Here is a 55,845-nt window from a genome sequence, read left to right as displayed (position 1 = left end):
CACAGTGTAATAAAGCTGAAATAAAAAAGGGAGACTTGAAAAAGTCTCCCTTTTTTACACAAACACCAAGGTGTCAGTCGAACACGCCGAATGTCATGTGGCTGAACCACGAACGGCCGCTGTCGTTGCCTTGCGCTTCGTGATTTTCTTCTTCGACCGCTTCGCCATTGTCGTCTTTAGGTTTGAGCTCGCTCGGGATCGCGTCCTTGGCGTCCTGGAACTGCCTCTGCACGTCCTGGTTGGCGCGGGTTTCGCCCGGTGGCAGCGGTGGACGAGACTCGATCAGGCCCAGGGTCGCCTTGCTCAGCCAGGAACGGTTGTCGGCTTCGGCCACGGTCGGCACGAACTGACCGTCCACCAGCGTCGGGTGGTTCGGGTAGTTGAGCTTCAGGGTTTCCAGGCTGGTGGCAGCCAGTTCGTCCAGATGCAGGCGCTGGTAGGCTTCGGTCATCACCGCCAGGCCGTCGCCGACCGAAGGGGTTTCCTGGAAGTTTTCCACCACGTAACGACCGCGGTTCGCGGCGGCGACATAGGCCTGACGGGTCAGGTAGTAGTCGGCCACGTGAATTTCGTAGGCCGCCAGCAGGTTGCGCAGATAAATCATGCGCTGCTTGGCGTCTGGCGCGTAGCGGCTGTTCGGGAAGCGGCTGGTCAGCTGGGCGAACTCGTTGTAGGAGTCGCGGGCGGCGCCCGGGTCACGCTTGGTCATGTCCAGCGGCAGGAAGCGCGCCAGCAGGCCGACGTCCTGGTCGAAAGAAGTCAGGCCCTTGAGGTAGTAGGCGTAATCGACGTTCGGATGCTGTGGGTGCAGACGAATGAAGCGCTCCGCAGCGGACTTGGCCGCTTCTGGCTCGGTGTTCTTGTAGTTGGCGTAGATGAGTTCGAGTTGCGCCTGATCGGCATAACGACCGAACGGATAACGCGATTCCAGAGCCTTCAGCTTGGCAATGGCACTGGTGTAGCTACTGTTGTCCAGGTCGTTTTGAGCCTGTTGGTACAGCTCGACTTCACTGAGGTTTTCGTCTACGACTTCCTTCGATGAGCAAGCAGCGGTCAATGCGAGGATGGCGATCAGCAGCAGGTGTTTCACTTGCATGGCGGCTTGCGTCCCTATGACGGCCGCTGTCTTGGGCGTGGCCGTCCTGTTATGATGAACGCCCCGTTGAATAGCCTCGGGGCAAAAGACGCCGTATTTAACCACAAGCGCGCAGCCGAAACCAAAGGCTGTGCCGACGCCTAGTCTGAGCATGTCCGATAAAATTGAACTTCGCGCAGAGGTGCCGTCCGAATTGGGCGGCCAACGCCTCGATCAAGTCGCCGCACAATTATTCGCTGAGCACTCGCGCTCGCGCCTTTCCGCCTGGATCAAAGACGGCCGCCTGACTGTGGATGGGGCGGTTATCCGCCCGCGAGACATCGTCCATGGCGGCGCCATCCTTGAGTTGACTGCCGAGCAGGAAGCTCAGGGCGAATGGGTCGCTCAAGACATTGCCCTGGACATCGTCTACGAAGACGACGACATCCTGGTGATCAACAAGCCTGCGGGCCTGGTGGTACACCCGGCTGCCGGTCATGCCGATGGCACTCTGCTCAACGCCTTGCTGCACCACGTGCCGGACATCATCAATGTGCCCCGCGCCGGTATCGTGCATCGCCTGGACAAGGACACCACCGGTCTGATGGTGGTGGCCAAGACCATTCAAGCGCAGACGCAGTTGGTGACACAGTTGCAGAGCCGTAGCGTCAGCCGGATCTACGAGTGCATCGTGATCGGTGTAGTGACCGCAGGCGGCAAGATCAACGCGCCGATCGGTCGTCACGGCCAGCAGCGCCAGCGCATGGCCGTGATGGAAGGTGGCAAGCAAGCCGTCAGCCATTACCGCGTGCTAGAGCGTTTCCGCTCCCACACCCACGTGCGGGTGAAGCTGGAAACCGGCCGTACGCACCAGATTCGCGTGCACATGGCGCACATCAACTACCCGTTGGTCGGAGATCCCGCCTACGGTGGTCGTTTCCGTATTCCGCCGGCAGCCAACCCAACCATGGTCGAATCCCTGAAAAACTTCCCGCGTCAGGCGCTGCATGCGCGTTTCCTGGAACTGGATCATCCGACCACCGGTAAGCGCATGAGCTGGGAATCGCCGTTGCCGGAAGACTTCGTCTGGCTGCTGACCCTGCTCAAGCAAGACCGCGAGGCGTTCATCGGATGAGTGACTGGCTGATTCCTGACTGGCCCGCGCCGGCCGGGGTCAAAGCCTGTGTAACCACCCGTGCGGGCGGCGTCAGTGTGGCGCCGTTCGACAGCCTCAACCTCGGCGATCACGTCGACGACAGCCCTGAAGCTGTTGCCGAGAATCGCCGTCGCCTTACCGATCATTTCTCCATGCAACCGGCCTGGCTGCAGCAGGTCCACGGCATCGTCGTGGCCCATGCCGATCCGGGCCGGGTGGACACTGCCGATGCCAGTTGGACGTCGACACCCGGTATCGCCTGTGCGGCGATGACTGCTGACTGCCTGCCAGCATTGTTTTGCGACCGCGCCGGCACTCGAGTCGCAGCGGCTCATGCCGGTTGGCGCGGGTTGGCGGCGGGTGTGCTGGAAGCCACGCTCGACAGTCTGGCTGTACCTCCTGCCGATGTGTTGGTGTGGCTGGGTCCGGCCATTGGTCCGAAAGCCTTTGAGGTTGGCCCGGAGGTACGCGAAACCTTCGTGACACAGTTGCCGCAAGCGGCTGAGGCTTTTGTGCCAAGCGTAAACGCCGGCAAGTTCATGGCCGACATCTATATGCTGGCCCGCTTGCGTCTGGCGGTTCGCGGTGTCACCGCAGTCTATGGTGGCGGATTCTGCACAGTAACCGATCCGCGCTTCTTCTCTTACCGGCGAAATCCTCGTACCGGTCGATTTGCTTCCTTGATCTGGCTCGAACGCTAGACTTGCCTGACCTGCATCAACGTCACGACGCTTGAAACTCCCAGAATCGACCACATCTATTGTGCTATCTGGCAGGTTTCTTCATTCAGGATGTTTTATAGGTCCGGCCTGCTCAAAAGGAAGGTGACCCATGCGTATAGACCGTTTAACCAGCAAATTGCAGTTAGCGTTGTCCGATGCCCAATCCCTGGCTGTCGGCCACGATCATCCGGCCATTGAACCGGCGCACTTGATGCAAGCCTTGCTCGAACAGCAGGGCGGCTCGATCAAACCCCTGCTGATGCAGGTGGGCTTCGACGTCAACAGCCTGCGTAAAGAGTTGACCAAAGAGCTCGACCAGCTACCGAAAATCCAGAACCCGACCGGCGACGTGAACATGTCGCAGGATCTGGCGCGCCTGCTCAATCAGGCCGATCGTCTGGCCCAGCAGAAGGGCGACCAGTTCATCTCCAGCGAACTGGTGCTGCTCGCCGCCATGGACGAGAACAGCAAGCTCGGAAAACTGTTGCTCGGTCAGGGTGTGAGCAAGAAAGCCCTGGAGAACGCAATCAACAACCTGCGTGGTGGTGAGGCGGTCAACGACCCGAACCACGAAGAGGCGCGCCAGGCCCTGGATAAATACACCGTCGACCTGACCAAGCGCGCCGAAGACGGCAAACTCGATCCGGTGATCGGCCGTGACGATGAAATTCGCCGGACCATCCAGGTGCTGCAACGTCGGACCAAGAACAACCCGGTGCTGATCGGTGAGCCTGGCGTGGGTAAGACCGCCATCGCCGAAGGCCTGGCCCAGCGCATCATCAACGGCGAAGTGCCGGACGGCCTCAAGGGTAAGCGCCTGCTGTCCCTGGACATGGGGGCGCTGATCGCTGGTGCCAAGTATCGCGGCGAGTTCGAAGAGCGCCTCAAAGCATTGCTCAATGAACTGTCGAAGCAGGAAGGGCAGATCATTCTGTTCATCGACGAGCTGCATACCATGGTCGGTGCCGGTAAAGGCGAAGGCTCGATGGATGCGGGCAACATGCTCAAGCCGGCCCTGGCCCGTGGTGAGCTGCACTGCGTGGGCGCCACCACGCTCAACGAGTACCGCCAATACATAGAGAAGGACGCCGCTCTCGAGCGACGTTTCCAGAAAGTGCTGGTGGACGAGCCGAGCGAAGAAGACACCATCGCCATCCTGCGTGGCCTCAAGGAGCGTTATGAGGTTCACCACAAGGTGGCGATTACCGACGGCGCGATCATAGCCGCGGCCAAGCTCAGCCATCGCTACATCACGGACCGGCAGTTGCCGGACAAGGCCATCGACCTGATCGATGAAGCCGCCAGCCGCATCCGCATGGAGATCGACTCCAAGCCGGAAGTGCTGGACCGTCTGGAGCGTCGCCTGATTCAGCTGAAGGTGGAATCCCAGGCGCTGAAGAAAGAAAGCGACGACGCGGCGAAGAAGCGTCTGGAAAAATTGCAGGAAGAAATCGCTCGGCATGAGCGTGAGTACTCGGATCTGGAAGAAATCTGGAACTCGGAGAAAGCCGAGGTTCAGGGGTCGGCGCAGATCCAGCAGAAAATCGAACAGTCCCGTCAGGAACTGGAAGCAGCCCGCCGTAAAGGCGACCTGAACCGCATGGCCGAGTTGCAGTACGGGGTGATCCCGGATCTGGAACGCAGCCTGCAAATGGTCGACCAGCATGGCAAAGCCGAAAACCAGTTGCTGCGCAGCAAGGTGACTGAAGAGGAGATCGCCGAAGTCGTTTCGAAGTGGACCGGTATTCCGGTGTCGAAGATGCTCGAAGGCGAGCGCGAAAAGCTGATGAAAATGGAAAGCCTGTTGCACCAGCGTGTGATCGGCCAGGACGAAGCGGTGGTTGCGGTTTCCAACGCTGTGCGGCGTTCCCGCGCCGGGTTGTCCGACCCGAATCGCCCGAGTGGCTCGTTCATGTTCCTCGGCCCGACCGGTGTCGGTAAAACCGAGCTGTGCAAGGCGCTGGCCGAGTTCCTCTTTGATACTGAAGAGGCGATGGTGCGGATCGACATGTCCGAGTTCATGGAGAAACATTCCGTGGCTCGCTTGATCGGTGCGCCACCAGGCTACGTGGGCTACGAAGAGGGCGGTTACCTGACCGAGGCCGTGCGTCGCAAGCCGTATTCGGTGATCCTGATGGACGAGGTCGAGAAGGCGCACCCGGATGTGTTCAACATCCTGCTGCAAGTGCTCGAAGACGGTCGCCTGACTGACAGCCATGGCCGCACGGTGGATTTCAAGAACACCGTGATTGTCATGACCTCCAACCTGGGGTCGGTGCAGATCCAGGAACTGGTCGGTGATCGTGAGGCGCAGCGTGCAGCGGTGATGGACGCGATTTCCAGCCACTTCCGGCCGGAGTTCATCAACCGGGTCGACGAAGTGGTGATCTTCGAGCCCTTGGCGCGGGATCAGATCGCCGGCATTACCGAGATCCAGTTGGGTCGTCTGCGCAGCCGTCTGACCGAGCGGGAGCTGAAGCTTGAGCTCAGCCCTGAAGCCATGGACAAGCTGATCGCGGTCGGTTACGACCCGGTGTATGGCGCACGGCCGCTCAAGCGCGCTATCCAGCGCTGGATCGAGAACCCGCTGGCGCAGCTGATCCTGTCCGGTCGATTCATGCCGGGCGATACCGCTCACGGTGTGGTGGAAAACGACGAAATCGTCTTTGTCTGATCCGCTACCACACCTGTAGGAGCGAGCTCGCTCGCGAAGGTCGTTAACGATAACGCGGGTTGGCTGGCTCAACGCGGCGCTCGTGAATTCTTCGCGAGCAAGCTCGCTCCTACAACTGGCCTCGCATTGCGAGGCCTTTTTTTCGTTAGGCTGTTGAACTCAAAGGAAAAGGCTTGTAAAGTGCGCCCCGCAGTAAGTCACCCGCCAGGGTTTCCGCTCCCCAAGCAGGAATCCAAAATAAGTTGCAAATCATTAACTTGAAAGCAATTTAGGGGGTTGACAGAGGTGCTGAAGATTGTAGAATAGCGCGCCTCAGACACACGAACGCAGCGATGCGGACGGGTCGAAGAGAACGCTGTAAAGCTTCAAAGTTGTAAATTGAAATGTGTAGTTCCGTGATAGCTCAGTCGGTAGAGCAAATGACTGTTAATCATTGGGTCCCAGGTTCGAGTCCTGGTCACGGAGCCAATTTCAAACCGGGGTATAGCGCAGTCCGGTAGCGCGCCTGCTTTGGGAGCAGGATGTCAGGAGTTCGAATCCCCTTACCCCGACCATTTTTGGGTCGTTAGCTCAGTTGGTAGAGCAGTTGGCTTTTAACCAATTGGTCGTAGGTTCGAATCCCACACGACCCACCATTTTTGAAACCAGTTAGCGCTGGAATCGAATCTTAAGATCAGAGGCCAAAAGCGCTGATCGAAGAAGGCGCCTTTCAAAGGTGCCTTTTTTTTACCGGGGTATAGCGCAGTCCGGTAGCGCGCCTGCTTTGGGAGCAGGATGTCAGGAGTTCGAATCCCCTTACCCCGACCATATTAAAAATCCTCGTATCGAAAGATACGGGGATTTTTTTTGTTTCGGTTTTTTGTGGGGGCCATGAGAAGCTTCGCTGGCAAGCCAGCTCCTACAAGATTGATGCGGTCCTGTAGGAGCTGGCTTGCCAGCGAAGAGGCCCTGTCAGGCGTCGAGGATCTTAATGCAGCTTCAAGCGAGGCTCAGTCCCGCGCCCGATCTTGCTGCCCAGCATCAGCATTGCCGTGCGGAACGGCCCGTACAGCGCCATCTGGTGCATGCGGTACAGCGACACGTAGAACATCCGCGCCAGCCAGCCCTCGAGCATCACGCTGCCGGTGAGGTTACCCATCAGGTTACCCACAGCCGAAAAACGCGACAGTGAGATCAGCGAGCCGTAGTCGGTGTACTTGTACTCCGGCAGCGCCTTGCCTTCGATGCGCAGTTTCAGCGATTTGGCCAGCAACGAAGCCTGTTGGTGAGCGGCCTGGGCACGTGGCGGCACATTGCGGTCGCTGCCCGGTTGCGGGCAGGCGGCGCAGTCACCGAAGGCGAAGATGTTCTCGTCACGGGTGGTCTGCAGGGTCGGCAGCACTTGCAGCTGATTGATGCGGTTGGTTTCCAGGCCATCGATGTCCTTGAGGAAACCCGGTGCGCGAATCCCCGCCGCCCAGACCTTCAGGCTAGCGTTGATCACTTTGCCGTCGGCGGTGATCAGGCTGTCGGCCGTCACTTCGCTGACCGCAGCATTGGTCATGACGTTGACCCCGAGTTTCTCCAGGGTTTTATGCACAGGCCCGCCGATGCGCTCCGGCAGCGCGGGTAATACCCGTGGCCCGGCTTCGATCAAGGTGATGTGCATGTTTTCCGGTTTGATCCGGTCCAGGCCATAGGCTGCCAATTCATGGGCGGCGTTGTGCAGTTCGGCGGCCAGCTCGACTCCGGTGGCACCGGCGCCGACGATGGCCACGCTGATTTGCTCGATCGTGTCGGTCTGACCGGCGTGAGCGCGCAAATAGTGATTGAGCAATTGCTGGTGGAAGCGCTCGGCCTGTTTGCGGGTGTCGAGGAACAGGCAGTGTTGCGCCGCGCCCTGGGTGCCGAAATCGTTGGTGGTACTGCCGACTGAGATCACCAGCGAGTCGTAAGGCACTTCGCGGGCCGGCACCAGCTCCACACCAGCTTCGTCATAGGTGGCGGCCAGCTGGATTTTTTTCTTCGCGCGATCGAGCCCGCTCATGCGCCCCAGCTGGAACTCGAAGTGGTTCCATTTGGCCTGGGCGACATAGTTGAGTTCATCTTCGGAAGAGTTCAGGGAACCGGCCGCCACTTCGTGCAACAACGGTTTCCAGATGTGGGTCAGGTTCGCGTCGACCAGCATCACGCTGGCTGTGCCGCGCTTGCCCAGAGTCTTACCCAGACGGGTAGCCAACTCCAGACCGCCGGCGCCGCCGCCGACAATGACAATACGATGGGACATGGGGATAACTCGCAAGGCTAAAGGAAATCGGTGCAATTACCCGAGCGAGCGCGAGGCTGCTCATAGCGTCAGGTAACTGATAAGTCGGCTCAACAAGCCCAGACCAATGGTCACTGCCAAGACCAGTACAAGGAGCATCCACGGCCGGAAAGGCCGGCGCTCGACTTGGTGCTGGGACAACTGCAGGTACTCTTCGACATGCTTTTGGTCGTCGGGGTTCAGGCGGCTGGTCATATCGGGCCTCGTCAGGGGTAGACGTTGCTGAATGTGTAGAAGCTACAGGGAAAATATTCAGCTGTGAACGCAGCTTAGCTGCTGACCGGAGAAAGGCTCGAGGCTCACAGACTGATCCCGACATCAAAAACAATGCTGCGCCCCAGGTTGCTGCGCAAGAAGTCCGGCGCATCCGGGTGAGCGAACAGCACGCGGGCGAATGTCGGCCCAACCAATGACAGCGAACGCCAGCCCTGTCGCAGGTATTCGGTCGGCGGCGGAAAATGGCTGTTGAGGTCCAGCACTTCGCGTTTGAGGCTGGCGAAGGCAATGATGTCCAGCTCACCCAGATCCATGCCGCGCTCTTTGTAGTTGTGCGCTTTTTTGCGCAAAGTCGGCGCCAATCGCAGCAAGAACTCGTTGGCGGGGATACGTCGTGGCTTGGCCTCGCGGCGCACCAGTTGACTCAGGGAAAACGCGCTACGTCGGCGCTGCAGTTCGTCGCGCCATTCATCGTTGAGGCGCCGGCCCTCGTCGAGCACGAAGAACACCTCGAAACTGGCATCGCGAAACAACACATCAGGCGGCTCCCCGGCGGGGGCGAATTCATCGGCACGATAGGGAATGTTCAAGCCTTGCAGCAGGCGCTGGCAAACCCAACGCTCACGCTCCCATTTGCGGGCATTGGACAGAAATGCGTTGGCTTGCTCGGCCGCGATGGTCAGCAGGCGTAAATAATCTGAGTCATCCATAGGCCCAAGCTTAGCGTTCAAATGTGATCGCAAAGAAGACAATTTATCGGAGAGGCTCAATGCCTTCCGTTCCCATGCCCGTTCCAGGGCCCTGCACAAAACGGATAGTGATCTGCGCTCACTGGCTATTGCCACGTATCGGGCGGCTCTACCCTCGGCTGTACGGACGTAAGCCGTGTTACCGCCGCTCTAAAAAAACAACAACAAGAGATATATGCCATGCGCAAGATCGACGTACATGAGGTTATCGACAACGCTCGCTTCAACCGCTTTCACTGGATGGTGCTGTTCTGGTGTGCCCTGATCATCATCTTCGACGGTTACGATCTGGTGATCTACGGCGTGGTCTTGCCGATGCTGATGAAAGAGTGGGGGCTCAGTCCTCTGCAAGCGGGTGCACTGGGTAGCTATGCACTGTTCGGCATGATGTTCGGCGCGCTGTTCTTCGGACCGCTGTCGGACAGGATCGGCCGCAAGAAAGCCATCACGATCTGCGTGATGCTCTTCAGTGGTTTCACCGTGCTCAACGGATTCGCCCGCAACCCCACGGAGTTCGGACTGTGTCGCTTCATTGCCGGGCTTGGCATTGGCGGCGTGATGCCTAATGTCGTGGCGCTGATGAACGAGTACGCGCCGAAAAAAATCCGCAGCACGTTGGTCGCGATCATGTTCAGCGGTTACTCGGTGGGCGGCATGCTGTCCGCCGGGCTGGGCATTGTGCTGATCCCGAGTTTTGGATGGCAGTCGGTGTTTTACGTGGCGATCCTGCCGTTGCTGTTGTTGCCGCTGATCATGTATTTCCTGCCCGAATCGGTGGGCTTCATGTTGCGTCAGGGGCGTAATGAACGGGCGCGCAATATTCTCCAGCGGATTGATCCGGCCTACGTCGCGCAAACGTCCGATCAATTGCACATGGCCGAAGTGAAAGGCACGGGCACCCCGGTGTTGCAGTTGTTCCATGAAGGCCGTGCGCTGCGCACGTTGATGCTGTGGCTGGCGTTTTTCTGCTGTCTGTTGATGGTGTACGCGCTGAGTTCCTGGCTGCCGAAACTGATGGCCAACGCCGGTTACAGCCTGGGTTCGAGCCTGTCGTTCCTGCTGGTGTTGAACTTCGGGGCGATTTTCGGCGCGGTCGGTGGCGGGGTGCTGGGCGACAAACTCAATCTGCCGCGGGTGCTGGCGGTGTTTTTCGCCTTGGCGGCGGTGTCGATCACGCTGTTGGGCTTCAACAGCCCGATGCCGGTGTTGTACCTGCTGATCGCCATTGCGGGTGCCACCACCATTGGCTCGCAGATTCTTTTGTACGCCTGCGCCGCGCAGTTTTATTCCATGACGATTCGTTCAACCGGTCTGGGCTGGGCGTCGGGCATTGGGCGCAACGGGGCCATCGTCGGTCCGCTGCTGGGCGGCGCCTTGCTCGGGATCAGCTTGCCCCTGCAACTGAACTTCATGGCGTTTGCCTTGCCCGGTGCGGTGGCAGCCCTGGCCATGACCGTGTTCGCCATCAGCAGCCAACGTAGCGCTGCTGGCGTCAACCCAGCATTGTCAGCGACCGGTGCCTGAATCATGAAAGCGTTTTTCCAGGACTTCTCGTTGTCAGCCACCGTGGCTGGATTCATTGCCACGGTGATTTCCTATGCCGGCCCGTTGGTGATCATCTTTCAGGCGGCAGAAGCGGCTCATCTTTCGCGGGAAGTGTTGTCGTCCTGGATCTGGGCGATCTCCATTGGCAGCGCCGTGCTCGGTATCGGTTTGAGCCTGCGCTACCGCGTTCCGGTGATCATCGCCTGGTCGGCGCCGGGCTCGGCGTTGCTGGTGACGCTGTTGCCGGAAATTTCCATGGCAGAGGCGGTGGGGGCTTATCTGGTCAGCAGCCTGATCATTTTCGCGGTTGGCCTCTCGGGCGCTTTCGACCGGATCATCAGCAAGCTGCCCGCAGCCATCGCGGCGGCGATGCTGGCGGGGATCCTGTTCAGTTTCGGCACCGGGTTGTTTGTGTCGATGCAGCACAAACCGTTGCTGGTCCTGGCGATGTTTGCCTGCTACCTGATCTGCAAGCGGGTGATGCCGCGTTATGCGGTGATGATGGTGCTGCTGGTGGGGTGTTCGATCGCCGCGTTCAGCGGTGATTTGCATCGTGAAGCGCTGGTGATCGGCCTGGCTACGCCGGTGTGGATTACGCCCGAGTTCAGCCTGGGCGCGATCCTGAACATCGCCTTGCCGCTGGTGATGGTGGCGCTGACCGGTCAGTTCGTGCCCGGCATGGCGGTGCTGCGCGCCAGTGGATATCCAACGCCGGCGAGCCCGATCATCGCCAGTAGCGCGCTGGGCACGGCATTGCTGGCGCCGTTTGGTTGCCATGGACTGAATCTGGCGGCGATCACCGCGGCGATCTGCACCGGTCGAGAATCCCACGAAGAACCTCGCAAACGCTACGTGGCCGGGGTCGTCGGCGGCCTGTGCTACCTGCTGTTGGGGATCTTTGGCGCCACGCTGGTCTCGCTGTTTTCAGCGTTCCCCAAAGAGTTGATTGCGGCGCTGGCCGGGCTGGCCTTGTTCGCCGCCATTGCCGGTGCGTTGACGGGAGCGATGGCGGTGCCGAGCGATCGTGAAGCCGCGCTGGTGACCTTTCTGGTCACGGCTTCGGGCATGTCGTTGTTCGGTTTGTCCGCGGCGTTCTGGGGGCTGATTTTCGGCATGGTCACCCATGTGCTGTTGAGCGCCCGTCGTCCCGTTCTCCCTCGCAAATCCACTGCAACTGAAGTCCTTCAATCAGTCGATCAATAACAATAAGAGAAAAACGATGAAACAGATTCTCCCAACAACCGGTTCGGCGTTGTCCCTGGCTGTCGTCTCGAGTTTTTCCACGGGTGCGATGGCCGCTGAAAAAGGCTTTGTCGAAGACACCACCGCGACGTTGCAGGCGCGCAATTACTACTTCAGCCGCGACTATTCCGACATCGTTGGCGCCAACCAGCAATCGAAGGCTGAAGAGTGGGCCCAGGGTTTCATCCTCAACGTGAAGTCCGGATACACCCAGGGCACCGTCGGGTTTGGGGTGGACGTCATCGGCTTGCTCGGCCTCAAGCTCGACAGCGCTCCGGACCGGACCAATACCGGTTTGCTGCCGGTGCAGGGCGACGGCCGCGCGGCGGATAACTACAGCCGCCTGGAAGGCGCGTTGAAGATGCGCTACTCCAAAACCGAGCTGAAAGTCGGTGAGCTGCAACCCAATCTGCCGGTGTTGGCATTCAGCGATATTCGCCTGTTGCCGCCGAGTTATCAGGGCGCAAGCATCACTTCCAACGAGATCAATGGCCTGACGCTACAGGGTGGCCACTTGAGTTCAACCAGCCTGCGCAACGAGGCTGGCGACGAAAAGATGCAAGCCATGCTCGGTCATGTGCCGCAGCGCCAGGTCAGCAGTGACGGTTTCAATTTTGCTGGCGCTGATTATGTCTTCAACGACAAGCGCAGCTCGGTCAGCGCCTGGTACGGGCAACTGGAAGACATCTATAACCAGCGCTTCCTGGGCCTCAAGCACAGCGAGCCGGTGGGCAACTGGATCCTCGGCGCCAACCTCGGTTACTACGATTCGCGCGAGGACGGCAAGAAACTGCTGGGCAACATCGACAACCAGGCGTTCTTCTCGTTGCTGTCGGCCAAGCGTGGCGGCCATACGTTTTACGTCGGCTATCAGGGCATGTTCGGTGACAGTGCATTTCCACGGGTGTTTGCCAACATCTCGCCGCTGGGCAACGAAGTGCCGACCTACGAGTTCGCTTTCACCGATGAACGTTCCTGGCAGGCGCGCTACGACTACGATTTCGCGGCGCTCGGCGTACCGGGGCTGACCAGTACCGTGCGCTACATCAGCGGCAACAATGTCGATACCGGCAAGGGCTTTGAAGGCAAGGATCGCGAGCGTGACCTGGACATCGGCTATGTGTTGCAGAGCGGCAGTCTCAAAGGCCTAGGCATCCGTGTGCGCAACGCGATGGCGCGTTCAAACTACCGCAGTGATATCGACGAGAACCGCTTGATCCTCAGCTACACGTGGACCTTGCTGTGAGCCTGGTGATCACAGATTGCTGGTGCAATCACCCATGACGTTATAGGTCACGCGGTGGGTCTGGCCCTGATGATCGACATACTCCATGGTCGCCGGTACAACCCCGCACGCGGTCGCCGTGTCGGACACAGAAACCACCTTGGCGATGTCCAGTGGCTGCGCCGGGTTGTACAGGACCGCGAGGGGCTCGTTGTCGGCGGCCATGGCCGAGGTGGCGATGACGGTCAGCAACAGGCTGATCAACGTTTTCATGTTGGCGTGCTCCGTGTCGGTTCTGATGTCTGAATTTTAGTCTTTGCCACCGACGGATAAAGGGGCGAACGGCGGATGCAGCCTTACATAAAACGTAACAGTCATCACCCGAGGGGGACTTATGGATGTGCTTAACAACTTGCGCGTGTTCATCCGGGTGGTGGACTGCGCCAGTTTCACCGGGGCTGCCGATGCGCTGGATCTGTCGACCGCGCAGGTATCCCGATTGGTGGCGGATCTGGAGGAACATGTACAGGCGCGTCTGCTGCAACGCACCACGCGGCGCTTGAGCCTGACCGACGCCGGCGAGCGCTTCCTGCCGCGCAGCCGGCAAATCGTCGAAGCCATGGATGAGGCGACGGCCGAGGCCCGTGGCGCTCATATCAATCCGGCCGGACGCCTGCGGGTGCACAGCATGAACGGCCTGGGTGTGCTGCTCACGCCGTTGATCGCCCGCTACAGCGAGCTTTATCCCGATGTGGTGTTCGAGCTGACCTTGTCGCAGCGCAATCCCGATCCGCTGGAGGAGGGGCACGATGTGGTGATTTCGATCGCTCCGGAACTTGCCGACTCGCAAATGGTTGCGCAGGCCATCGGGCAAATCTACAGCGTGCCCTGTGCCTCCCCGGCTTACTTGCAACGCCGGGGCGTGCCGCAGCAGCCGTTGGCGCTGAACGATCATCAATGCCTGCGCATGCTCGACCCGCTGTACAGCGATCAATGGCTGTTCCAGGACGAGCACGGCGAGCACGCCGTCAGCCCGGCCAAGACCTTTCAGTGCAATGTTGCCGAGTCGATGGTCAAGGCTTCGGAGGCGGGCATGGGCATCAGCCTGCTGCCGTTCTACACCGCGACGCGGCCCTTGAGCGACGGCACTTTGCTGCGCGTGTTACCGGCATGGCGCCTGCGCGAACGCAATGTTTATGCGCTGTATCCTTCGCGACGCTTTCTCGATGCCAAGGTCCGCACCTGGGTGGACTTTCTCAAGTCTGAGCTACCGAAGCTGTTCGCCGAACATGATGCGGTGATGAACGATCCACGGCATTGGGCTTGAAGTCGAAGGGCAGGCGAGCGGCGGTGTAGACTGAGTGTCGGTTGTTCTTCGCCTGGGAGGCGCGCGTAGCCATGATCGGTGCAGAGTTGCTGTCATCGCAAACCCTTGCGGTCGGCTGGCTGATCTATGTGCCGGTGTTGATCTGGGCGATCTGTCGCGCGCCGTGGGTTGAACTGTTTACCGACAGCCGTCGTCAGCATCTGCTGTTTGGAACGGTGTTTGCGCTGTTTCTGTTGTGGCTGGTGCGGCGCGACTTTGATACCGGTGTGTCTTACCACTTCATCGGCATGACAGCGGTGACCCTGCTGCTGGACTGGCCGCTGGCGCTGGTCGGCGGGTTGGTTGCGCAAACGGGGCTGGTGTTGCTCGGCCGACAGGACCTGGCGGCGGTCGGGGTCAATGGCGCGCTGTTGATTGCGCTGCCGGTGCTGGTCACCGAGTGCTGCGCCATTCTGGTGGAGCGTGCGCAGCCACGAAATCCCTTCGTGTATATCTTCGTTTCCGGATTCTTTGCCGCCGCGCTGTCGGCGTTGCTGTGCCTGCTGCTGGCGCTGTGGTTGTTATGGTTCAACGAGCGTTTTGCCATGCCGTACTGGCTGGAAGATTTTGTCGGATATCTGTGGCTGATTATTTTTCCCGAAGCGTTTATCAACGGCATGATCGTCAGTGCGCTGGTGGTGTTCTGCCCGGAATGGCTGGAGACGTTCAACCGCACACGCTACCTCTCGGCTCCCTGGAAGGACGACGATCCCAAGTCCTGATCCGCATCAAGACCTGGAATCGCCCAGTCGATGGATCAGTGGCGCGGGTCGAAGTCGCCGCTGAACATCTCGTCCTCGGCATCGGGAGCCACTGGAATCTTGTGTTCTTCGGACGCCCAGGCGCCCAGGTCGATCAGTTTGCAGCGGTCGGAGCAGAATGGCCGGAATTTGCTCTCGGCGGTCCATTCCACGGGGGCGCCACAGGTTGGGCATTCGACGGTTGTTGGTTGGCTCATGACTGGCCTCCACGCAAAGAAAGATAAAAGTGATGCAGGCGTTCGACCTCGCTGTGCAGCCAGGCAAGGTCGCGGTCATTGACCACGACGTCGTCGGCATGGCTCACGCGATCCTGGCGGCTGGACTGGGCCTTGAGGATCGCCTGGACTTGCTGCTCGCTGGTCTGGTCACGTTGCAGGGTACGTTCGATCTGCAATTGTTCGGGGGCATCGATCACCAGCACCCGTTGGGTCATGGCGTATTGCCCGGACTCGATCAGCAGCGGCGAAACCAGAATCGCATAAGGCGATTTTGCCAGCGCCAGGTGGTGAGCGATCTCCTCGCCGATCAGCGGATGCAGGAGGGCCTCCAGCCAGCGGCGTTCTTCAGGCACTTCGAAGATCAATTTGCGTAGCGCTGCGCGGTCCAGTTGCCCGTCGGTTTGCAACACGCTTGGGCCGAAGTGCCCGGCGATTTGTGCCAGTGCCGGGCGGCCAGGTTCAACTACCCAGCGAGCGGCATGATCGGCGTCGACCACATGCACGCCCAGATCGATGAAGTGTTGGGCGGCCGCACTTTTACCGCTGCCGATACCGCCGGTCAGGCCGAGAATCCAGGGTTTTTCCACAGGGCTATTCATTTCAAACCGACAAACTGCCAATAGAGGTCGGTTATTTGACCACCCCAGAGCAACGCAATCCAGCCGGCAATGGCCAGATAGGGACCGAAAGGGATCGGCGTCGAGGTTTTTGCATTGCGCCAGCGCAGCAGCATCAGCCCGATAATGGCACCCACCAGCGAGGACAGCAGGATGGTCAGCGGCAAAATCTGCCAGCCACCCCAGGCGCCCAGCATCGCCAGCAGCTTGAAATCTCCGTAGCCCATGCCGTCCTTGCCCGTGATCAGCTTGAACAGCCAGAACACCGACCACAGCACGCAGTAGCCGGCTATCGCACCCCAAAGCGCCTCGTGCAACGACACGAACAGGCCGAAACTGTTGACGATCAACCCCAGCCACATCAACGGCAGCACCAGTACGTCCGGCAATATCTGATGTTCGGCGTCGATCAGGCTCATCGCCAGCAAGCCCCAGCTCAGGAACAGCACCAGGGCGGCCGGCCAACCGAAGCCGAAGTGCCAGGCAACAAACGCCGACAAAAGGCCACAGGCCAGTTCGGTCAACGGATAGCGCGGGCTGATCGCCGCCGCACAGGCTGAACAGCGGCCGCGCAAAAACACATAACTGAGCAGCGGGATGTTTTCCCAGGTGCGGATTCGGTGACCGCAGTGTGGGCACTGGGAATGGGGCAGCAACAGGTTGTAGGTCGGCAGCGGCGTTTCGCCAGGCAGCCCGAGAATGTCATGGGCCTGCTCACGCCAGTCGCGTTCGAGCATTTTCGGCAGGCGCCAGATCACGACATTGAGGAAACTGCCGACCAGCAGGCCGGTGATGCCTGCGAGAAGGACAAAGGCCAGCGGAGAGTGAATCAGGATTTCATTCAAGGGCATGTCAGATCGCTGAGCCAAGTTGGAAGATGGGCAAGTACATGGCAACTACCAGTCCACCGACGATAACACCCAGCACCACCATGATGAACGGCTCCATCAGGCTGGTGAGGTTATCGACCATGTTATCGACGTTGTCTTCGTAGAATCCCGCGACTTTGTCGAGCATAGCGTCCAGGGTGCCAGACTCTTCGCCGATGGCAGTCATTTGTATCGCCATGTTCGGGAAGACGCCGCAGGTACGCATGGCGAAATTCAATTGCATGCCGGTCGAGATGTCCTGCCGGATGCGCAATACCGCGCGCTTGAACACGCTATTGCCGGTCGCACCGGCCACTGATTCCAGGGCCTCCACCAGCGGCACGCCGGCAGCGAAAGTGGTCGACAGTGTACGGGCGAACCGGGCCACGGCGGACTTGTGCATCAGGGTGCCCACCAGCGGCAGTTTCAGCAGCCAGGTGTCCATCCGGTCACGGAAGACCGGGGATGTCTTGAGGGCGTGGCGCACGCCGAAGGCCATAGTAGTCAGCGTGCCAAGGACCATCCACCACCAGGCCTGCATGAACTGCGACAGGCCAATGACCATCACGGTGAAGGCCGGCAGTTCGGCGCCAAAGCCCTTGAACACCGACTCGAACTGCGGCACGACATTGACCAGCAGAATCCCGGTGACAATCGCCGCGACGAACACCACTACCAGCGGGTAGGTCATGGCTTTCCTGATCCTGGCCTTGAGGCTTTCGCTTTTTTCCTTGTAGGTCGCGACCCGCTCCAAAAGGGTGTCGAGGGCACCGGCCTGCTCGCCGGCATCCACCAGGTTGCAATACAGCTCATCGAAATAGCGGGGCTTCTTGCGCAGGGCGGCGGCGAAGCTGCTGCCTGCCGCGACTTCCTGTTTCAGTTCGTCCACCAGCTTGCGCATGGCCGGATTGTCGAAGCCCTCGCCGATGATGTCGAACGACTGCAGCAACGGCACCCCGGCCTTCATCATCGTCGCCATTTGCCGGGTGAACAGGGCAATGTCCTGGGCCTTGATGCGCTTGCCCATGTTGAACACCGAATGGTTTTTCTTGCGAACCTTGCCGGGACTGATGCCTTGTTTGCGCAGCTTCGCCTTGATCAGCGCCGGGTTTTGAGCGCTGAGTTCGCCGGTCACTTTTGTGCCTTTGCGGTCGATGCCTTCCCATGCATACACGCTGATTTTCGCTGCCTTGACCGCCATGTTCAGTCCTGGGTATTCCGATTGAATTGCTCTTATAGCCTAGTCAAGGGACGGGGCCAAACCCGCAAGGGTAAGGTGACAAAAAACGTCAGATAGTGCTGATCCAGGTAGTAGGTAAGGGCTTTGCGGCCACCACGCCCCCTGCCAACAGGGGCTTCTCGCCTTGGCACAGGCTGTGCTGCCATGGGGCAGGTCATGAGCCTTCGACTCATGCATGGAGCTTGTACATGAACAATCAGAAAGGTTTTACCCTGATCGAGTTGCTTGTCGTGGTGGCGATCATCGGGATCCTGGCAACACTGGGCCTGCCGATGTATTCCAAGTACCAGGCCCGGGCCAAGGTCACGGCGGCGCTGGCCGAACTGACTGCAATGAAGGTGCCGTTCGAGGATGTGATCAGCCAGGGGGAAACCCCGACAATTGCCAACGTGGCGCCCGCCGGTGCGACATCGACCAGCCACTGCACCCTGTCTGTGACGGCTACAACACCGGAGGGGGCGGGATCAATCGTATGTACGTTGAACAATGCCCCAGGCGTGGTCCAGGGCAAAACCGTCACCCTGACACGGGACGAAACCAAAGGCTGGTCATGTAAGAGCAGCGTTTCCCCGGATTACTTGCCTAAAGGGTGTTCCGGGTCTGCGGCATGAAGTGCTGAATCAATTCCCCGCTTTTGCGGGGTTTTTCCTGTTTGTCGACCCGTCGTCAAATGCCGCAGATAAAGCTCAGAAATTTCAGCATCTTAGGAACTTTCCGTAAACCCGCAACTTGCATGCAGTGTTTGTGCTTCTCGTGCATTTTGCATGATTTCGAAAATTGGCTGATGTTATAACTTATTGATTAATAAGGTTTTTTTCTCTATTTCAAAGTTGGCACAGCGTTCGCAATATCCTTGGTAACCCTGCCGACAAGACACCCGGCAGACTTTCCGAAAAACAGGAGTTACTCGTATGAAGAAGTTCGCTATCGCTGCCGCTACTGCCACCGCGCTGACCCTGACCATGGCAAACGCGGCATTCGCCCAGACCACTCAAGCCACCCAGGCTCCAATGACCTTGGCGGCGGGTGAAATGACCAAGGCTACAGAAGCTACTTCCGATACCTGGATCACCACTAAAGTCAAAGCCGACCTGATGACCGAAAAAGGCATTCCAGGTAGCGACATCAAGGTTGAAACCAACAAAGGCGTGGTATCGCTGTCATCGACCACCGCCGTGACCGATTCGCAAAAAGAAATGGCTGTGGCTATCACCAAGAAAATCAAAGGCGTCAAGGCGGTCTCCGCTGACGGCCTGAAAGCCGAGTAAGGCAAGGCTTCTCGCCTGGATCGGGAGAAGGTGCGACAGACGGGCCCAGTTATACGTCTGTTGCAACCTGAGTGTTCATGCGAAGGGCCATAAGGATGCGGCCGCCACAGGCCCCGCGCATTTTTGCCGGGGCCTGTTCTATGTGTAATGCTGAAAATCAATTTGTAGGAGCGAGTTCACATGAATTGGGGGTGGGGTCAGTTTCCGCGTTTGCTGGTGATCTGTTTCAGCCGATTACCTTCGAACCGCAAGTATTGATACATCCCTCCATTCGGTCCGTAGGTCCATTCCTCGACCTGAAACTCCTCGCGCCGATCTGCACTGCGTTTGTAACCCAACAATTCGCGACTGACCGGTTCACCGCATTTCTGCAGAACTTCGCTGGAGCGATCGCCGATGCTGATCAATTGGCTGCCACAGCGCAGGGTATCGGCCGCCCAGGCCTGACTGGCGGATAGCACCAGAACCAGGCCTGCCAGCAGCCACCGAACCATCACTCGGCGTCCAGATGCATCGGTGTTACCACGCGGCCGTCACTTTCTGCCTCGCCCAGATTGGCGTCGATGAAATACACCCGGGTATCCTCCAGTTTGGCCTTGTCGACCAGGTAATCCTTGATGCTGCTGGCGCGTTCCTGGCCCAGTTGACGCAACAGCACGTCACTGGAGCTCCAGAACTTGATCACCTCGGCACGCATTTTCGTGGTGCGCTCTTCCTTGCCCAGATCCTTCCATTCGGCGGGGGGCTGGGTTTTCAGGCGGGTGCGGTAGATACCTTCGAGCAGCGGGCCTTTTTCCCCGTCTGGCACTTCCAGCAACGAAGCCTGGGCCGGGACCTTGTCGCCGCGGCGCTGGAGCATTTTGTAGTAGTTGTACTGGTACTCACGCTCCAGGCGTTGTTCGGCGATCAGTGGGCCATCGGCGCTCTGGGCGGCGGTGCCTTCGATTTCCAGGCGCAGGGCCGGGCGTTCCTTGAGCGCCTTGGACAGTTTGTCCAAAGCGCCTTCGGCGTCCTTGCCCAAGTCGCTGGAACCCGCTGCGAAGGAAACACTACCCAGGTCTTCCGCGCCACTTCCGTTGACCAGCCCGCCAATGAGCTTGAACGGCGCCGCCGCGGCTTTGACGATCAGGTTGCGCAGGGTCTGCCAGATAATCGGCATGACGCTGAACTGAGGGTTGTTCAGGTCGCCGCTGACCGGCAGTTCGATGGAGATCTTGCCGTCGACGTCCTTGAGCAAGGCTATCGCCAGTTTCAGCGGCAGGCTCACGGCATCCGGGCTGTCGACTTTTTCCCCCAGTTGCAGTTGTTCAACCACCACTTTGTTTTCAGCTTTGAGCTGGCCCTTGGTGATCTGATAGTGCAGGTCGAGATTGAGCCGGCCCTTGCGGATACGGTAGCCGGCGAACTTGCCGGAGTAGGGCGTCAGCGTGGTCAGTTCCACGCGTTTGAAGCTGGTGGCGATGTCGAGACTGGCCATCGGGTCGAACGGATTGACCGAGCCCTTGATGGTCACTGGCGCGTAGCGATCGACCTTGCCCTTGACGTCGACACTGGCCGGTTTCGGCTGGCGGCTGTCGATGGTGCCGATCTGCCCGTTGAGTTGCTGAATGGCGGTGGCGAAGTTCGGGGTCAGGCTGAAGTCGGCAAAGTTGGCCGAACCGTCATTGATGAAAATGCCGCCGATGTGGATGCCCAACGGTTTTTCGTTGCTGGCGGGTTTGCTTGCCGCTGGTTTTGCCCCGGAGTCTGCCGGTTGCGGAATCAGCAGGTCATCGATGTTGGTGGTGCGATCATCGTTGATCATGAAGCGCGCATAGGGCTGGAACAGGTTGATCTTGTCGATCGACAGGCTGTCCCCATGCTGATAGTTCAGGCCTTCGACCACGACCTGTTGCCACTTGAGGAAGTCGCGGGTTTTCAGGGTGTCCAGGGTATGCAACTGATCGACCTGGGCGCGGCCTGTGACGTTGAAGGCCAGGGGCTCGGTGCTTTTCAGGTCGACCGCCAGATCGCTGGCGAGCATGCCGCTGCGCAGCTCCAGGCGAATGAACGGCGTGATGTAGGACTGGGCAACACGCAGGTCGATGTCCCTGGTCTGGACCTTTAGTCTGGCGCTGACCGGGGCCAGGTTGACCTCGCCGTCGGCCATGATCTTGCCTTGCTTGCCCACGCCGGTATCGAGCTTGAGGGTAAAGGGTGGGCCGTTGAGGCTGTCGAAGTTTTGCAGGTCGAGGTTCAGCGGGCTCAGATCCAGGGCGACGGCAGGTTGTGCCTTGCGGTCGGCCAGATGCACCTGGTAATCGCGCAACTGCACATCCTTGAGCAACACCTGCCAGGGTTTGCCTGGGGCGGCCGGTTCGGGCTTCGGTGAGTCTGCCGCCGCCGGAGTGCTGGCTGGTTCGGCATCCGCCTTGGCTTTGGCGGTGGGTTTTGACGGTTGGCTGGCGAACAGTTTCTGCCAGTCGAGTTGGCCGTCCGGTTCCAGAGCGGCCCAGGTTTCCAGTTTGTGGCTGCGGATCTTGCCGACCACCACTTGCTGTTTGGCCAGGTCCACGGTGGTTTCGCTGACGTCCAGGCGCTCGAGCTTCACCAGCGGCCGGCCATCCGGGGCCTTGATCGCGAAGGGTGCAATGTTGACCGCTACATTGCTCAGCAGCAGCTCGGTTTCCTTGGCCAGGCTGAATTTGTAGTCGGTACTGATGCTCATGATGCCGTTTTCGAGGTCCAGTGGCACGGCGTCGCGCACATAGGGCCAAAAGGCCTTCATTTTGCCATCGGTGATTTTCAGCTTACCTTCGGAAGCGATCGGGATCAGGCTGAAGTTGCCGGTCCAGTCGATTTGTCCGCCATTGGGGCCGACGGCCACCAAGGTCATGTCGGCGCTGTCATCGGGCAGAGTGCTGAGGTTCTTCAGCTCGAAATCGAGTGTGTCGTAGAGAAACTCGATGGGCTCGCTGGGCCGGGCATCTTCAAAGTGCACGGCGCCGCCGGCCAGCTTGATCCGCTCGATGCGCAGCGGAAACGGCTTGGCATCCGGGTTGGCGGGTGTGGGTTCGCTCGCTGGCAGTTTGAACAGCCCCAGCAGATTGAGTTTGCCGTCCTTGCTGAACAGGATTTCGGTCTTGGGCTTGTCCAGTTCGACATCGGACAGGTGCACCGCCTTGGTCCACAGGCTGTCGAGTTGCAGATTGGCGTACAGACGTTCGAAACCGACCTGCTCCTTGCCGGGCTCGCCGATATTCAAGCCCCAAAGGGTCAGTTCAAGGCTGAACGGATTGAATTCGATCCGCTGGATCGTGGCCGGTGTGGTGGCGTAGTTGGCCAGTTGCTGGTTGGCAACGCGCAGCGCCACACCCGGTAAAATCAGAAAGCCCAGCAAGCTGTAGAGGGCCAGAGCAGTCAACAAGGCACCAATGGCGCGAATCAATCCTTTGTACATGTGTGGCTTCATCTGTCTGGATCGGAGTGCCTTGGAGTATGGCACGCGTTTCCGGTTCCCAAGTGATCGCCCTGTTCAGTAAGTTTCAGATTTCTCCCACAGCAATCAGAGCTGCAGGATCAGGGTTTTCAGCGGTGGTTGCTGATCCATCGACGGGAAGTCGGCGCCTGGCGTCATCACGCTCCACTCACGCACCGGCCGCCCGGCCTTCTCTGCACAACGCAAAACCTGCTCGCGCCAGTCGTCCATGCTGACTTTTGCCAGGTTGTTGCAGCAGATCAGCACGCCGTTGTCGGCGGTGGTCAGCAGGGCGGGTTTGAGCAGGCTCTGGTAGTCGCGCAGCAGGTCGACGGTGCCGAATGCGCTCTTGGCCCAGGCCGGTGGATCCAGCAGTACCAGATCGTACTGGCGCTGTTCCAGGCGCTGATAGCTCGGCAGTTTTTGCCCGCGGCGCTGGCTGATCGGCAGGCCGGCCAGTTGGCGAATGGCCGGGAAGTAGTCGGACTGGATAAATTCCATGGTTGGCAACTGCGGGTTGAGTTGACCGTTCTCTCGGCCGACCGCCAGGTTGCCTTCGGCGAAGTCCAGGTTGCACACCTCGCGCGCGCCGCCGGCGGCAGCACTGAGGCCGACACCACAGGTGTAGGCGAACAGGTTCAGCACGCTTTTGTTTTTGCTGTGGTCCTTGACCCAGCCACGGGTGTTGCGCAGGTCGAGGAACAGCAGCGGGTCTTGTCCGGCATGGCGACCCCGCACCCGATAGTTCAGGCCCCATTCGTGGCCGACCAGGTCCTGCAGGGCGGCTTCGTCGGCGCGGTAGACGATGTCTTCGCGATCGATGCGCGAGTTGCCACGGGAGCGGTCGTTGTAGACCAGCAGGGTGTCATAACCCAGGTGCTGATTGATCGTTTCGTGCAGTTGCAGCAGCGTTTCGCGCTCCAGCGCCTGGTGGAAACTTTGCACCAGCAATTGCGGGCCGTAGCGGTCGATGGTCAGGCCACCGGCGCCTTCCTGGCTGCCGTGGAACAGGCGATAGCAATCGGTGCCTTGCTGGTGCAGTTCGGCGAGCAGGTCCTGGCGTTGATCGAGGGCGGCGCGCAGCGCCTGATTCAAGGAAGACATGCTGGGCGCCTTGCAGGAGGAAATTGGGCGCGGGAGTTTAACAGTTTGGAGCACAACCTGTAGGAGCTGGCTTGCCAGCGAAGGCCGCAACATGGCTTATCTGACAATCCGCGTTATCGTTCATCGCTGGCAAGCCAGCTCCTACAGGCCCATCCGTCGTTTAGCCCGCTGCACCGACCCATTGCGCACCGCCCATCGCAGCATCGGCGCACTGTGATTGACGCTGGCGCGGATCAGCTTGCGTTGCAGTGGATTCTGGCTGACGCCGAGCATGGCACTGGCCCAGTCCGGCAGCAGATCGATCCCGGCCTGCATCATCAAACCGCCAAACGGCTTGGCCAGGCGACTGGGGGAGGGGGCGTTCAGCAACAGGCGCAGGACTTCGCGACTGCGTTCGTCGCATAGCAACTGTGGACGTATGTGCTCGAGGTAGTCGGCAATTTCCTGCCGAGAACGGGGCACATTCCGGGCCCCGAGTCGTTCGGCGACCAAGGCGATTTCTGCGTAATAGCGATCCTGATCGGCCGGTGAAAGATGCGGGTTGCGATAGCGTAAATGCGCAGCGAGGAAGTTGCTGACTTCCGCCACATGCACCCATGTCAGCAAATCGGGATCGCTGGCGGCGTAGGGGCGTCCATCGGGCGCAGTGCCGGTAATCTGCAGATGGATGGTGCGGACCTTCTCGATCAACCAGTCGGCGTCCTGTCGCGAACCGAACGTAGTGCCGGAGATGAACTGCCCGGTGCGGCGCAAGCGGCCGAGCATGTCTTCACGAAAGTTCGAATGGTCCCAGACCCCGGCCAATGCCAGCGGGTGCAGGGCTTGCAGCATCAGGGCGCTGACGCCGCCGATCAGCATGCTGCTGAAATCACCATGGACTTGCCAGCTCACCGAGTCTGGCCCGAACAGCCCCGGGTCGCCCTTGGGGTTTTCCAGGTCGAGTTTGCCCAGGGACAAACCGCTCAGGCTCATGATCTGGGTTTCGATGCGGGTGCGGATGAATTCCATGGCCACTCTGTAGGAGCGAGCTTGCTCGCGATGGTCGTTAACGGTAACGCGTTTCTCCTGAATACACGCGGCGCGCTTGAGTTCATCGCGAGCAAGCTCGCTCCTACAAAGGCACGTCATTGATTCAGGCGTTTATCGATCAAGCCTTGTACCACGCTTGGATCGGCCAGGGTCGAAGTGTCGCCCAGGTTGTCGAGTTCGTTGCAGGCGATCTTGCGCAGAATGCGCCGCATGATCTTGCCTGAGCGGGTTTTCGGCAAGGCTGGTGCCCACTGGATCAAGTCCGGCTTGGCGAAACTGCCGATTTCCTGGCTGACGAGGGCCAGCAATTCTTTCTTCAGTTCATCGTTGGTTTCGACGCCGTTCATGGGCGTGACGAAGACGTATATGCCCTGGCCCTTGATGTCGTGGGGGTAACCGACCGCAGCGGCCTCGGCGATGCTCTCGTGCAGCACCAGGGCGCTTTCCACTTCGGCGGTGCCGATACGGTGGCCGGACACGTTGATCACATCGTCGATGCGCCCGGTGATCCAGTAATCACCATCCTCATCGCGCCGTGCGCCGTCGCCGGTGAAGTAGTAGCCGGGGTAGGGTTTGAAATAGGTGTCGACCATGCGCTGCGGGTCGCGATAAACGCTGCGGATCTGCGCCGGCCAGCTGGACTTTATGGCCAGTACGCCGCTGCCGGCGCCTTTGATTTCCTTGCCCTGCTCGTCGAGCAATACCGGCTGCACGCCGAACATCGGTTGTGTCGCGCAACCGGGTTTGATCCGCTGTGCACTGACCAGCGGGCTGAGCATGATGCCGCCGGTTTCGGTCTGCCACCAGGTATCGACGATCGGGCAGCGCTCTTCGCCGACCTCATGGAAGTACCATTCCCAAGCTTCCGGGTTGATCGGCTCGCCGACCGTGCCGAGTAGCCTGATACTCGCGCGGGATGTTTGCTTCAACGGTTCGGGGCCTTCGCGCATCAGTGCGCGCAGGGCCGTCGGGGCGGTATAGAAAATGTTCACCTTGTGCTTGTCGATCACCTGCCAGAAGCGCGAAGTACTCGGGTAGCTCGGCACGCCTTCGAAGATCAGCGTGGTCGCGCCGTTGGCCAGCGGGCCGTAGACGATGTAGCTGTGGCCAGTGACCCAGCCGACATCGGCAGTGCACCAGAAGACTTCGCCATCGCGGTAGTCCAGTACGTACTTGAAGGTCATCGCTGCTTGCAGCAGGTAGCCACCGGTGGTGTGCAGCACGCCTTTGGGTTTGCCGGTGCTGCCGGAGGTGTAGAGGATGAACAGCGGGTCTTCGGCGTCCATCGGCTCGGGTGGGCAATCGGCGCTGGCTTCGCTCAGGGCCTGCTGATACTTGATGTCCCGTCGTTCGACCCAGTTCACCTGCCCCTTGGTGCGCTCGACCACCAGCACGGTGCTCACGTCCGGGCAGCTTTGCAGCGCCTTGTCGACGTTCTGTTTCAGCGGTACGAATTTGCCACCACGCACGCCTTCATCGGCGGTGATGACGGTGCGGCAGTCGGCGTCGAGAATGCGGTCACGCAACGATTCCGGGGAGAAGCCGCCGAACACCACCGAGTGCACCGCGCCGATGCGGGTACAGGCCAACATGGCGTAGGCCGCCTCGGGAATCATCGGCATGTAGATGCACACGCGGTCGCCTTTTTTCACGCCACGGCTTTTCAGCACATTGGCCAGGCGGCAGACGTTTTCATGCAGTTTCTTGTAGGTGATCGATGTCGAGTCGGCAGGGTCGTCGCCCTCCCAGATGATGGCGACCTGATCGCCGCGTTTCTCCAGGTGCCGGTCGATGCAGTTGTAGCTGACGTTCAATTGCGCGCCGGCAAACCAGCTGGCTTCACCGGTTTTCAGGTTGTAGCGCTGGACGGTTTCCCAAGGCGCGCTCCAGTCGAGAAAACGCGTGGCCTGTTCGGCCCAGAACGTACTGGGGTGTTCAACGGATTCGCGGTACAGGCGCTGATAGTCGTCTTGACTCAATTGTGCAGCCCGGCGGACGGCATCGGCTTTGGGGAACGTGCTGATATCGAACATGACGGTTCCTTATTCTTGTTTTGCGACAAAGATAAAGATGCGCCGAGAGGTCAATTGGTTCAAGAGGGGAGCTGTGCGACCCTCGTAGGAGCTGGCTTGCCAGCGAAAGCGATGTGTCAGTCGACATAAGCGTTGAATGACGCGCAGCCTTCGCTGGCAAGCCAGCTCCTACAGGGGGGGCTTGTTGCCTCTGTCAAATCACCCGCGATGACGACCACGGAAGTAATTGATCAGCCCTTGGGTCGAGGCGTCCTCGGCCGGGGTTTCTTCGCTGCCGACCAGGCGGTTGTAGACGCCTTTGCCCAGCTCTTTGCCCAGCTCCACACCCCACTGGTCGAATGCATTGATGCCCCAGATCACGCTTTGCACGAAGACTTTGTGTTCGTACATCGCCACCAGAGCGCCGAGGCGACGCGGGCTGATGCGTTCGACCACCAGGGTGTTGCTCGGACGGTTGCCCGGGATCACCTTGTGCGGCGCGAGTTTGTGCACCTCGGTTTCACTCATGCCTTTGTCGCGCAGCTCGTTTTCGGCCTCGCCAAGGGTCTTGCCGAGCATCAGCGCCTGGCTCTGCGACAGGCAGTTGGCGTACAGCCACTGGTGGTGGTCGGACACCGGGTTGAAGCTGACGATCGGCACGATGAAGTCGGCCGGGATCAGCTGCGTGCCCTGGTGCAGCAACTGGTGATAGGCATGCTGACCGTTGCAACCCACGCCGCCCCAGATCACCGGCCCGGTGTCGGTGGACACTGGCTTGCCGTCCTGGCGCACGCTCTTGCCGTTGGATTCCATGTCCAGCTGTTGCAGGTGCTTGGTGATGTTACGCAGGTAATGGTCGTACGGCAGGATCGCGTGGCTTTGCGCGCCCCAGAAGTTGCCGTACCACACGCCGAGCAGGGCCAGCAGCACTGGCATGTTCTGTTCGAACGGCGCGCTCTGGAAGTGCTGGTCCATGGTGTAGGCACCGGACAGCAACTCCTTGAAGTTGGACATGCCGATGGCCAGGGCAATCGGCAAACCGATGGCCGACCACAGCGAGTAACGCCCGCCGACCCAGTCCCACATCGGGAAGATGTTCTCTTCACGGATGCCGAACGCTACCGCGGCGGCGTTGTTGCTCGATACCGCGATGAAGTGGCGATACAGCTCGGCTTCCGAACCACCCTGGGCCAGGTACCAGGCACGGGCAGCCTGGGCGTTCTTCAGGGTTTCGAGGGTGTTGAAGGATTTCGACGAGACGATGAACAGTGTGGTCTCGGCGCGCAGCTTCATGGTCAGTTCGTGGAACTCGCTGCCGTCGATGTTCGCCAGGTAATGGCAACGCACGCCTTTCTGGGCGTAGGACAGCAGCGCTTCGGACACCAGCTCAGGGCCGAGGAACGAGCCGCCGATGCCGATGTTCACCACGTCGGTGATCGGCTTCTCGGTGTAACCGCGCCACAGACCATCGTGGATACGGCCGACGAGGTCGGTGATCTGGTTCAGCACCTTGTGCACTTCGGGCATCACGTTGACGCCGTTGACCGACAGCTTGTCGCCAACCGGGCGGCGCAGGGCCGTGTGCAGGGCCGGACGGCCTTCGGAAGAGTTGACGATTTCGCCGTCGAACAGCGATTTGATCGCGCCCTTGAGGTCGACTTCGTTGGCCAGGCCCACCAGCAGATTGCGGGTCTCGGCGTTGATCAGGTTTTTCGAATAGTCGAGAAACAGGCCGCAGCTACTGAGGGTGAATTGAGTAAAACGCTGCGGATCGGCATTGAAGGCTTCGCGCATGCTGAAATCCTGCATGGCTTGGCGGTGGTCATTCAACGCTTGCCAGGCAGGCAGAGCGGTAACGTCGTGAGGAGTGCGGTAATACGCCATCGCTGCGGGTTTCCTTATTACTTGAACGGCCTTTTGAACACTAAAAATCCCGGAGCGCTATGGATGGGCGTTCCGGTCAACTGCGTCGACACGATTTCATGGCGCAGGGCGGATACAGTAAACCCCGCGCAATGATCTGTCTTGACTTTGTCTGACCTGTTTCCGGTACTTTTTTAACACCAAAGTTAGGAACGGTCCGACAAACGGAAGAGACAGGACTCGGATCAGGCGACCTGGACCGGAATGGCGTTGCTGGTGTGGCTCAATTCATTGCCCGGTGCCATGTAGAGCATGCGCGGTTTGAAGTTGAGCAGTTCGGCTTCGCTGTAATGAGCGTAAGCGCAGATGATCACGCGATCGCCGACCTTGGCCTTGTGCGCCGCGGCGCCATTGACCGAGATCATGCGCGAGCCTTCTTCACCACGGATGGCGTAGGTGGTGAAGCGCTCGCCGTTGTCGACGTTGTAGATCTGGATCTGTTCGTACTCGCGGATGCCGGACAGGTCCAGCCATTCACCGTCGATGGCGCAGGAGCCTTCGTAATCGAGTACAGCGTGGGTGACTTCGGCGCGATGCAGCTTGGCTTTGAGCATGATGGCGTGCATGAGTGTTTCCCAGGTCGGAATCGAACGGCGGGCAGCGCCCACAGGCGCGTAGGCGCTGCCGCAGGCTGCGATCTTTTGATCTCGCCGTTGATTTTGGTTTTGTTGTTTGATCTTTGATCTTGCTGTTTAAACCGCAGCGTCGAGGTTCAGGTGCAGGTTGTCGATCAACCGTGTAGTCCCCAGGAAGGCCGCCACCAGAATCACCAGGTCACGATCCTGCGCCGTCGCTGGGCGCAAGGTCAGGGCATGGCGGATTTCCAGATAGTCAGGACGCAGGCCGGCTGTTTCGAGCTGTTTGATCTGCGTGCCGATCAGCGCCGGGTAGTCGCGTTCACCCTGCTTGATCGCCTCGCCGATCGTTTTCAGCGTGCGGTAGACCACCGGTGCCACAGCGCGTTGCTCTTCGTTGAGGAAGCTGTTGCGCGACGACAGCGCCAGGCCATCGGCCGCCCGTACGGTCGGCTCACCGATGATCTGGATCGGCATGTTCAGGTCATGTACCAGCGCACGAATCACCGCCAGTTGCTGGAAATCTTTTTCGCCGAAAATCGCCAGGTCCGGCTGGACCATGTTGAACAGCTTGCTGACCACCGTCGCCACACCTTCGAAATGACCCGGCCGGCTGGCGCCGCACAGTCCTTCGGACAGTTGCGGGACGCTGACGCGGGTCTGGCCGGCCATTCCGTCGGGGTACATCTCTTCAACAGTGGGGGCAAACAACAAATGGCAACCGGCCTGGAGCAGTTTTTCCTGGTCGGCGGCGAGGGTGCGCGGGTACTTGTCGAGGTCTTCGCCAGCACCGAATTGCAGCGGGTTGACGAAAACGCTCGCCACCACGAAGTCCGCCCGCTGGGAGGCTTTGGTCACCAGTGCAACGTGACCGCTGTGCAGGTTACCCATGGTTGGCACAAAGGCGATGCGCTTGCCTTCGCTACGGGCGCGGGCCACTGCGGCCCGTAGTTCGCGTACGGTTTTTACGGTGTTCATGCAGAGAATCCGTGTTCGATCCCAGGGAAGGTCGCCGCTTTGACTTCAGTCACGTAGGCATTCAACGCAGCTTCAATGCTGGTTTGGCCAGTCATGAAGTTTTTTACGAATTTTGGCAAGCGGCCGGTAATGGACAGCCCCAGCATGTCGTGCAGAACCAGCACCTGGCCATCGGTGCGATTGCCGGCGCCAATACCAATCACCGGTATCTTCACCGCCTGGGTGATTTCTTCGGCCAGTTCGCTCGGGACGCACTCGAGCAGCAACATTGCCGCACCAGCCTGTTCCAGGGAAATCGCGTCGGCACGCATCTGCCGGGCCTGGTTTTCATTGCGACCCTGGACCTTGTAGCCGCCAAGGATGTTCACCGATTGCGGCGTCAGGCCCATGTGCGCGCAGACAGGGATGCCGCGCTCGGCCAGCAGGCGGATCGAATCGGCCAGCCACAACGCTCCTTCGACCTTGACCATGTGCGCGCCGGCCTGCATCAACAGGGCGCTGTTGGTCATGGTTTGCTCGGTGGTGGCGTAGGCCATGAAAGGCAGGTCGGCGAGGATCAGGGCATCGCTGTTACCGCGTTTGACGGCGGCCACGTGATAAGCCATTTCTGCAGTGGTGACAGGCAAGGTGCTGTCGTGGCCCTGCAAAACCATGCCGAGGGAGTCGCCCACCAGCAGCACTTCGACGCCGGCCTGATTGCAGGCATGGGCGAAGGTCGCGTCGTAGCAGGTCAGCATGGTGATCTTTTCACCTTTTTGCTTCAGACCTTGCAGGGTGGTCAGGGTGATGGCTGGCATGAAAAGTTCCTCATTCAGGCGCTGTGGAAACTACTGCGAGTAACGCGCGTGATTCTTCGTTGAATACAGGCGCACGTTCTTTTGTCGTGCTTTTAAGGCCTGGATTGCGCCCTTGAACGCCGTGTTGGCGGCAGCGGGACGCCTATAGTCGTGAGGAGTACGAGGGAAGTCAATTGCGTGTGTTACCGCATTGTTACGGGTGGGGTGTTACCGGGGTAACTGATGCGATTCAGCAGCAGATCTTGTGCCTGGCCCAGGATCCCCTGTAGGAGCGAGCCTGCTCGCGATGGCAGTGTGTCAGTCAGCATTTCATTCGCTGACAGACCGCTATCGCGAGCAGGCTCGCTCCTACAGGGGATTTTCGTCAGTTCGGGGGCAGGCGTTCCAGGCCGACGAACGGGCATGTCTTGAGCAGTTCGGCCAAGGTCCGGCCATCGGCCAAGCGCAGATCCGCAGGTGCCAGTTCCGCCAGCGGATACAACACGAAGGCTCGTTCCTGCATATGGTAATGGGGAACCTTGAGGCGCGGTTCGTCGATCAGGCGATCACCGAACAACAAGATGTCGAGGTCCAGCGTGCGCGGTCCCCAGCGCTCAAGACGCTCGCGACCCTGGCCGTTTTCGATGGCCTGCAAGGCATCCAGAAGGTCCAGCGGCGCCAGCGTACTGTCGAGAGCGGCCACCGCATTGGTGTAACGCGGTTGGTCGGGCAGCAGCGAGTCGCTTTGGTAAAACGCAGAAACCCCGACCAGCGCCGTTTGCGGCAAATGCGCCAGCGCCTCGATGGCGCTGCGCAATTGTTCGGCGGGGTCAGCCAGATTGCTGCCCATGCCGATGTAGGTGCGTTCCATGGATTACTCGCCCGTGGTGCTCGAAGCGCCGGCAGCGCGTTTGCGCTTGGAACCACCGCTGCGGCGACGCTTGCGCGGGGCGCCGGTGCCTTCGTCCTTGCCGCTGAGGTCGCGAATCATGTCACGGCGCTCGCTTTCGTTGGCGTCCTGGTAGTCCGTCCACCATTCGCCCAGGCCATCGGTCTGCTCGCCGGCGCTTTCACGTAGCAGCAGGAAGTCGTAGCCAGCGCGAAAACGCGGGTTGTCCAGCAGCAGATCGGCACGCTTGCCGCTGCGGCGGGGCAGGCGTTCCTGCATGTCCCAGATTTCGCGGATCGGCATGGTGAAGCGTTTCGGAATCGCGATGCGCTGGCACTGTTCGGCAATCAGCTCGTGCGCCGCTTCCTGCATTGCCGGAATCGGCGGCATGCCACGCTCCTGCAGGCGCAGGACGCGGGCCGGCAGGGCAGGCCAGAGCAGGGCTGCAAACAGGAACGCCGGGGTGACCGGTTTGTTCTGCTTGATCCGCAGGTCGGTATTGATCAGGGCTTCGCTGATCAGGGTGTGGGTGTACGTCGGGTTGTATTCCAGTGCTTCGGCGCTGGCCGGGAACAATGGATCGAACAACTGCAGGTCGACCAGCATTTCAAACGTATCGGCGGCATGGCCGGAGAGGAACAGCTTGAGCACCTCTTCGAACAGGCGAGCCGACGGGATCTCGCGCAGCATCGGCGCCAGGCCGCGGATCGGCAGGGCGCTGTGTTTTTCGATGCCGAAGTTCAGCTTGGCGGCGAAACGCACGGCCCGCAGCATCCGTACCGGGTCTTCCTGGTAGCGTTGCGTCGGATCGCCGATCAGGCGGATCAGGTGATTGCGGATGTCGTGTACGCCGTTGGCGTAATCGAGGATGCGCTCGCTGACCGGATCGTAATACAAGGCATTGATGGTGAAGTCGCGACGTTGCGCGTCTTCTTCCAGAGTGCCGTAAACGTTATCGCGCAAGATGCGCCCGCTTTCGTTGCGCGAAGACTGATTGCTGTCTTCCTCGTCTTCGTTCTGCGGGTGATTGGCGCGGAAGGTCGCGACTTCGATGATTTCGCGGCCGAAGTGGATGTGCACCAGTTTGAATCGGCGCCCGATGATTCGCGCGTTACGGAATTCGGCCCGCACCTGCTCGGGTGTGGCGCTGGTGGCAACGTCGAAATCTTTCGGTGTGATACCCAGCAGCATGTCGCGCACGCAGCCGCCAACCAGGTAAGCCTGATAACCGGCGCTCTGCAGGCGTTCAACGATATTCACCGCGTAACGGCTGAATTGCGCCTTCTGCAGCGAATGTTGGCCGCTGTTGAGCACTTCAGGCGTGCTGCGAATGTGTTGCGTAGGACGCTTGGGAGAACGGAATGACTGGAACAGCTTCTTCAGCATGGGATGCACTGTTTGAAGGAATATTCGGCCATAACAAAAGAATGACCGCATGATGGGCGGGGATTCTAGCATTTAGTCAGGGGATGGTGTAGGACGCAGCAGATATGAGCTGTAGGCCGCAGGCTGTAGGAGCGAGCTTGCTCGCGAAAAGCGCAAGAGCGGTGCGGGGTGTCTGGTTTTACGCGTTATCGTTCACGACCATCGCGAGCCAGCTCGCTCCTACGGTAAGCAGGTGCGCAGATTCTGGAATCACGGAAACCACAAGGGGAGCCGAAGCTCCCCAAGAAGTAGTTGCATGCTCTATTTTTATTTTTGGTTTCGGGCTTCTTGTTTTTGTTGAGTGCCCTCGCCATGAAGCTTTCCTTCATGACCCTCCCAATCGGGAGTCAAGAGCAAACGGATTGCTTTGGTCGCTGAATTGCAGTGATCTTTCGATCCAACCAGTACAGGTTCTGTCTTAAGACAGTTTTTTGTTGTTCTCGGCCTGGTCGTGGGGCAAGCCCCAAATACAACGCCTCTCCAAAAGAATCAGTTAGCTACGCCTCTCGCCGTCTTGTTTTTATTGTGCGTGAGTCGATTCGTCTTATTTTTATTGTCTTGTGCATTGCTTGTTATTGTTCTTGTACCAAACATATAGCAGGGTGCGTGCCAACTTTTGCGAAACCCAATGAAACAAGGGGTTAGGCCGCTCGGCAGGCATTTCGAGGGCCAAAAAAAGCCGGGGCTTCGTTACCGTAAGCCCCGGCTTCTGTTACGTGAAAAAACTGAGGTAACAGTTTTTTCCACAAAGTCACGTGTTACCCGCACATGAGACAGGTGTGGTTCAGCTTTCGCTGGCCACCCCGGTCTTGCGCCGCGGGATGCCCAGGCGCTGACGGCGCTCCCACAGGCATTTGCGGCTGACCCCGAGTTTGCGGGCCAGCTCGGTTTCGGTCATGTGGTCCTGATGCTCGAGGACGAAATGCTGGAAGTAGTCTTCCAGGGAGAGGTCTTCGGTCGGCTCGTGGTTGCTGTTACTGGCATTGCCATTGCCCTGTTGTGGGGGCAGGCCAATGAATTCGTCGTCTTCCAGGTCGCCCAGCTCGATGTCGATGCCCAACAACTCGGCGGAAATTTCCGGGCTTTCGCACAGGATAACGGCACGCTCGACGGCGTTTTCCAGTTCGCGAACGTTGCCCGGCCAGGAGTAGTGACGAATGGCTTGCTCGGCATCCGCGGCGAACGTCAGGTCGGTGCGGTTGATTCGCGCACTTTGCCGCGCCAGGAAGGCGTTGGCGATTTCGTTGACGTCCGCACCGCGTTCGCGCAGGGCGGGCAGCTTCAGCGCGATAACGTGGAGGCGGTAATACAAGTCTTCGCGGAACTGGCCGATCTTCGCCAGGCTCTTGAGGTCGCGGTGAGTCGCGGCGATCAGGCGCACATCGACTTTCTGCGACTGCACCGAGCCAACACGACGAATTTCGCCTTCCTGCAATACGCGCAGCAGTCGTGCCTGGGCTTCCAGCGGCAGTTCACCGATTTCGTCGAGGAACAAGGTGCCGCCATCCGCCGCTTCCACCAGGCCGGCGCGTCCGGCGCTGGCGCCGGTGAATGCGCCTTTCTCGTGGCCGAACAGTTCGGATTCGATCAGGCTTTCCGGAATGGCTGCGCAGTTCACCGAAATCATCGGTGCCTTGGCGCGTTTTGAGAGGTTGTGAAGGGCGCGCGCCACCAGCTCTTTACCGGTACCCGACTCGCCCTGGATCAGAACGTTGGAATCGGTTGGCGCGACTTTGCGGATCTTGCCATACAGGTCCTGCATCGGCGGGCACGAGCCGATAATGCCGATTTCACCGTTGCTGTTGTCGGTACCGGATTTCGCCGCACCGTTGGCGGCTTTGCCGGCAACTGCCTCACCACCGGCTTGTACCGTTTGTCGGTCACGCAGGATTCGTGCGGCGGCTTGCAGCATTTCGTCGTGGTCGAATGGCTTGGCAATGTAATCCACCGCACCCATTTTCATCGAGTCGACCGCCGAGCGCAGGCTGGCATAGCTGGTCATGATCAGCACCGGCGTGCCTTGGGCGAGCTTGATCAGCTCCGTGCCAGGCGCGCCCGGCAGACGCAGGTCACTGATGATCAGATCGAACGAGGGAATGGTGAAGCGTTCTTGTGCTTCCTGCACTGATCCGGCTTCGCTGACCTGGTACTGGTTACGTTCCAGCAGGCGGCGCAAGGCGGAGCGGATAATGGTTTCGTCTTCGACGATCAAAATGTGCGGCATTGATTCGATACTCTCGACGGTCTCAGTTCACAGCGGACGTCGCTTCGACATGACGCGGCAAGGTAACCCTGATTCGGGTGCCGCGTTGGCTTTGAACATCAGCCGGGCTGTCGATGGTGATTTGTCCATAATGCTCTTCAACGATGGAATAGACCAGTGCAAGGCCCAGACCGGTGCCTTCGCCAGGGTCCTTGGTGGTGAAGAAAGGTTCGAACAATCGGTCCATGATGCTCGACGGAATACCACTGCCTTCGTCTTCCACGATCAGATCGACCGTGTGTTCGCCAGCTTCGCTCTTGACCCGTACCGCACTGCCGGGAGGCGAGGCGTCACGGGCGTTTGAAAGCAGGTTGATCAATACCTGGGCCAGCCGTTGCGGGTCGCCTTCGACCCAGTGTTCGGGGTCGCACAGGTTGTAGAACTGCACTTCGAAATTGCGTCGGTTCAGGGCCAGCAGGCCGATGGCATCCTGAGCCACTTCGGCCAGACAGACGGGCTCGTCGCTGTGCTGATGGCTGCCGGCATGGGCAAAGCTCATCAGCGACTGGACGATGCGCGACACGCGTTTGGTCTGCTCGAGGATCTGGCCGCTGATTTCCTTCAGCTCGCCGTCTTCTTCACGTTCTTCGCGCAGGTTCTGCGCCAGGCACGCGATACCGGTGATCGGGTTGCCGATCTCATGGGCCACGCCGGCCGCCAGTCGACCGATGCTGGCCAGACGCTCGGAATGCACCAGTTTGTCCTCGAGCATCTGGGTTTCGGTCAAGTCTTCCACCAGCAGCACCAGGCCACTGTTGCCCGGCGCGAGGGGTTCGTCGATCGCCGCTTTGTGCAGGTTCAACCAGCGGGTCTGGCCGTCGAGGGCCAGGTGCTGTTTGTGCAAGTGTTCGTCCGGCAGATTGATGAAGCCTTGCAGCAGTTCTTTCCATGGGTCGGCAATGGTGCTCAGGCGCGAACCGACCACGCGCTGCGCAGCGATGCCGGTGAGTTCCTCCATGGCCTTGTTCCACATGAGAATTTCCTGATCCTTGGCCAGCGAGCAAACGCCCATCGGCAATTCCTGCAAGGTCTGGCGGTGATAGCGGCGCAGGGCATCGAGTTCGGCGGCCAGGCCGGTCAGGCGCGAGTGGTAATCCTCGAGGCGACTTTCGATAAAGTGAATGTCTTCGGTGACGTAGTTTTCGCCGCCGGCCTTGTAGGGCAAGAAGGTTTCGACCATGTCCTGGGCCACACTCGGGCCCATCAGGCCGGAGAGGTTGGCCTCGATGCGGTCACGCAAGCGGCGCAGGGCATAGGGTCGGCGTTCGTCGAAAGGCAGATAGAGGTCGCGCAGTGCCTGTTCCACTTCTTTCTGCGCCGCCTTTGCACCCAGTGGCTTGGCCAGTTGCGTGGCGAACTCCTGAGGCGAGGCGGCGTGCAGTTCCCGACGCTGCGGGCGGCGCACGTTATCCACGGCGCAGGCTTCGGCAGCGCTGGCTTCTTCGGTGCTGGCGTTGGTGAACAACGAGATCAGGGTGAACATCAGCACGTTGGCCGCCAGCGAGGCAATCGCCGCCATGTGCCAGCTGGTGTCGTCCAGCACGTAGATCATGTTCAGCAGCGGAATGTAGAAGCCCTGCAGATTGCCGACCAGTGGCAACAACATGGTCACCAGCCACACAAGGATCCCCGCCAGCAAGCCGGCGATGAAGCCGCGACGGTTGGCGGTCGGCCAATACAGGACCGAGAGCACGCCCGGCAGGAACTGCAGCGTGGCGACGAAAGCGACAATGCCGAGGTTGGCCAGGTCCTGCTCGGCACCGAGCATCAGGTAGAAGCCGTAGCCGGCCATGATGATCGCGACGATCAGCGCCCGGCGGGTCCACTTCAGCCAGCGGTAGATGTTGCCTTCGGCCGGTGGTTGATACAGCGGCAGCACCAGGTGGTTCAAGGCCATCCCGGACAGCGCCAGCGTGGTGACGATGATCAGGCCACTGGCGGCGGACAACCCGCCGACATACGCCAGCAACGCCAAAGCCTTGCTGTTGGCGGCGATGCCGATGCCCAGGGTGAAGTATTCCGGGTTGGTGGTGGCGCCGAGCTTCAGTCCGGCCCAGAGAATCAGCGGCACCGCCAGGCTCATCAGCAGCAGGAACAGCGGCAGGCCCCAGCTCGCACTGACCAGCGAGCGCGGGTTGAGGTTTTCGGTAAAGGTCATGTGATACATGTGCGGCATCACGATCGCCGAGGCGAAGAACACCAGCAGTAGCGTACGCCACGGGCCTTCCTGCAAAGGCGTGTGCAGGGCAGCGAGCGCGGTCTGGTTTTGCAGCAACCACAACTCAAGCTGTTGCGGGCCGTCGAACACACCGTAAAGCGCATACAGCCCGACACCGCCAAGGGCGATCAGCTTGATCACCGATTCGAAGGCAATCGCGAACACCAGGCCTTCATGTTTTTCGCGGGTGGCGATGTGGCGGGAGCCGAAGAAAATCGTGAACAGCGTAATCAATGCACAGAAGCTCAGGGCCACGCGATGCTGTACCGGCTCGCGGGTGAGGATACCGATGGAGTCGGCGACCGCCTGAATCTGCAAGGCCAGCAGCGGTAATACGCCGACCAGCATGAAAATCGTGGTCAGCGCACCAGCCCAGGTGCTGCGGAAGCGGAAGGCAAACAGGTCCGCCAACGACGAAAGCTGATAAGTACGGGTGATCTTCAGGATCGGGTAGAGCAACACCGGCGCCAGCAGAAATGCTCCGGAAACCCCCAGGTAGCTGGACAAAAAGCCGTAGCCGTACTGATAGGCCAGGCCCACGGTGCCGTAAAACGCCCAGGCACTGGCGTAGACGCCCAGTGACAGGGTGTAGGTCAGCGGGTGGCGAATGATCGCCCGGGGAATCATGCCCCGTTCACTGATCCAGGCCACACCGAACAGCACCGCCAGGTACGCGGCACTGATCAGGATCATCTGGGTCAGGCTAAAGCTCATCGGCATCTTTTTGGCTCTGCAGGATGAAAGTCACGACGATCAGAATCAGCCAGAGCAGATACGGGCGATACCAGGCGCCAGTGGCGTCGATCCACCAATCCATGATGGCTGGGGAAAACAGGTAAATCCCCACTACCAAAAGCAGGACCAAGCGATAGATGTACATCCCGGCCTCTCTTTTTTATGCGCGTGCCCGAAAACGTGCGGCGATGGTAACGGATGGGCGCGCCACTGCAAGTGCGATCACAACAGCTGTGCCTCGGGCAGGCTCAGTGTGCGCGGGATCAACGAGGCATCCCAGTGGGCAATGCCCCAGTTCAGCACTTCCCGCGGCGTGGCATCAGTCAGTTCGGTTCCCGGGTTCTGTCCCAGCGCGCGCAGCGCCCGCAGCAACAGGGGCGTTGCCTGATCCTCGGTCAACGGCGGCGAGCGGTAGGACTTACCAAGTTTATTGCCATCAGGTTGAGTAATCAGCGGGATATGCAGATAACGCGGCTGCGGCAGACCGAGCAACTCTTGCAGGTAGAGCTGACGGGGCGTGGAGTCCAGCAGGTCGGCACCTCGAACGATATCGGTGATGCCCTGCCAGGCATCGTCCAGGACCACGGCCAATTGATAGGCGTAGAGGCCGTCGCGGCGGCGGATCACAAAATCGCCGACTTCCCGGCCCAGATGCTGGCGGTATTTGCCTTGCACCCGGTCGATGAAGTGGTACTCCAGCTCCGGAACACGCAGGCGGATGGCGGCATCGTCGGTGCCATGGCCGGCATTGCGGCACAGCCCCGGATAAATCCCGTGGTACGGCGCCAGCTGTTTGCGCGAGCAGGTGCAGGCGTAGGCCAGGCCGTGATTGAACAGGCGATTGAGCACCTCGGCATAGGCATCGTGCCGCTCGCTTTGGCGAACCAGGTCGCCATCCCACTCGAAGCCATAGCTTTCCAGCGCCTTGAGAATGGCCGCCTGGGCGCCGGGTTCTTCACGGGGCGGATCAAGGTCTTCCATGCGCATCAGCCAGCGTCCGCCCACTGAGCGCGCGTCAAGGTAGGAGGCCAGTGCGGCGACCAGCGAACCGAAGTGCAGATGGCCACTAGGGGTGGGAGCGAAGCGCCCGATGTAGGGGGTGTTGGCGGTCATGGATGCATTTAAAGCCAAAAAAACATCAGAAACAAAAACGGAGCGTTCGCACGCTCCGTTCTTCGTTCAAGTCGCAATTATTTGCCGACTTGCTTTTCCTTGATTTCCGCCAGGGTCTTGCAGTCGATGCACAGGTCGGCGGTAGGACGCGCTTCGAGGCGCTTGACGCCGATCTCGATGCCGCAGGATTCACACCAGCCGTACTCTTCGTCTTCGATCAACTGAAGTGTCTTGTCGATCTTCTTGATCAACTTGCGTTCGCGATCGCGGGCACGCAGTTCGAGGGCGAATTCCTCTTCCTGGCTGGCACGGTCTGCCGGATCAGGAAAGTTGGCCGCTTCGTCCTTCATGTGGTCCACGGTCTTGTCGACACCTTCCATCAGCTCTTTCTTCCACTGATTCAGGACCTTGGTGAAGTGCTTGCGCATGGGTTCGCCCATGTACTCTTCGCCAGCTTTCTGAACATAGGGCTCGAAGCCGCTGATCGCCTGGTTTTGCTGCTTTGCTTGGGTGGACATGAAATAGACCGCCTCTACTCTTGTAATCCATCTGCGCAGGATTGCTCCATCACCGGCACCTGCTCGGCCCTGCGGCTGCAAGCGGGCGAACTTACCAGATCAACTCGGGCCGCGCTACTCCCGGATGTCGAGCTCGCGGCACAGGGTGCTTGCAAATGATGACAAACCGTTGTCTGGTGGCTCTGGAACCCTGCTCAATTATTGATATTAGTCAATCCTTGCGCGCGCGCTCGAGTCGTTTGTGATCGGGGTTACAAGGCCTCTGACCGCTTTAGGTTCTCGCTCGTTCCTGCGCTTGGGTAGAATCGGTTTTTTCTCCGTTGAAGGAAGGCCAATGGCTCAGCCCTACAGTGCCCGCAGTCGCGCAATCGAACCTTTCCATGTCATGGCGCTGTTGGCGCGGGCCAATGAATTGCAGGCGGCCGGCCACGATGTGATCCACCTGGAAATCGGCGAGCCGGACTTCACCACCGCCGAACCGATCATCCAGGCTGGCCAGGCTGCGCTGACAGCGGGGAAAACCCGTTACACCGCCGCGCGCGGCATTCCGGAGCTGCGTGAGGCCATTTCGGGCTTTTATCAGCAGCGTTATGGTTTGAACATCGACCCGCGGCGCATCCTCATCACGCCTGGCGGGTCCGGCGCGTTGCTGCTGGCCAGCGCTTTGCTGGTCGACCCCGGTAAACACTGGCTGCTGGCGGACCCGGGCTACCCGTGTAACCGGCATTTCCTGCGGCTGGTCGAAGGCGCGGCACAACTGGTACCGGTCGGTCCGGATGTGCGTTATCAATTGACGCCTGGCCTGATCGAGCGTCATTGGGACCACGACAGCGTCGGCGCATTGGTGGCATCGCCAGCCAATCCGACCGGCACGATCCTGACCCGCGACGAGCTGGCGAAGTTGTCTGTCGCGATCAAGCAGCGCCACGGTCATCTGGTGGTCGACGAGATTTATCACGGCCTGACCTACGGCACCGATGCGGCCAGCGTGCTGGAAGTCGACGACAGTGCATTCGTTCTGAACAGCTTTTCGAAGTACTTCGGAATGACCGGTTGGCGACTCGGATGGCTGGTGGCCCCCGACGCGGCCGTCGGTGAGCTGGAAAAGCTCGCCCAGAATCTCTACATCAGTGCACCCAGCATGGCGCAGTACGCTGCACTGGCCTGTTTCGAACCGGCAACCATCAGCATTCTCGAAGAGCGTCGCGCCGAATTTGGCCGGCGTCGGGATTACCTGCTGCCGGCCTTGCGTGAATTGGGCTTCGGCATTGCGGTGGAGCCGGAAGGAGCTTTCTACTTGTACGCCGATATCAGCAAGTTCGGCGGCGATGCCTTCGCGTTCTGTAAACATTTTCTCGAAACCGAGCATGTGGCATTCACCCCGGGGCTGGATTTCGGGCGTTATCAGGCCGGGCATCATGTGCGGTTCGCCTATACGCAAAACATCGAGCGTTTGCAGGCGGCGGTCGAGCGCATTGCCCGTGGGTTGCGGAGCTGGCAAGGCTGATGCGATTTCATCCTCCCCTCGAAGAAGGCCGCCTGATTCGTCGTTACAAGCGTTTTCTCGCCGATATCGAAACCGTTGATGGCGAATTGCTGACCATTCACTGCCCGAACACTGGCTCGATGCTCAATTGTCAGGTCGAAGGCGGGCAGGTCTGGTTCAGTCGCTCAAACGACCCGAAACGCAAGTTGCCCGGCACCTGGGAGGTCGGTGAAACCCCGCAAGGGCGGCTGTTTTGCGTGAACACCGCCCGGGCCAATGGTTTGATCGAAGAGGCGCTGCGAGCGGGCGTCATCACCGAACTGAACGGTTTTACCGGGCTCAAGCGCGAAGTGGCCTATGGTCAGGAAAACAGTCGTATCGATTTCCGCCTCGATTACCCAGAAGGGGCTGCCTACGTCGAAGTCAAAAGCGTGACCCTGGGCTTCGACGGTACGGCGGTGGCAGCGTTTCCCGATGCGGTCACCCAGCGTGGCGCCAAGCATCTGCGGGAGCTGGCGCATTTGGCCAGGGACGGTATTCGCGCGGTGCAGTTGTACTGTGTTTGCCTGACCGACATCGAGGCCGTGCGCCCGGCGCAGGAAATCGATGCGGTTTATGCTCAGGCCTTGCGTGAGGCTATCGCCTGCGGGGTCGAGGTATTGGCTTACGGTGTGCGGTTGAGCCACGAAGAAATGTTGGTCGACCGGTGTCTGGACGTGTTACCGGGTGGTTAAAGGCTGATCCAGATCCCCTGTTCATCCTCGCGGCAGGCCACGCTGGTCAAGGTTTGCCCCGCGCAAGGGCCGGCGACGCATTCGCCGTCTTCGATCAGGAACAGTGCGCCATGGGTGGCGCACTGGATCAGGCTGTTGCTGGGGTCGAGAAACTGGTCGGGATGCCACTCAAGGGCAACGCCCCGGTGCGGGCAGCGATTGATGTAGACATAAACCTGCCCGCTACGGCGCACCGCAAAAAACTTTTGGCCATTGATGTCGAACCCGCGGCTGCTGTCATTGACCAGCTCGGCACCTGCGCAAAGCAACTTCATGTCTATCCTCGGTCCCGCGGCTCGTGACCGGATATGTCCGAGCTTGAGGGGCGAATGCTATCAAATGGCTGCCTCGCCCGTGGAATCCTTTGAAGGAAGCTGCGCCAGACCCTGTCAGTACTTTTCCACAGGCAAAAAAAGACCCGGCAAGAGCCGGGTCAAATAACCGTGATTAGCCTGATGAGGAGATAATCCGAGAGTCCGAACCAAGGGCTTTTCAGAATATCGACAGTCTCGCGACTGGTTGTGATAATCATATAGATTCTCATTACCAAGTCAACCGCTGTTTTTTGATTTCTTTGCGATTTTCCGGATTTGCGTCTGCAGGCCCCGTAATCATTGGGTTTCAGGTTGCAAGGCTTCAGAAGTATTTGTCGGATCAAATCTTGTGGCGTGTAGAGATGGCTTCCAGTTGTTTGTTCAGCGCTTCCTTGCGCTCGGCAGGAATGTCGTTCCAGTGAACGTCCATCAGGGCGCCTTCAATTGCGTACAACAACACCTTGGACGCCCGAAAACCGCGCGTGCGCACGGCCCGATAAGCATCCACCGCCCCGAGGCGACGCAAGTCCGACGCGCTATGGATGCCCACGGCATGCAGCCATTGCGCTGACGTCTTGCCAAGATTCTTCAGGTGTTGCAGTTCATCATTCATCAAGCCTCCTTGCGATGGCCGAATGGAGAGCGTGGGCAATCTTCTGAGGAGTGTAGCCATCAGTAGGAAACGCGTGATTGTTTGCTCGTTTTCGACGCAAATGCTTCTAAGAAACGAGTATTGGCAGAGCGTGAAAAATCCGCGAACGCAGTAGGAAGAGGTGGGGAAGAATCAGGAATTACGGGCGAGTATCCCTCCACAGTCCAGCGCAATCAGGGGCGCTGGACGTGTCGGTCAGCGACGTTGGTCAGCGGGTGCGATAACGCAATCGCGTGCCGAAGTTCATCGACATCAGGATTTCGTCGGCGCTGAGTTCCACCGGAAAGTAGGCGCCGGAGATTTGCGCGTGGGCCAGGCTCGCGCCTTCCAGGTTCGCTTTACTGAAATCAATGCCGCGCAAGTCGGCGGAACGGAAGTAGGCGTTGCTGAAATCCACACTGTCGGCATTCAGCTCGCGCAGGTCCAGCCCCCGGAAGTCTCCACCCGCCATGTCGATGGGGCCATCCTTGGGGCGTTCACTGTTGAAGCCTCTGATGTCGTCTTTGTGCAGAAGGGCGTAAAGCGGTGTGTCGAGAAATTTCGGCTGGCTCATGTCGCATCACCTGTTGGTTTTATGACGCCAGTATAGTGCCACTATTTGGCGGCCGTGAAGCCAGCGGAGACTTCACGGCTGAAAAACTTCCTTACAGGCCCGGAAGGCGCTGACGAATTTGCGCGACAACGGTATCGAGCGTCCCGCTTTCATTAGTCTGGACGCGCTTGCTGCAGAGGATTTCTGCGGGTGTCAGCGCTTCACGGCTGGCTTGCTGGGCTGCGATAACAGCCAGGGTGGCGTCGGACGGGTCTTTCTTGTCTGCCTGGCGCACGGCCAGCCAGCTTTCGATCACGGCCTGTGGCGCATTGCAGTCGAGGATCAGGAAGGGTGTGCCCGTGGCCTCGGCCACCATTGCGGCACTGTCACGCTGATCACGCTTGAGGTAAGTGGCATCGACCACCACCGGGAAGCCCGCACGCAGGATGACGTCGGCGATTTCGTGCAGGCGGGTATAGGTCGCCGCGCTGGCGTCGGCGCTATAGATGCCGGCCTGTACATCATTCTCGACGGTTTGCTCGCCGAACAGACGCTTGCGCTCGACATCGGAGCGCAGGCGAATCGCGCCCAGGGCTTCGACCAGGCGCATGGCGACATGGCTCTTGCCGACGGCGGAAACGCCGCTGGTAATGGCCATGAAACGCGAAGGAATGGTGCTGTAGCTTTCCGCCAGGTTGGCGTAGTTGCGGTACTGGCGCAGGGTCGTGGCGCGCTGCACCGCAGTGGCTTCGGCCGGCATGCTGAACAGGGCAACCTTGGCGCGAACCAGTGCGCGGTAGGCTTTATAGAAGTTCAGCAGTTCGAGGCCGCGATAGTCACCGGTCAGCTCCAGGTACTGGCTGATGAAGCGACGCGCCAGGCACTTCAGGCCACGATCTTCCAGGTCCATCGCCAGGAAGCCGGTGTCGGCATAAACGTCGGTAAAGCGAAACGGTTCGTTGAATTCGATGCAGTCGAAGATCACGACCTTGCCGTCGATCACGGTTGCGTTACCCAAGTGGATATCACCGTGGCATTCACGAATGAAGCCTTCGGCCTTGCGCTGGGCGAATAGCGGTTTGAGGCGTTCGAAGCTGCTTTCGGCCCAGGCTTGCAGGGCGTCGAGTTGCAGCAGGTCGGCTTTGTCGCTGAGGAACGGACGGATCTGTTCGAAGTTCTGTTGCACCGGCGCCATGACGCTGTCCGGGGTGCCGGCTTCGTGCCCGGCTGGCACTTTCGGTGCGCTGAGGTGGAAGCGGGCGATTTGCCCGGCCATCTCGTCGATGTGCGCGGTGGTCAGTTCGCCATTGGCTTGAAGGGTGCTGAGCAAGCCGGTTTGCGGGAACTGGCGCATCTTCAGTACATATTCGATGGCCGGGCCTTCACCACCCAGTTGCGGAGCCTCGGCACTGCCGGTGACGGGCAGCACTTCGAGGTACAAATCGTCGGTGAGGCGCTGGTTCAGACGCAGTTCTTCAGTGCAAAAGTGTTCGCGAGCCTCAAGGCTGGTGAAGTCGAGAAAGCCGAAATTGACCGGCTTCTTCACTTTATAGGCATAGGGGCCGGTGAGCAGTACCCAGGAAATATGGGTCTCGATGACCTGGAATCCCTCTACAGGATGCGGGTAGAGGGCAGGGTTTTGCAGGGCAGCGATCAGGGACTGGCTCACAGGCGATCCTTCAGAGACTGGGAAATTCAAGGCCGTCATTATGGCCGCAAGTCCGCTCGACGCAAACCTCGGAGCGCTCCTGTTGAGGATGAATAAAGTGCGTATAATCCGCCGCCATGACTCGTACTAGAACTCCCCGAACCCCAAAAAAACCACCCTCCAGGGGCCTGCGCCCGTGGCTGGGCTGGGCCATTAAACTCAGTCTGGTCGCCCTGGTAGTGCTGGCCGGATTCGCCGTTTACCTTGATGCAATCGTCCAGGAGAAGTTCTCCGGCAAGCGCTGGACCATCCCGGCCAAGGTTTACGCGCGCCCGCTCGAGCTGTTCGTCGGACAAAAGCTGAGCAGGGATGATTTTCTGACTGAACTCGATGCCCTGGGCTATCGCCGTGAAAGCGTGGCCAATGGTCCGGGGGCGGCGTCGGTCAACGGCAATACCGTCGATCTGAATACCCGTGGCTTCCAGTTCTATGAAGGCATGGAACAAGCGCAACCGGTGCGGGTGCGTTTCTCCGGCGATTACGTGGCCGAGTTGGCGGGGGCAAAAGGCTCGAAACTGTCGGTGGTGCGCCTGGAGCCGCTGCTGATCGGCGGCCTGTACCCGAAAAACCTCGAAGACCGGATTCTGATCAAGATCGATCAGGTGCCGCCGTATTTGCTTGAAACGCTGGTGGCGGTCGAGGACCGCGATTTTTATCATCACTTTGGTGTTTCGCCGAAGTCGATCGCCCGTGCCGTCTGGGTCAACGGTTCGTCCGGCCGCATGCGTCAGGGCGGCAGTACCCTGACTCAGCAGTTGGTCAAAAACTTCTACCTGACCAACGAGCGCAGCCTGAACCGCAAACTCACCGAAGCGATGATGGCGCTGCTGCTTGAACTGCATTACGACAAGCGCGAAATCCTTGAGGCTTACCTCAACGAAGTGTTTATCGGGCAGGACGGTCAGCGCGCGGTGCATGGTTTCGGTCTCGCCAGCCAGTTCTTCTTCAGTCAGCCGCTGGCCGAGCTCAAGTTGCATCAGGTCGCACTGCTGGTGGGCATGGTCAAGGGACCTTCTGCCTATAACCCCCGTCGTTATCCGGAGCGTGCCCTTGAGCGGCGCAACCTGGTACTCGATGTGCTGCAGGAGCAGGGCGTTGCGACTGCCGAGCAGGTTGAGGCGGCGAAGAAAATGCCGCTGGGCGTGACTAAGCGCGGCAGTCTGGCGGACAGCTCGTTCCCCGGCTTCCTCGATCTGGTCAAGCGTCAGTTGCGCGAAGACTATCGCGACGAAGACTTGACCGAAGAAGGTCTGCGGATCTTCACCAGTTTCGACCCGATCCTGCAGATGAAGGCTGAAGCCTCGGTCAACGACACCTTCAAGCGTCTGGCGGGGCGCAAGGGTTCCGATGACGTCGAAGCGGCAATGGTCGTGACCAACCCGGAGACGGGTGAAGTGCAGGCCATGATCGGCAGTCGCCAGGCCAGTTTTGCCGGGTTCAACCGGGCGCTGGATGCGGTACGGCCGATCGGCTCGCTGATCAAGCCGGCGGTTTATCTGACTGCACTGGAGAAACCAAGCCAGTACACATTGACCAGTTGGCTGTCGGACGAATCCTTCTCGGTCAAAGGCGCGGATGGTCAGGTCTGGAAACCGCAGAACTATGATCGTCGTTCTCACGGTACGGTCTTCCTCTATCAAGGCCTGGCGCACTCCTACAACCTGTCGACCGCGCGTCTTGGTTTGGCGGTCGGTGTGCCGAACGTATTGAAGACGGTGGAGCGCCTGGGGGTGTCTCGTGAGTTCCCGGCCTTCCCGTCGATGTTGCTCGGCGCTGGCGGCATGACGCCGATCGAAGTGGCGACCATGTACCAGACCCTCGCCAACGGCGGCTTCAATACGCCGATGCGCGGGATCCGAAGCGTGCTGACTGCCGAGGGCGAGCCGCTCAAGCGTTATCCGTTCCAGATTCAGCAGCGTTTCGATCCGGCCTCCATTTACCTGATCCAGAGCGCCATGCAGCGGGTGATGCGTGAAGGTACCGGCAGTTCGGTCTATAACGTGCTGCCAAGGACCCTGACCCTGGCGGGTAAGACCGGTACCAGTAACGACTCGCGGGACAGTTGGTTTGCCGGTTTCAGCCAGGACTTGCTGGCGGTGGTCTGGCTGGGTCGCGACGACAACGGCAAGACGCCATTCACCGGCGCCACCGGGGCCCTGCAGGTCTGGACCAGCTTCATGCGCAAGGCCGACCCGTTGCCGCTGGATATGCCGCAGCCGGATAATATTGTTCAGGCCTGGGTTGATTCGCGAACCGGGCAAGGTTCTGACGCCGGTTGCCCAGGTGCCGTACAGATGCCGTATATTCGCGGCAGCGAACCGCCTCCCGGCGCCGCTTGCGGTGGTGAAAACCCTGCCGAGTCGGTAATGGATTGGGTCAAGGGCTGGATGAATTAAGCAAAGAGGGTTTCAAGTGAACAAGTGGTTGATTCCAGCGGTTGCCGCCGTAGCTTTGCTCAGCGGTTGTTCTAGCGTACAACGTGGCTCGATTCCGGTTGTGGATTCCGGCACCGTCGTGTCCAACAGTGAGCGGATCTCGGCCAATGGCGGCTTCCGCCAGACGACTGTCAAGCGCCCTGCACAAGGCCAGTCGCGGACCCAGGCGATTGCGCAAGGCGACAGCGGTGTAGTGGTGATGGTGCCAGGCGCTGCAACGACTTCGACGCCGATCAGCACGACACCGATTACCCCGGGTCCGATCACGCCAGGGCCGATTGACACGTCGCCGGTCCAGTCGGCGCCGATCAATCAGGGCAGCTACAGCATGCCGTCGTCGCCAAGCGGGATTCCGTCGGCCAGTGCGGGCGGACTTTCTGCTGACGAGCAACTGGACGGTCCGGTGTTGGCCTTGCTGACCACCGCTCAACAGCAACAGACGAGCGGTGATCTCAACGGTGCTTCCTCCAGTCTCGAACGCGCCCAACGCGTTGCACCGCGTGAGCCGCAGGTGCTTTACCGTCTGGCGCAGGTGCGCATGGCTCAAGGCGATGCGGCCCAGGCCGAGCAGTTCGCTCGCCGTGGGCTGACCTTTGCCAATGGTCGGCCAGCCCTTCAGGCCAACTTGTGGGAGCTGATTGCCCAGGCGCGTGAAAAGCAGAGTGATTCCCAGGGCGCGGCATTGGCTCGTCAAAAGGCCAAGGTAACGCTGTGATGGACGCGCGCTTTCTGAAAATCGCCGATCAACTGTTGTTGATCGAGCGCGAGTTGCGGGTGCAAGGGTGGTGGGATGAAGTCTCACCCTCTGCTGAAGCGCTTGCCAGTGTCGAGCCGTTTTCGGTCGATACACTGGATTTCGAGCAATGGCTGCAGTGGATCTTCCTGCCGCGCATGAAGATGATCCTTGAGCAGGATTTGCCGCTACCCAATGCTTCGGGCATTCAGGAAATGGCTGAAATGGTCTTTGCCGGACGCAATGTCCAGGGCAAGGATCGGCAGTTGCAGGTATTGCTCAAACAGTTTGATCAGTTGATCACAGCGTCTCGCTGAGCCAGAAGCTGCCAGCGTCCGCTGGCAGTTGTTCACAATCTCTCTCTGTTTTGTCGCCTGCTGCTAGTTAAGTGCATTCGCCTGCCAATTTTTTGCCAAAAGTTGCGCAATCGAAGCTAACACACGGCTGATTTACGGGTTTTTTCTTGCGTTCTCATGTGCTTAGTAGAATAAAGCACGTAGACGACTTGACTTGCGAAGGACGAAACAGAAGAATCCAAAGTCCGCTGTACAGGGACTGCCAGAAGCAGACCCTCTCAGCAGATCATGAGGCGCCTATCCGCGTCGACCTGTTACACCCGCAACGCGTTACCTCGCGCTGGGTGGGAAAGGCCCGCAACACTTGGGACGATCCCAATACTTGCTCAGTCAGTGCTGACGTAGTCGGCGACCACCGTCGCTCATGCTCTGCCGAGAAGTAAACCTATTAAGACCCGTCCCATTTTTCGTGGGCGGTATTCTGGCGTTTTAGAGGTGAGCAACGTGGAGCTTTTATCTGGCGGTGAGATGCTCGTCCGCTTTTTGCGCGACGAAGGCGTCAAATATATCTACGGGTACCCGGGTGGTGCTCTTCTTCATGTTTACGATGCCCTGTTCAAAGAACCGGAAGTGACCCACATCCTGGTTCGTCACGAGCAAGCGGCTACCCATATGGCTGACGGCTACGCCCGTGCCACCGGTAAGGCCGGTGTGGTACTGGTGACTTCCGGTCCTGGCGCAACAAACGCCATCACCGGTATCGCCACCGCCTACATGGACTCCATTCCGATGGTGATCATTTCCGGCCAGGTGCCTAGCACCATGGTCGGCACCGATGCGTTCCAGGAAACCGACATGATCGGTATCTCCCGGCCGATCGTGAAGCACAGCTTCATGATCAAGCACGCGTCGGAAATCCCGGAAGTCATGAAGAAGGCGTTCTACCTGGCGCAATCCGGTCGTCCTGGTCCGGTCGTTGTCGATATCCCGAAAGACATGACCAACCCGGCCGAGAAGTTCGAATACGTCTTCCCGAAAAAAGCCAAGCTGCGTTCCTACAGCCCGGCTGTTCGCGGTCACTCCGGTCAAATCCGCAAGGCGGCAGAAATGCTCCTGGCGGCCAAGCGCCCTGTGTTGTACTCGGGCGGCGGCGTGATCCTCGGCGGTGGTTCCGCACCACTGACCGAACTGGCGAAGATGCTCAACCTGCCAGTGACCAATACCCTGATGGGCCTTGGTGGCTTCCCTGGCACCGACCGTCAGTTCATCGGCATGCTCGGCATGCACGGCAGCTACACCGCCAACCTGGCGATGCACCATGCTGACGTGATCCTCGCTGTCGGCGCGCGTTTCGACGACCGTGTCATCAACGGTGCCTCGAAGTTCTGCCCGAATGCCAAGATCATTCACATCGACATCGACCCGGCTTCGATCTCCAAGACCATCAAGGCCGATGTGCCTATCGTGGGTCCGGTCGAGAGTGTCCTGACCGAAATGGTCGCGATCCTCAAGGAAATCGGTGAGACCCCGAACAAGGAGTCCGTTGCCAGCTGGTGGAAGCAGGTTGACGAGTGGCGTGGTGATCGCGGCCTGTTCCCTTATGACAAGGGCGACGGCAGCGTCATCAAGCCGCAAACCGTGATCGAAACCCTGTGCGAAGTGACCAAGGGCGACGCCTTTGTGACCTCCGACGTGGGCCAGCACCAGATGTTTGCTGCGCAGTACTACAAGTTCAACAAACCGAACCGCTGGATCAACTCCGGTGGCCTGGGCACCATGGGCTTCGGTTTTCCGGCGGCCATGGGCATTCAGTTGAGCTACCCGGATGCCGACGTTGCCTGTGTAACGGGCGAAGGCAGTATCCAGATGAACATCCAGGAACTGTCCACCTGTCTGCAATACGGTTTGCCGGTAAAAATCGTCATTCTGAACAACGGCGTTCTGGGTATGGTTCGTCAGTGGCAGGACATGAGCTATGGCAGCCGTCACTCGCACTCCTACATGGAGTCGTTGCCTGACTTCGTCAAGCTGGCAGAAGCCTATGGTCACGTTGGCGTGCGCATCACTGAATCGAAAGATTTGAAGTCGAAGATGGAAGAAGCGTTCGCCATGAAAGATCGCCTGGTGGTGATCGATATTTCGGTCGATACCAGTGAGCACGTCTACCCGATGCAGATCAAAGACGGCTCCATGCGCGATATGTGGCTGAGCAAGACGGAGCGTACCTAATCATGCGGCACATTATTTCCTTGCTTCTGGAAAACGAACCCGGTGCTCTGTCTCGTGTGGTTGGCCTGTTCTCGCAGCGCAACTACAACATCGAAAGCCTGACCGTGGCCCCGACCGAAGACCCGACCCTGTCGCGTCTGACGCTGACCACGGTTGGTCACGATGAAGTCATCGAGCAGATCACCAAGAACCTGAACAAGCTGATCGAAGTGGTAAAACTGGTCGACCTGTCGGAGAGTGCTCACATCGAGCGCGAACTGATGCTGGTCAAGGTCAAGGCCACCGGCGCCCAGCGTGCCGAGATCAAGCGCACTACCGATATTTACCGTGGGCAGATCGTCGATGTCAGCGCCAGCGTGTATACCGTTCAACTGACCGGTACCAGCGACAAGCTCGACAGCTTCATTCAGTCCATTGGCACCGCCTCGATTCTGGAAACCGTCCGTAGTGGCGTGACCGGCATTGCCCGCGGCGACAAAGTACTCAGCATCTAAACCAAATTAGCGAACGGCCTGAACGGCCTGATATAGGGGAAATTCATGAAAGTTTTCTACGATAAAGACTGCGACCTGTCGATCATCCAGGGCAAGAAAGTTGCCATCATCGGTTACGGTTCCCAGGGCCACGCTCAAGCGTGCAACCTGAAAGATTCCGGCGTTGACGTGACTGTTGGCCTGCGTAAAGGTTCGGCTACCGTTGCCAAGGCTGAAGCCCACGGCCTGAAAGTGACCGACGTTGCTTCTGCCGTTGCAGCTGCCGACCTGGTCATGATCCTGACCCCGGACGAATTCCAGTCCTCCCTGTACAAGAACGAAATCGAGCCGAACATCAAGAAAGGCGCCACCCTGGCCTTCTCCCACGGCTTCGCGATCCACTACAACCAGGTTGTGCCGCGCGCTGACCTCGACGTGATCATGATCGCGCCGAAGGCTCCAGGCCATACCGTACGTTCCGAGTTCGTGAAGGGCGGCGGTATCCCTGACCTGATCGCTATCTACCAGGACGCCTCGGGCAACGCCAAGAACGTCGCTCTGTCCTACGCTGCCGGCGTTGGCGGCGGTCGTACCGGCATCATCGAAACCACCTTCAAGGACGAGACTGAAACCGACCTGTTCGGCGAACAAGCCGTTCTGTGCGGCGGTACCGTTGAACTGGTCAAGGCCGGTTTCGAAACTCTGGTTGAAGCTGGCTACGCGCCGGAAATGGCCTACTTCGAGTGCCTGCACGAACTGAAGCTGATCGTTGACCTCATGTACGAAGGCGGTATCGCCAACATGAACTACTCGATCTCCAACAACGCCGAATACGGCGAGTACGTGACCGGTCCGGAAGTGATCAACGCCGAATCCCGTCAGGCCATGCGCAACGCCCTGAAACGTATTCAGGACGGCGAATACGCCAAGATGTTCATCAGCGAAGGCGCTACCGGCTATCCTTCGATGACCGCCAAGCGTCGTAACAACGCCGCTCACGGTATCGAAATCATCGGCGAGCAACTGCGCTCCATGATGCCGTGGATCGGTGCCAACAAGATCGTCGACAAAGCTAAAAACTAAGTCACGCCCTTGTACGAAAAACGCGGCTTAGGCCGCGTTTTTTCGTTTGGGGGGCCGGTTCTGGTATAAAGCTGCATCGTTTGCGGCCGAACCGTCGTCCCAGACACCTGTCCAGACTTTCCACCCCGTTGCAAGGTAATGTCCATGAGCGAACGCCCCGAAGAGCCAAACCAGGCTTCTGACGCCGAAAGCCTGCTGCCCATCGATGAACATGTCGAGGAAGGGCATGACGCTGAAGGTCGTAAAGTCCGGCATCGTGGTATCTATCTTCTGCCGAATCTGTTCACCACTGCGAACCTGTTCGCAGGGTTCTATTCCATCATCAACTCGATGAGCGCCCAGGCGGCTTTGAGTGCCGGTGACTCGGCCAATGCGAGCAAGTATTTTGCGTTTGCAGCCATCGCGATCTTCGTTGCCATGGTGCTCGACGGTCTTGATGGTCGCGTGGCCCGCATGACCAATACCCAGAGCGCCTTTGGTGCCGAGTACGACTCGCTGTCGGACATGGTTGCCTTTGGTGTGGCGCCGGCATTGCTGGCCTTCGGTTGGGCCTTGGGTGACATGGGCAAGGTTGGCTGGATGGTCGCCTTCATCTATGTGGCGGGCGCGGCATTGCGTCTCGCGCGTTTCAACACTCAAGTCGGTACGGCGGACAAGCGCTACTTCATCGGCCTGGCCAGCCCTGCTGCAGCGGGTGTGGTTGCAGGCATCGTCTGGGCGTTCAGCGATTACGGTATCCAGGGGTCGAAGATGTCCTTCCTGGTTGCGCTGATGGTTGCTGCGGCCGGCATGCTGATGGTCAGCAACATCAAGTACAACAGCTTCAAGGAACTGGATTTGAAAGGCCGTGTGCCGTTCGTGGCGATCCTCGCGGTAGTGCTGGTGTTCGCGGTTGTTTTCAGTGATCCGCCGCGCATTCTGCTGCTGGTGTTTCTCGCCTATGCAGCCTCCGGCCCGGTTCAATACCTGTTACGTCTTCGCCGTAACAAGAGCGCGTAATTTCCCTCATACTCCGCAGTCTATGGGTGCGTCTGTCCTCCAAAGCTGCGGAGTAACCATGCTGATCAAAGTCCCCAGAACGTCCGACTGCCATGAGTCGGACGTCACGCCTGAATCCCTCTATCTATCTCGACGCAAAGTGCTCGGCGCCACGGTTGCCGGCTTCGCTCTGGGCGGCCTGCCGCAATGGGCCAGCGCTGGCGATGCTGCGCGTTATCCGGATGTCGAGCCCGGCAAGGCGCCTGCCTGGTTCAGCGAAAAACTTCCGACCACCCGGTGGGGCGCGGTCAGCGTCAAGGATGAGGCGATCACACCGTTCAAGGATGCGACCCACTACAACAACTTCTACGAGCTCGGCACCGACAAAGGTGATCCGGCTGCCAATGCCAGCACGCTGAAGGCGGAGCCGTGGTCGGTGGTGGTGGACGGGGAGGTGGGCAAGCCTGGGCGGTATGCGCTGGAGGACTTCATGAAACCGTATCAGCTGGAGGAGCGAGTCTACCGGCTGCGTTGCGTGGAAGCCTGGTCGATGGTCATTCCCTGGATCGGTTTTCCGCTTTCGGCCTTGCTCAAGGAGGTCGAGCCGACCTCGAAAGCCAGATTCATCCGCTTCGAAACCCTGCAGGATCCCAAAAGCATGCCGGGTCAGCGCTCCGGTTTTGCCTTGATCGACTGGCCCTATATAGAAGGGCTGCGTCTGGATGAGGCGATGAACCCATTGGCGATTCTTGCGGTGGGTATGTATGGGCGTGAGTTGCCGAATCAAAACGGCGCGCCGTTGCGGTTGGTGGTGCCTTGGAAATATGGCTTCAAGAGCATCAAGTCCATCGTGCGCATCAGTCTGGTCGGCGAGCAGCCGAAAACCACCTGGCAGAGCATTGCTGCGAATGAATATGGCTTTTATGCGAACGTGAATCCCACGGTTGATCATCCTCGCTGGACTCAGGCGCGTGAACGCCGCCTGCCCAGTGGTTTGTTCAAGCCCAATGTGCGCGACACACAAATGTTCAACGGCTACTCAGAGGAAGTCGCCTCTCTATATACGGGGCTCGACCTGAGGAAGAACTACTGATGCGCTATCCGTTTTGGCGTGTCGGTGTCTTTGTCGTGGTGCTGGTGTGGCCGCTGCTGTGGTTGTACCAGGCCTGGGAGGATGTCCTCGGGCCGGATCCGGGCAAGGTACTGGTTGATCGACTGGGTTTGGGGGCGCTTGTTCTGCTGCTTGTAACCTTAAGCATGATGCCTTTGCAGAAGCTCACCGGTTGGGCGGGGTGGAATGCCGTGCGGCGACAGTTGGGATTGTGGTGCTTTGCCTATGTGCTGCTCCACCTCAGTAGTTATTGCGCATTCATACTTGGTTTTGACTGGTCGCAGCTGGGTGTCGAGTTGCGCAAGCGGCCTTACATTATTGTCGGTGCGCTGGGCTTTCTTGGTTTGCTGGCATTGGCGGTGACTTCCAATCGATACAGTCAGCGGCGATTGGGTGTTCACTGGAAGAAGTTGCATCGCCTGGCTTATGTAATTCTCGGGCTTGGATTACTGCATATGCTCTGGATTGTGCGTGCCGACCTGAAGGAGTGGGTGATCTATGCATCTATAGGTGCATTGCTGTTAGTGCTGCGGCTACCGCCTTTGGCTCGTCGAATCCCGCGTTTAGTGGCTAAAAAGGGCTCTTCTGCCAAAAAGGCGTAAATAGTGGTTGACGGCAGATTACAGGTGTCTATAATTCGCCCCACTTCCGGCGCAGTCGAAACGGAAAACTCCTTGGTAAACAATGAGTTACGCAGTTTTCGGCAGCAGGTTGCTTCAGGTCATCGAAGCCAAAAGGGAGTTGAAAAAGAGGTGTTGACAGCAGCGTGTAACGCTGTA

Annotated in this window: 50 protein-coding genes and 4 tRNA genes; 25 read left to right on the top strand and 29 right to left on the bottom strand. The window is 59.4% G+C overall.

Annotation, left to right across the window (positions count from 1 at the left end; all coding sequences use genetic code 11):
* Positions 1-73: 73 nt before the first annotated feature.
* Positions 74-1,096 (bottom strand): outer membrane protein assembly factor BamD, encoded by a 1,023-nt coding sequence (locus AC1DKH_RS23180; protein ID WP_477799416.1) that lies wholly within the window; start codon positions 1,094-1,096, stop codon positions 74-76.
* Between the two features lie 151 nt (positions 1,097-1,247).
* Here AC1DKH_RS23180 and rluD point away from each other — a divergent pair, with 151 nt between their 5' ends.
* The 7 genes from rluD (at position 1,248) to AC1DKH_RS23145 (ending at position 6,434) form a co-directional block, all read left to right on the top strand.
* Complete coding sequence (gene rluD / locus AC1DKH_RS23175; RefSeq protein WP_007990414.1) at positions 1,248-2,210, top strand: 23S rRNA pseudouridine(1911/1915/1917) synthase RluD; 963 nt, start codon at positions 1,248-1,250, stop codon at positions 2,208-2,210.
* The gene (gene pgeF / locus AC1DKH_RS23170) at positions 2,207-2,932 is read left to right on the top strand and encodes a peptidoglycan editing factor PgeF (RefSeq protein WP_477753701.1); all 726 of its coding nucleotides are present in this window, start codon (positions 2,207-2,209) and stop codon (positions 2,930-2,932) included. The genes rluD and pgeF overlap by 4 nt, the downstream gene beginning before the upstream one ends.
* 130 nt (positions 2,933-3,062) lie before the next feature.
* Positions 3,063-5,627, top strand: coding sequence for an ATP-dependent chaperone ClpB (clpB, locus tag AC1DKH_RS23165; RefSeq protein WP_008052094.1), 2,565 nt, complete (start codon positions 3,063-3,065; stop codon positions 5,625-5,627).
* 392 nt (positions 5,628-6,019) lie between these two features.
* A tRNA-Asn gene (locus AC1DKH_RS23160) sits at positions 6,020-6,095 on the top strand.
* 9 nt (positions 6,096-6,104) lie between these two features.
* Positions 6,105-6,181 (top strand) — tRNA-Pro (locus AC1DKH_RS23155).
* Positions 6,182-6,186: 5 nt separating this feature from the next.
* Positions 6,187-6,262, top strand: a tRNA-Lys gene (locus AC1DKH_RS23150).
* Between the two features lie 95 nt (positions 6,263-6,357).
* Positions 6,358-6,434, top strand: a tRNA-Pro gene (locus AC1DKH_RS23145).
* A 160-nt stretch (positions 6,435-6,594) separates the two neighbouring features.
* Here AC1DKH_RS23145 and AC1DKH_RS23140 read toward each other — a convergent pair.
* The 3 genes from AC1DKH_RS23140 to AC1DKH_RS23130 all read right to left on the bottom strand — a co-directional run bounded on the left by AC1DKH_RS23140 (position 6,595) and on the right by AC1DKH_RS23130 (position 8,858).
* On the bottom strand, positions 6,595-7,893 hold the full coding sequence (locus tag AC1DKH_RS23140; RefSeq protein ID WP_223454827.1) for an NAD(P)/FAD-dependent oxidoreductase: 1,299 nt from the start codon (positions 7,891-7,893) through the stop codon (positions 6,595-6,597).
* Positions 7,894-7,953: 60 nt separating this feature from the next.
* Positions 7,954-8,127: a DUF3094 domain-containing protein gene (locus tag AC1DKH_RS23135; RefSeq protein ID WP_007970531.1), complete on the bottom strand. Its 174-nt coding sequence runs from the start codon at positions 8,125-8,127 to the stop codon at positions 7,954-7,956.
* Between the two features lie 104 nt (positions 8,128-8,231).
* Positions 8,232-8,858 (bottom strand): DUF1780 domain-containing protein, encoded by a 627-nt coding sequence (locus AC1DKH_RS23130; protein ID WP_007970534.1) that lies wholly within the window; start codon positions 8,856-8,858, stop codon positions 8,232-8,234.
* 219 nt (positions 8,859-9,077) lie between these two features.
* Between AC1DKH_RS23130 and AC1DKH_RS23125 the strand changes: the two genes are divergently transcribed.
* The 3 genes from AC1DKH_RS23125 to AC1DKH_RS23115 are packed head-to-tail and all read left to right on the top strand — an operon-like array spanning position 9,078 to position 12,930.
* The gene (locus AC1DKH_RS23125; protein WP_477799415.1) at positions 9,078-10,421 is read left to right on the top strand and encodes an aromatic acid/H+ symport family MFS transporter; all 1,344 of its coding nucleotides are present in this window, start codon (positions 9,078-9,080) and stop codon (positions 10,419-10,421) included.
* 3 nt (positions 10,422-10,424) lie between these two features.
* On the top strand, positions 10,425-11,645 hold the full coding sequence (locus tag AC1DKH_RS23120; RefSeq protein ID WP_477799414.1) for a benzoate/H(+) symporter BenE family transporter: 1,221 nt from the start codon (positions 10,425-10,427) through the stop codon (positions 11,643-11,645).
* 16 nt (positions 11,646-11,661) lie between these two features.
* A complete protein-coding gene (locus AC1DKH_RS23115) occupies positions 11,662-12,930 on the top strand; it encodes an OprD family porin (protein ID WP_477799413.1) in 1,269 nt (422 codons plus the stop codon).
* Positions 12,931-12,939: 9 nt separating this feature from the next.
* Here AC1DKH_RS23115 and AC1DKH_RS23110 read toward each other — a convergent pair whose 3' ends face one another.
* Positions 12,940-13,182, bottom strand: a complete 243-nt coding sequence (locus AC1DKH_RS23110) for a DUF2790 domain-containing protein (RefSeq protein WP_057713259.1) — start codon at positions 13,180-13,182, stop codon at positions 12,940-12,942.
* A gap of 121 nt (positions 13,183-13,303) precedes the next feature.
* Between AC1DKH_RS23110 and AC1DKH_RS23105 the strand changes: the two genes are divergently transcribed.
* Positions 13,304-14,236, top strand: coding sequence for a LysR family transcriptional regulator (locus AC1DKH_RS23105; RefSeq protein ID WP_477799412.1), 933 nt, complete (start codon positions 13,304-13,306; stop codon positions 14,234-14,236).
* Between the two features lie 71 nt (positions 14,237-14,307).
* Positions 14,308-14,997, top strand: a complete 690-nt coding sequence (locus AC1DKH_RS23100; RefSeq protein ID WP_477753717.1) for an energy-coupling factor ABC transporter permease — start codon at positions 14,308-14,310, stop codon at positions 14,995-14,997.
* A gap of 35 nt (positions 14,998-15,032) precedes the next feature.
* Here the strand turns inward: AC1DKH_RS23100 and yacG are convergent, their stop codons facing one another.
* From yacG to AC1DKH_RS23080, 4 genes are read right to left on the bottom strand one after another with little or no spacing between them, the layout of a single operon-like run.
* Positions 15,033-15,233: a DNA gyrase inhibitor YacG gene (yacG, locus tag AC1DKH_RS23095; protein ID WP_007970539.1), complete on the bottom strand. Its 201-nt coding sequence runs from the start codon at positions 15,231-15,233 to the stop codon at positions 15,033-15,035.
* The gene (gene coaE / locus AC1DKH_RS23090; RefSeq protein ID WP_477759968.1) at positions 15,230-15,853 is read right to left on the bottom strand and encodes a dephospho-CoA kinase; all 624 of its coding nucleotides are present in this window, start codon (positions 15,851-15,853) and stop codon (positions 15,230-15,232) included. Before coaE ends, yacG begins: the two co-directional genes overlap by 4 nt.
* Positions 15,850-16,722: a prepilin peptidase gene (locus AC1DKH_RS23085; RefSeq protein ID WP_477799411.1), complete on the bottom strand. Its 873-nt coding sequence runs from the start codon at positions 16,720-16,722 to the stop codon at positions 15,850-15,852. The genes coaE and AC1DKH_RS23085 overlap by 4 nt, the downstream gene beginning before the upstream one ends.
* Before the next feature lies 1 nt (position 16,723).
* Positions 16,724-17,941 carry a type II secretion system F family protein gene (locus tag AC1DKH_RS23080; protein ID WP_477764633.1) on the bottom strand — a complete coding sequence of 406 codons (1,218 nt, stop codon included), beginning with the start codon at positions 17,939-17,941 and terminating at the stop codon, positions 16,724-16,726.
* A 227-nt stretch (positions 17,942-18,168) separates the two neighbouring features.
* Between AC1DKH_RS23080 and AC1DKH_RS23075 the strand changes: the two genes are divergently transcribed.
* Together AC1DKH_RS23075 and AC1DKH_RS23070 are read left to right on the top strand one after the other, a co-directional pair.
* Positions 18,169-18,591 (top strand): pilin, encoded by a 423-nt coding sequence (locus tag AC1DKH_RS23075; RefSeq protein WP_477799410.1) that lies wholly within the window; start codon positions 18,169-18,171, stop codon positions 18,589-18,591.
* Positions 18,592-18,891: 300 nt separating this feature from the next.
* Complete coding sequence (locus AC1DKH_RS23070; RefSeq protein ID WP_477756239.1) at positions 18,892-19,248, top strand: BON domain-containing protein; 357 nt, start codon at positions 18,892-18,894, stop codon at positions 19,246-19,248.
* A 197-nt stretch (positions 19,249-19,445) separates the two neighbouring features.
* On the opposite strand, the gene AC1DKH_RS23065 is transcribed toward AC1DKH_RS23070, so the two are convergent.
* The 16 genes from AC1DKH_RS23065 to dksA form a co-directional block, all read right to left on the bottom strand.
* Complete coding sequence (locus tag AC1DKH_RS23065) at positions 19,446-19,742, bottom strand: DUF2845 domain-containing protein (RefSeq protein WP_477799409.1); 297 nt, start codon at positions 19,740-19,742, stop codon at positions 19,446-19,448.
* Positions 19,742-22,699 carry a DUF748 domain-containing protein gene (locus AC1DKH_RS23060; protein ID WP_477799408.1) on the bottom strand — a complete coding sequence of 986 codons (2,958 nt, stop codon included), beginning with the start codon at positions 22,697-22,699 and terminating at the stop codon, positions 19,742-19,744. Before AC1DKH_RS23060 ends, AC1DKH_RS23065 begins: the two co-directional genes overlap by 1 nt.
* Positions 22,700-22,792: 93 nt before the next feature.
* Positions 22,793-23,809, bottom strand: a complete 1,017-nt coding sequence (locus AC1DKH_RS23055; RefSeq protein WP_477764629.1) for a class I SAM-dependent rRNA methyltransferase — start codon at positions 23,807-23,809, stop codon at positions 22,793-22,795.
* Positions 23,810-23,950: 141 nt separating this feature from the next.
* On the bottom strand, positions 23,951-24,817 hold the full coding sequence (locus tag AC1DKH_RS23050) for an oxygenase MpaB family protein (protein WP_477756077.1): 867 nt from the start codon (positions 24,815-24,817) through the stop codon (positions 23,951-23,953).
* Between the two features lie 116 nt (positions 24,818-24,933).
* Complete coding sequence (acs, locus tag AC1DKH_RS23045) at positions 24,934-26,871, bottom strand: acetate--CoA ligase (protein WP_477799407.1); 1,938 nt, start codon at positions 26,869-26,871, stop codon at positions 24,934-24,936.
* A 198-nt stretch (positions 26,872-27,069) separates the two neighbouring features.
* Positions 27,070-28,734: a glucose-6-phosphate isomerase gene (pgi, locus tag AC1DKH_RS23040; RefSeq protein WP_477764626.1), complete on the bottom strand. Its 1,665-nt coding sequence runs from the start codon at positions 28,732-28,734 to the stop codon at positions 27,070-27,072.
* A 224-nt stretch (positions 28,735-28,958) separates the two neighbouring features.
* A complete protein-coding gene (panD, locus tag AC1DKH_RS23035) occupies positions 28,959-29,339 on the bottom strand; it encodes an aspartate 1-decarboxylase (RefSeq protein ID WP_003228271.1) in 381 nt (126 codons plus the stop codon).
* A gap of 126 nt (positions 29,340-29,465) precedes the next feature.
* Positions 29,466-30,326: a pantoate--beta-alanine ligase gene (panC, locus tag AC1DKH_RS23030; protein ID WP_477799406.1), complete on the bottom strand. Its 861-nt coding sequence runs from the start codon at positions 30,324-30,326 to the stop codon at positions 29,466-29,468.
* The gene (gene panB / locus AC1DKH_RS23025) at positions 30,323-31,123 is read right to left on the bottom strand and encodes a 3-methyl-2-oxobutanoate hydroxymethyltransferase (protein ID WP_477799405.1); all 801 of its coding nucleotides are present in this window, start codon (positions 31,121-31,123) and stop codon (positions 30,323-30,325) included. The genes panC and panB overlap by 4 nt, the downstream gene beginning before the upstream one ends.
* A 364-nt stretch (positions 31,124-31,487) precedes the next feature.
* Positions 31,488-31,973, bottom strand: a complete 486-nt coding sequence (gene folK, locus AC1DKH_RS23020; protein WP_477799404.1) for a 2-amino-4-hydroxy-6-hydroxymethyldihydropteridine diphosphokinase — start codon at positions 31,971-31,973, stop codon at positions 31,488-31,490.
* A gap of 3 nt (positions 31,974-31,976) precedes the next feature.
* Positions 31,977-33,377: a polynucleotide adenylyltransferase PcnB gene (locus tag AC1DKH_RS23015; RefSeq protein WP_008050165.1), complete on the bottom strand. Its 1,401-nt coding sequence runs from the start codon at positions 33,375-33,377 to the stop codon at positions 31,977-31,979.
* A gap of 823 nt (positions 33,378-34,200) precedes the next feature.
* Positions 34,201-35,640: a sigma-54-dependent transcriptional regulator gene (locus tag AC1DKH_RS23010; RefSeq protein ID WP_477759972.1), complete on the bottom strand. Its 1,440-nt coding sequence runs from the start codon at positions 35,638-35,640 to the stop codon at positions 34,201-34,203.
* Positions 35,641-35,662: 22 nt separating this feature from the next.
* A complete protein-coding gene (locus AC1DKH_RS23005) occupies positions 35,663-38,617 on the bottom strand; it encodes a sensor histidine kinase (protein WP_007990065.1) in 2,955 nt (984 codons plus the stop codon).
* Positions 38,601-38,777 carry a hypothetical protein gene (locus tag AC1DKH_RS23000; RefSeq protein WP_003176118.1) on the bottom strand — a complete coding sequence of 59 codons (177 nt, stop codon included), beginning with the start codon at positions 38,775-38,777 and terminating at the stop codon, positions 38,601-38,603. Before AC1DKH_RS23000 ends, AC1DKH_RS23005 begins: the two co-directional genes overlap by 17 nt.
* Positions 38,778-38,854: 77 nt before the next feature.
* On the bottom strand, positions 38,855-39,745 hold the full coding sequence (gene gluQRS / locus AC1DKH_RS22995) for a tRNA glutamyl-Q(34) synthetase GluQRS (RefSeq protein WP_477799403.1): 891 nt from the start codon (positions 39,743-39,745) through the stop codon (positions 38,855-38,857).
* Positions 39,746-39,822: 77 nt separating this feature from the next.
* Positions 39,823-40,263 carry an RNA polymerase-binding protein DksA gene (gene dksA, locus AC1DKH_RS22990; protein WP_007971100.1) on the bottom strand — a complete coding sequence of 147 codons (441 nt, stop codon included), beginning with the start codon at positions 40,261-40,263 and terminating at the stop codon, positions 39,823-39,825.
* Between the two features lie 334 nt (positions 40,264-40,597).
* On the opposite strand from dksA, the gene AC1DKH_RS22985 reads away from it, so the two are divergent.
* Positions 40,598-41,770 (top strand): pyridoxal phosphate-dependent aminotransferase, encoded by a 1,173-nt coding sequence (locus tag AC1DKH_RS22985; RefSeq protein ID WP_477799402.1) that lies wholly within the window; start codon positions 40,598-40,600, stop codon positions 41,768-41,770.
* Positions 41,770-42,483, top strand: coding sequence for a DNA/RNA nuclease SfsA (gene sfsA, locus AC1DKH_RS22980; RefSeq protein ID WP_477799401.1), 714 nt, complete (start codon positions 41,770-41,772; stop codon positions 42,481-42,483). Before AC1DKH_RS22985 ends, sfsA begins: the two co-directional genes overlap by 1 nt.
* Here sfsA and AC1DKH_RS22975 read toward each other — a convergent pair.
* The 4 genes from AC1DKH_RS22975 to AC1DKH_RS22960 all read right to left on the bottom strand — a co-directional run bounded on the left by AC1DKH_RS22975 (position 42,480) and on the right by AC1DKH_RS22960 (position 45,689).
* On the bottom strand, positions 42,480-42,797 hold the full coding sequence (locus tag AC1DKH_RS22975) for a Rieske (2Fe-2S) protein (RefSeq protein WP_477757025.1): 318 nt from the start codon (positions 42,795-42,797) through the stop codon (positions 42,480-42,482). The two genes, sfsA and AC1DKH_RS22975, sit on opposite strands and share 4 nt — an antisense overlap.
* A gap of 379 nt (positions 42,798-43,176) precedes the next feature.
* Complete coding sequence (locus AC1DKH_RS22970; protein WP_108216473.1) at positions 43,177-43,449, bottom strand: TfoX/Sxy family protein; 273 nt, start codon at positions 43,447-43,449, stop codon at positions 43,177-43,179.
* 247 nt (positions 43,450-43,696) lie between these two features.
* Complete coding sequence (locus tag AC1DKH_RS22965; RefSeq protein WP_477799400.1) at positions 43,697-44,041, bottom strand: pentapeptide repeat-containing protein; 345 nt, start codon at positions 44,039-44,041, stop codon at positions 43,697-43,699.
* A gap of 91 nt (positions 44,042-44,132) precedes the next feature.
* Positions 44,133-45,689, bottom strand: a complete 1,557-nt coding sequence (locus AC1DKH_RS22960; protein ID WP_477764621.1) for a bifunctional aminoglycoside phosphotransferase/ATP-binding protein — start codon at positions 45,687-45,689, stop codon at positions 44,133-44,135.
* 116 nt (positions 45,690-45,805) lie between these two features.
* Between AC1DKH_RS22960 and mrcB the strand changes: the two genes are divergently transcribed.
* The 9 genes from mrcB to msrQ all read left to right on the top strand — a co-directional run bounded on the left by mrcB (position 45,806) and on the right by msrQ (position 55,668).
* Positions 45,806-48,124 carry a penicillin-binding protein 1B gene (gene mrcB / locus AC1DKH_RS22955; RefSeq protein WP_477759974.1) on the top strand — a complete coding sequence of 773 codons (2,319 nt, stop codon included), beginning with the start codon at positions 45,806-45,808 and terminating at the stop codon, positions 48,122-48,124.
* A 16-nt stretch (positions 48,125-48,140) separates the two neighbouring features.
* Entirely contained in the window at positions 48,141-48,878 is a 738-nt protein-coding gene (locus AC1DKH_RS22950; RefSeq protein ID WP_477799399.1) for a tetratricopeptide repeat protein, read from the top strand.
* On the top strand, positions 48,878-49,213 hold the full coding sequence (locus tag AC1DKH_RS22945) for a YqcC family protein (RefSeq protein WP_223454881.1): 336 nt from the start codon (positions 48,878-48,880) through the stop codon (positions 49,211-49,213). The genes AC1DKH_RS22950 and AC1DKH_RS22945 overlap by 1 nt, the downstream gene beginning before the upstream one ends.
* A gap of 483 nt (positions 49,214-49,696) precedes the next feature.
* A complete protein-coding gene (locus AC1DKH_RS22940; RefSeq protein WP_477759975.1) occupies positions 49,697-51,421 on the top strand; it encodes an acetolactate synthase 3 large subunit in 1,725 nt (574 codons plus the stop codon).
* 2 nt (positions 51,422-51,423) lie between these two features.
* Positions 51,424-51,915 (top strand): acetolactate synthase small subunit, encoded by a 492-nt coding sequence (gene ilvN, locus AC1DKH_RS22935; protein WP_003176102.1) that lies wholly within the window; start codon positions 51,424-51,426, stop codon positions 51,913-51,915.
* 45 nt (positions 51,916-51,960) lie between these two features.
* On the top strand, positions 51,961-52,977 hold the full coding sequence (ilvC, locus tag AC1DKH_RS22930; RefSeq protein ID WP_003228216.1) for a ketol-acid reductoisomerase: 1,017 nt from the start codon (positions 51,961-51,963) through the stop codon (positions 52,975-52,977).
* A gap of 144 nt (positions 52,978-53,121) precedes the next feature.
* On the top strand, positions 53,122-53,976 hold the full coding sequence (gene pssA, locus AC1DKH_RS22925; protein WP_007971084.1) for a CDP-diacylglycerol--serine O-phosphatidyltransferase: 855 nt from the start codon (positions 53,122-53,124) through the stop codon (positions 53,974-53,976).
* Between the two features lie 58 nt (positions 53,977-54,034).
* Positions 54,035-55,048, top strand: a complete 1,014-nt coding sequence (msrP, locus tag AC1DKH_RS22920; RefSeq protein WP_477799398.1) for a protein-methionine-sulfoxide reductase catalytic subunit MsrP — start codon at positions 54,035-54,037, stop codon at positions 55,046-55,048.
* Complete coding sequence (msrQ, locus tag AC1DKH_RS22915; protein ID WP_477764618.1) at positions 55,048-55,668, top strand: protein-methionine-sulfoxide reductase heme-binding subunit MsrQ; 621 nt, start codon at positions 55,048-55,050, stop codon at positions 55,666-55,668. Before msrP ends, msrQ begins: the two co-directional genes overlap by 1 nt.
* The last annotated feature ends 177 nt before the right edge of the window (positions 55,669-55,845 follow it).

This window comes from Pseudomonas sp. 05L36 (genome assembly GCF_056398125.1).
This window is presented reverse-complemented; position numbering and strand designations above follow the sequence as displayed.

What these genes read in the sequence shown, in the direction of transcription:
- AC1DKH_RS23180 (WP_477799416.1), bottom strand. Translation starts at nt 1,096, where the DNA reads ATGCAAGTGAAACACCTGCTGCTGATCGCCATCCTCGCATTGACCGCT.
- rluD (WP_007990414.1), top strand. Translation starts at nt 1,248, where the DNA reads ATGTCCGATAAAATTGAACTTCGCGCAGAGGTGCCGTCCGAATTGGGC.
- pgeF (WP_477753701.1), top strand. Translation starts at nt 2,207, where the DNA reads ATGAGTGACTGGCTGATTCCTGACTGGCCCGCGCCGGCCGGGGTCAAA.
- clpB (WP_008052094.1), top strand. Translation starts at nt 3,063, where the DNA reads ATGCGTATAGACCGTTTAACCAGCAAATTGCAGTTAGCGTTGTCCGAT.
- AC1DKH_RS23140 (WP_223454827.1), bottom strand. Translation starts at nt 7,893, where the DNA reads ATGTCCCATCGTATTGTCATTGTCGGCGGCGGCGCCGGCGGTCTGGAG.
- AC1DKH_RS23135 (WP_007970531.1), bottom strand. Translation starts at nt 8,127, where the DNA reads ATGACCAGCCGCCTGAACCCCGACGACCAAAAGCATGTCGAAGAGTAC.
- AC1DKH_RS23130 (WP_007970534.1), bottom strand. Translation starts at nt 8,858, where the DNA reads ATGGATGACTCAGATTATTTACGCCTGCTGACCATCGCGGCCGAGCAA.
- AC1DKH_RS23125 (WP_477799415.1), top strand. Translation starts at nt 9,078, where the DNA reads ATGCGCAAGATCGACGTACATGAGGTTATCGACAACGCTCGCTTCAAC.
- AC1DKH_RS23120 (WP_477799414.1), top strand. Translation starts at nt 10,425, where the DNA reads ATGAAAGCGTTTTTCCAGGACTTCTCGTTGTCAGCCACCGTGGCTGGA.
- AC1DKH_RS23115 (WP_477799413.1), top strand. Translation starts at nt 11,662, where the DNA reads ATGAAACAGATTCTCCCAACAACCGGTTCGGCGTTGTCCCTGGCTGTC.
- AC1DKH_RS23110 (WP_057713259.1), bottom strand. Translation starts at nt 13,182, where the DNA reads ATGAAAACGTTGATCAGCCTGTTGCTGACCGTCATCGCCACCTCGGCC.
- AC1DKH_RS23105 (WP_477799412.1), top strand. Translation starts at nt 13,304, where the DNA reads ATGGATGTGCTTAACAACTTGCGCGTGTTCATCCGGGTGGTGGACTGC.
- AC1DKH_RS23100 (WP_477753717.1), top strand. Translation starts at nt 14,308, where the DNA reads ATGATCGGTGCAGAGTTGCTGTCATCGCAAACCCTTGCGGTCGGCTGG.
- yacG (WP_007970539.1), bottom strand. Translation starts at nt 15,233, where the DNA reads ATGAGCCAACCAACAACCGTCGAATGCCCAACCTGTGGCGCCCCCGTG.
- coaE (WP_477759968.1), bottom strand. Translation starts at nt 15,853, where the DNA reads ATGAATAGCCCTGTGGAAAAACCCTGGATTCTCGGCCTGACCGGCGGT.
- AC1DKH_RS23085 (WP_477799411.1), bottom strand. Translation starts at nt 16,722, where the DNA reads ATGCCCTTGAATGAAATCCTGATTCACTCTCCGCTGGCCTTTGTCCTT.
- AC1DKH_RS23080 (WP_477764633.1), bottom strand. Translation starts at nt 17,941, where the DNA reads ATGGCGGTCAAGGCAGCGAAAATCAGCGTGTATGCATGGGAAGGCATC.
- AC1DKH_RS23075 (WP_477799410.1), top strand. Translation starts at nt 18,169, where the DNA reads ATGAACAATCAGAAAGGTTTTACCCTGATCGAGTTGCTTGTCGTGGTG.
- AC1DKH_RS23070 (WP_477756239.1), top strand. Translation starts at nt 18,892, where the DNA reads ATGAAGAAGTTCGCTATCGCTGCCGCTACTGCCACCGCGCTGACCCTG.
- AC1DKH_RS23065 (WP_477799409.1), bottom strand. Translation starts at nt 19,742, where the DNA reads ATGGTTCGGTGGCTGCTGGCAGGCCTGGTTCTGGTGCTATCCGCCAGT.
- AC1DKH_RS23060 (WP_477799408.1), bottom strand. Translation starts at nt 22,699, where the DNA reads ATGAAGCCACACATGTACAAAGGATTGATTCGCGCCATTGGTGCCTTG.
- AC1DKH_RS23055 (WP_477764629.1), bottom strand. Translation starts at nt 23,809, where the DNA reads ATGTCTTCCTTGAATCAGGCGCTGCGCGCCGCCCTCGATCAACGCCAG.
- AC1DKH_RS23050 (WP_477756077.1), bottom strand. Translation starts at nt 24,817, where the DNA reads ATGGAATTCATCCGCACCCGCATCGAAACCCAGATCATGAGCCTGAGC.
- acs (WP_477799407.1), bottom strand. Translation starts at nt 26,871, where the DNA reads ATGTTCGATATCAGCACGTTCCCCAAAGCCGATGCCGTCCGCCGGGCT.
- pgi (WP_477764626.1), bottom strand. Translation starts at nt 28,734, where the DNA reads ATGGCGTATTACCGCACTCCTCACGACGTTACCGCTCTGCCTGCCTGG.
- panD (WP_003228271.1), bottom strand. Translation starts at nt 29,339, where the DNA reads ATGCACGCCATCATGCTCAAAGCCAAGCTGCATCGCGCCGAAGTCACC.
- panC (WP_477799406.1), bottom strand. Translation starts at nt 30,326, where the DNA reads ATGAACACCGTAAAAACCGTACGCGAACTACGGGCCGCAGTGGCCCGC.
- panB (WP_477799405.1), bottom strand. Translation starts at nt 31,123, where the DNA reads ATGCCAGCCATCACCCTGACCACCCTGCAAGGTCTGAAGCAAAAAGGT.
- folK (WP_477799404.1), bottom strand. Translation starts at nt 31,973, where the DNA reads ATGGAACGCACCTACATCGGCATGGGCAGCAATCTGGCTGACCCCGCC.
- AC1DKH_RS23015 (WP_008050165.1), bottom strand. Translation starts at nt 33,377, where the DNA reads ATGCTGAAGAAGCTGTTCCAGTCATTCCGTTCTCCCAAGCGTCCTACG.
- AC1DKH_RS23010 (WP_477759972.1), bottom strand. Translation starts at nt 35,640, where the DNA reads ATGCCGCACATTTTGATCGTCGAAGACGAAACCATTATCCGCTCCGCC.
- AC1DKH_RS23005 (WP_007990065.1), bottom strand. Translation starts at nt 38,617, where the DNA reads ATGCCGATGAGCTTTAGCCTGACCCAGATGATCCTGATCAGTGCCGCG.
- AC1DKH_RS23000 (WP_003176118.1), bottom strand. Translation starts at nt 38,777, where the DNA reads ATGTACATCTATCGCTTGGTCCTGCTTTTGGTAGTGGGGATTTACCTG.
- gluQRS (WP_477799403.1), bottom strand. Translation starts at nt 39,745, where the DNA reads ATGACCGCCAACACCCCCTACATCGGGCGCTTCGCTCCCACCCCTAGT.
- dksA (WP_007971100.1), bottom strand. Translation starts at nt 40,263, where the DNA reads ATGTCCACCCAAGCAAAGCAGCAAAACCAGGCGATCAGCGGCTTCGAG.
- AC1DKH_RS22985 (WP_477799402.1), top strand. Translation starts at nt 40,598, where the DNA reads ATGGCTCAGCCCTACAGTGCCCGCAGTCGCGCAATCGAACCTTTCCAT.
- sfsA (WP_477799401.1), top strand. Translation starts at nt 41,770, where the DNA reads ATGCGATTTCATCCTCCCCTCGAAGAAGGCCGCCTGATTCGTCGTTAC.
- AC1DKH_RS22975 (WP_477757025.1), bottom strand. Translation starts at nt 42,797, where the DNA reads ATGAAGTTGCTTTGCGCAGGTGCCGAGCTGGTCAATGACAGCAGCCGC.
- AC1DKH_RS22970 (WP_108216473.1), bottom strand. Translation starts at nt 43,449, where the DNA reads ATGAATGATGAACTGCAACACCTGAAGAATCTTGGCAAGACGTCAGCG.
- AC1DKH_RS22965 (WP_477799400.1), bottom strand. Translation starts at nt 44,041, where the DNA reads ATGAGCCAGCCGAAATTTCTCGACACACCGCTTTACGCCCTTCTGCAC.
- mrcB (WP_477759974.1), top strand. Translation starts at nt 45,806, where the DNA reads ATGACTCGTACTAGAACTCCCCGAACCCCAAAAAAACCACCCTCCAGG.
- AC1DKH_RS22945 (WP_223454881.1), top strand. Translation starts at nt 48,878, where the DNA reads ATGGACGCGCGCTTTCTGAAAATCGCCGATCAACTGTTGTTGATCGAG.
- ilvN (WP_003176102.1), top strand. Translation starts at nt 51,424, where the DNA reads ATGCGGCACATTATTTCCTTGCTTCTGGAAAACGAACCCGGTGCTCTG.
- ilvC (WP_003228216.1), top strand. Translation starts at nt 51,961, where the DNA reads ATGAAAGTTTTCTACGATAAAGACTGCGACCTGTCGATCATCCAGGGC.
- pssA (WP_007971084.1), top strand. Translation starts at nt 53,122, where the DNA reads ATGAGCGAACGCCCCGAAGAGCCAAACCAGGCTTCTGACGCCGAAAGC.
- msrP (WP_477799398.1), top strand. Translation starts at nt 54,035, where the DNA reads ATGCTGATCAAAGTCCCCAGAACGTCCGACTGCCATGAGTCGGACGTC.
- msrQ (WP_477764618.1), top strand. Translation starts at nt 55,048, where the DNA reads ATGCGCTATCCGTTTTGGCGTGTCGGTGTCTTTGTCGTGGTGCTGGTG.